Here is a 45,932-nt window from a genome sequence, read left to right on the forward strand (position 1 = left end):
GTTAAACCATTTAACTTTGCCAACCGCCATACTTCGACTTCCTCTTAATCCTTGAACTCACGAGTATATGCCCCCATTATAGATCCGGAGACACGGTGGAAAGAGTATTGATTGTAGCTGCTACGCAGTAAGTTATGTCGTAGCTAACGTGCAATACTCAAAACCACTATACAAAATGTAGATTTTTTAATCATATTATGTCAAGGGCAAATGTGAATAAATTTATCCAAAAGTTTGTACACATATGTGCCATTAAACCACTATTATTAAGTTATGAGTAAAGACAACGCTATTAGTATCGAAAAGGAAAAACAGAAAGACGCGCAGCGACAGAAGCCGCAGCCGCCTCCCATGTATAAAGTGTTGTTGAACAATGACGACTATACACCGATGGATTTTGTCATTGAGGTACTCATGCAGTTTTTCAATATGGACGCTGAGAAAGCCAACCAACTTATGCTGACCGTTCATTATCAAGGAAAAGCCGTGTGTGGCATTTTTACTGCTGAGATAGCAGAGACAAAAGTGATGCAGGTTAATCAGTACGCACGCAAACATCAGCACCCGCTGATGTGCACGATGGAGCAGGCATAAGGTTTTTTGTAGAGGGCGAGCAATATGTTAAATAAAGAATTAGAACAAACGTTAAATAACGCGTTTGTATTTGCCAGAGAGCATCGTCATGAGTTTATGACGGTTGAGCACTTGTTGTTGGCATTGCTTGATAACTCAGCTGCTCGCGATGCGCTCAAAGCATGTGGTGCCGATATTGAGGCAATTAAAAGCGAACTGTTAGCTTTTGTTAAAGATACTACGCCTCTCATTTTAGATGACCAGTTAAACGAACGCGAAACTCAGCCCACGCTCGGTTTCCAGCGCGTGCTGCAGCGTGCGGTATTCCACGTTCAGTCGTCTGGTAAGGACGAAGTTACTGGCGCCAACGTACTTGTTGCTATATTCAGCGAGCAAGAGTCTCAGGCCGTTTATATTCTCAAGAAGGCGGATGTAACGCGCTTGGATGTGGTGAACTTCATTAGCCATGGTGTAAGCAAAGCGGATGATGATGAGCCCGTAAACCCCGAAGCGTCGGAAGAGGCTGAAGCAGGCGAAGAAGGTGGCTCAGCATTAAGCAAATACGCAACTGACCTGAATCGTCACGCGAAAGACGGCAAAATAGACCCGTTGATTGGCCGCGATTCGGAAGTAGAGCGCACTATTCAAATTCTATGTCGTCGTCGCAAAAACAACCCGCTGCTAGTAGGTGAAGCGGGCGTAGGTAAAACGGCGATCGCAGAAGGTCTTGCATACAGAATCGTTAACGAAGACGTGCCTGATGTTATTGCTGAAAGTACCGTTTACTCACTGGATTTAGGTGGCCTTCTTGCTGGTACCAAATACCGTGGTGACTTTGAGAAGCGTTTGAAAGCAATTCTGAAAGAGCTTGGCAAAGACAAGAACGCCATTTTGTTTATTGATGAAATCCATACCATTATTGGTGCTGGCGCTGCGTCGGGCGGTGTAATGGATGCGTCAAATTTACTTAAACCTAAGCTATCAAGCGGTGAACTACGCTGTATCGGCTCAACCACATATCAAGAATATCAAGGTATTTTTGAAAAAGACCGCGCCCTTGCACGTCGTTTCCAGAAAGTTGACGTTACTGAACCTAGCGTCAGCGATACCACAAAGATACTGCTTGGCCTTAAGAGTCGCTACGAAGAGCACCACAATGTGCGTTTCACACAAAAAGCGATTCAAGCTGCGGCGGAATTGTCGGCTAAATACATCAACGAGCGTCACCTTCCAGATAAAGCCATTGATGTAATGGATGAGGCGGGTGCAAGCCAACGTCTGTTGCCGCCTTCTAAGCGCAAAAAAACGATAGGTGTGGGCGATATTGAGCAAATTATTGCAAAAATGGCGCGTATCCCTGAGAAGTCTGTATCGGCTTCTGACAAAGAGGTGCTTAAGAACCTTGGCCGCAACCTTAAAATGGTCGTGTTTGGTCAGGATAAGGCTATAGAGACGCTTAATGACGCTATATTGCTATCACGTTCTGGACTTGGAGCTGAAGCAAAACCAATTGGTAGCTTCTTATTCGCCGGTCCAACTGGTGTTGGTAAAACAGAAGTAACCCAACAGCTGGCTAAAATCATGGGTGTTGAGCTTGTACGTTTTGATATGTCTGAGTACATGGAACGTCATGCAGTTAGCCGCCTCATTGGTGCGCCTCCTGGTTACGTTGGTTTTGATCAAGGCGGTCTGTTAACAGATGCGGTAATCAAAAACCCGTACTCAGTAGTGCTGTTAGATGAAATTGAGAAAGCGCATAGCGATATCTACAATATTCTTCTTCAGGTTATGGACCACGGTACGCTGACTGATAACAATGGACGTAAGGTTGATTTTAGAAACGTAGTGTTAGTGATGACCACCAACGCAGGTGTTCAAGAAACGGTACGTAAATCTATTGGCTTTAAGCAGCAAGATCACAGTCACGATGCGATGTCTGAAATCAATAAGGTGTTTACACCTGAATTCAGAAACCGCCTGGACGGTATTATTTGGTTTAACCATCTTGATCCTGAAATCATCTTGCAGGTGGTAGACAAGTTCATTATTGAGCTTCAGGCACAGCTTGACGTTAAAGGCGTGTCGCTAGAGGTCACCAGTGCAGCCCGCGCTTACATGGCTGAGAAAGGCTATGATAAGGCAATGGGTGCACGTCCTATGGCGCGCGTCATTAAAGATGACCTGAAGAAAGAGTTAGCGAACGAGCTATTGTTTGGCGAGTTATCTAAAGGCGGAAACGTTAAAGTAGACTGCGTTGATGACAAACTTACCTTTGAGTACACAGGTGTAGGTGCAACGTCTGAAGAAGCAGAGCCAACCTAATGTAATAAAGCATGTAGCGCTAGGTAGAAAGACTAATGTCGTCTATCAAGCGCTAAATCTTCGTTATTAACTTTGTTTTTAGCGATAGTGCTTCGAGGATGAAATAGGTAAAACCCAGATACGAAAAAGCCCGATCTTAATCGGGCTTTTTTTATGCGTTACCGCTTAAATGGCTCATTATCTTGCGCGATAAACGATACGACCTTTGGTCAAATCGTAAGGAGTCATCTCAACGGTGACCTTATCGCCAGTAAGAATACGGATATAGTTCTTACGCATTTTACCAGAGATGTGTGCAGTCACTACGTGACCGTTTTCTAGTTCAACGCGGAACATAGTGTTAGGTAGCGTGTCTAACACAGTACCTTCCATTTCAATACAATCTTCTTTTGCCATGTAAAGCAGTTACCTCAGTAATTCAAAATTTTTGCCGCGCAGACCTTACCCAATCTTGGGTTCGGTGTAAAGCAATTAAGTGGGTATTTTACTATTTTTGCTAAATAGATGCCATTCATTGTCACTAAACTGCTCAAATGGCAAAAATTTGTGTTTATAAGACATTTTTTGACAACCCTCTACGTAATAGCCCAAATAAACATAGTGGTGGCCTAAACGCCTCGCTTCCTCAATTTGCATGAGTATCATCCATGTACCTAAAGATGCAGAGCTATACTCAGGGTCGAAAAACGTGTAGAGCGCAGAGAGTGCACCCATATGTTCGTTAGCATCGACGACGTCAGTGACAGCCACTGCAATGAGCTTGTCGCCATCATAGGCCTCTAGGTAATGGGTTGTCATCCAATCACACAAAACGAAATTTTCGAACTGGGTTCGTGACGGCGGATACATACTACCGTCGGCATGTCGCTCCGTAATGTAGCGTTCATACAACGGGTAGTATGTGCTTTTAGTTTCACTAACTAGCTGAACGCGAAACCCTTGGTTGGCCTTTAACAGCCTTTTTTGACTGCGAGAGGGGGTATAAGCATTCACCGGAATTCGCACCGACTTACATGCCTTGCAGGCTGGGCAGTGTGGACGGTAAATTTGTTCACCGCTTCGTCGAAATCCCACTTGAATAAGTTGCGAGTATCGCCACGCCTGAAAATCATTGTTTTCGGCGTATACTAATAATTGCTCTTGCTCATCGGGCAAATAGCTACATGAAAATGATTGGGTTATACCAAACTTCACGGAGTAATCACTCTTGGCTTCCAACGATTAAGGTAGTCTTCTGACAGCCTACCGTCTTCAGTTAAAGTGTGGTTGTTGTTTTCCAGTTTTTCAATAAAGTTTTCACGGGATAACACGTTCGCACCAAGGGATGCCAAATGATCGGTAGGAAGCTGGCAATCAATAAAGGCCATATCGTGAGACTTCATGTGCTCAACCAACGCCATCATAGCAAGTTTTGACGTATTACTTTCCCGGTGAAACATCGATTCACCGCAATATACCTTGCCAATTCCAACGCCATATAGTCCACCCACCAATGTTTCGCCGTCCCAAACTTCCACAGAGTGTGCTAAACCCAGACCATTGAGCTGCCGGTAAGCCCCAATCATGTCATCGGTAATCCATGTTTCGCTATTGAGTTCACCTGTGTTTGGGTTTTTACGAGGGGTTGATGAACAGGCTTCAATTACTCGGTCGAACGCATAATTTAACGTTACCGTGTATTTTTGTTTTCGAGCAAGCTTCTTAAGGCTTTTCGATGCGACAAAATTGTCGAGTTCAATAATGGCTCTGGGGTCGGGTGACCACCACAACAGCGGTTCGTCATCACTGAACCAAGGGAAAATGCCCTGTGAGTAGGCAGAAAATAAACGTGCAGGGCTGAGGTCGCCACCAAATGCTAGCAGGCCGTTAGGTTCGTCTAATGCAGTGTCGACTGGAGGGAAGGGCGCGCCTTCTTCGATGTAATGTAACGCTATCATAATCGGGCCAGAAAAAAGCCCCACTGAACAGCAGGGCTTGGGAAACAGTATTAACCTTGTTCAGGCATCGTACCGTCTAAGTATTTTTCAGCATCTAACGCCGCCATACATCCTGTACCTGCTGATGTAATGGCCTGACGATAAATATGATCGCTCACGTCACCTGCAGCAAACACACCTTCAACGCTTGTTTGCGTCGCATTGCCGTTTGTACCGCTGTTTACAACGATATAGCCATCTTTCATTTCAAGCTGCCCATCAAAGATATCGGTATTCGGTTTGTGACCGATAGCAACGAATAGACCCATAACATCAAGCTCTTCAGTGGCATCACTGTTCGTATCTTTAATACGGACTTTGGTTACACCCATTTCGTCACCGAGCACTTCATCTAGTGTACGGTTTAAGTGCAATACCACGTTACCGTTCTCTGCTTTATCACGAAGGCGTTGCTCAAGAATTTTTTCACTTCTAAAGCTATCTCTTCTGTGAATAACGTGTACTTCTGATGCAATGTTTGAAAGGTAAAGCGCCTCTTCAACAGCGGTGTTACCACCACCAATTACCGCTACTTTTTGATTGCGGTAGAAGAAACCGTCACAGGTTGCACAAGCAGATACACCTTTACCCATAAACGCTTGCTCTGATTCAAGACCAAGGTATTTAGCTGAAGCACCTGTAGCAATGATTAGTGCGTCACACGTATAAGTACCGCTATCTCCGTAAAGCGTGAAAGGGCGCTTCGAAAAGTCGGTCTTATTGATGTGATCGAAAATAATTTCAGTATCGAACTTTTCAGCATGCTTTTGCATACGAACCATTAGATCAGGACCAGTAAGGCCTTCAGGATCGCCCGGCCAGTTTTCTACTTCTGTCGTGGTAGTAAGCTGTCCGCCTTGTTGAATACCAGTTAACAGTACAGGTTTAAGGTTTGCACGTGCAGCATAAACCGCTGCTGAATAACCTGCAGGGCCTGAACCCAAGATAAGTAGACGGACGTGTCTGCTTTCTGCCATTTTCCTCTCCAAATAATTCACCCAATAGGGTTACTTATAAAATTTCTCTTAGAAAGCTAGGTAGGGGCGAAAATCTGTAAATCAAGCTCAACACCTAGTTACTTTTATTATAGTAATTTGCCAGCGCAATATCTGCAGGTCGTTATTCACTTGCTTTAACAAAAGTAACAACAAAGCCATGCAGCACAATGTTTAGGCTTAAGCGCTATATGATGCCTTTAAGCGAGAAAAATGTCACTTAAAGATAGATTGAACTTATACCTTTTAATTATTAACGTAGGGGGTATTAGTTACACAACACCGATCTTCACAGCAGACCAAAAGGCAGCCGCCACATCAACGAAACTTAATTAACTACAGTGCAATCGTATTTGATAAGATCGATGTTGATAGTTTATCGCTGTAATTACGTACTGATTTAGAAGAACCAGTTTGTATTAGCCAAAAAGCGGATTACAATTTAGTTATAACTATCGAATAATGACGTGAGTGATATCAGTATTAATGCTGATAGTAAGGTTTATCAAAGAGGTGAGGCATGTCTCAATCAATAATGACAATGTTGAAAAACGGTCAGCAGTACATGAAGACATGGCCTGTAAGAAAAGAACTCTATGCCTTTTTCCCAGAGTGTAGAGTTGTTGCAGCGACTAAGTTTGCAATTAAAACCATGCCGCCAGTGGCAATGGTTTCATGCGCGCTGCTCTATCAGAGTTTAGGCGCCGATTATCTACCTCAAACCATTACCATAGGTGCTTTCTTCTTAAGTCTGCCTATGCAAGGTTTGCTTTGGCTAGGACATCGCTCTGACCAATACCTTCCACCACAACTGAAAAGCTGGTACCAAGAAATCCACTCAAAAATGCGCTCGCAAGGTGTGGCTATGACCAATGCTAAATCAAAACCAAAATATAAAGAGCTAGCGCAACTTCTTAAGACAGCGTTTAACGATTTAGACAACGCATTTACTAAACACTGGTTTAATTAACAGCACGTATCCTGTAAATACCGCTCGCCAGACAGCGTCTTGGGTCAATTGGCTTTTAGGCTGCCAACGGCTGGTGCGCGAAGCAAGGCCTGACACTTCCTACATTTGTATTGTGCCCCTTTTAAAATATTATTGTGTCTGCGTGTACTTAGCGCATAATTGTCACAGTCACACACATAATGAAAAGTGCGGGCTACCCGTTTCACGTCAAATTGATGGGTAGCATTAGGCGTGCAGTTAAATACGCTGCGCATTACCGACTGCCATTCTTTGCCGTGGGGCTGAACTCTGCCAAACAGAACCCATACCAACAAATGGCTGACTTCGTGTGGTACCACGTCACTTAAAAAGGCATCGATATTATCTTTAAACAGAAGTGGGTGAAAATTCACGCGGTTTTGCTGTAAAAACGCAGTGCCCGCATTTTTCCCCGACCGTCTAAAAGTGATGGTAGGGCGCTTGAACGTTTGCTTGAAGTATTGCTCTGCTTGCTCATAGCAATAAAAAACAGCGTCGGTAATAACGCGACGCTGTTCTTGAGTTAAGTCATTTGAAGCGATGTTGCTGCCTCTGTCTTTTTACTGTTTCTACTTATTTACTGCGCGTAATTATTTAACGTCACAAGGTAAACATAGCACGTAGGTACCCTTAGGGTCGTTTAGTTGGTTTACTAAACTGAACTCTTTAAGTACGCGCTTAAATTCATTTACCAGTGCAGAGTCTGCATGGGCAAATTGCCATTTGCCCACAAACGTCATTGCCTGGCCAAAGAATTCCTTCCAGAAAATTTCCTGGGCACTCAGCGTACGTTGTACGTAGAACGTATCATAATTCTCTAGCTCGGCGAGCTCGGCCGCAGCAACTACAGCATCGTCAACCGTGCCAAGCTGGTCTACCAAGCCAAGTTCAATTGCATCTTCGCCAATCCACACGCGTCCTTGGGCAACACTATCCACTTCTTCTACCGACATACCACGAGCATTTGAAACCAACGACAAGAAGTTTCCGTAAGTGTTTTCAACGTTGCGCTGAAGAATCTGACCGAATTCTGGTGCTAGTGGACGCACAGTAGAGAAGCCTGCAAGCTCTGTAGAGCCCACACCGTCACTGTGAATACCTAAATAATCCAGTGAATTCTCGTAGGTCATAAACATACCAAACACGCCAATCGAGCCTGTAATTGTGCTAGGGCTTGCAATTATTCTATCGGTACTTGCTGCAATCCAATAACCGCCTGAAGCTGCATAGGTGCTCATGGAAGCAATAACGGGCTTACCTGCTTGTTGTAGCTGCAACACTTCCTGACGGATAATTTCAGAGGCGAATGCGCTGCCTCCAGGAGAATCAATCTGAAGAACCACTGCTTTTACGTTGTCATCAAGACGAGCCTTACGCAGAAGACGCGCAGTGCTGTCGCCACCTATAGTACCGGCTTTTTGATTACCGTCTAAGATGGTGCCCTTGGCAACTACAATCGCCACTTTATCCATGTCTGACTCGATAACTGGCATAGGCGGGTTAACAACTTTAAGATAGGTATTGAACGAAGTGAGGTTAACGCCGTGATTGTTTTCATCTTCACCGACTAACTCAGTAAGCTCCAATCTTACTTCTTCGCGGGTCTTCAATGCGTCTACCCAATTATTCTCAAGCGCATACTGTGCGAAATCGCCGCCTGCCGCTTCAAACTTTGCTAATAAACCTTCAAGGGTCTCGTCAAAGTTTGCTTCATCGATACCGCGAGCTGCTGCTACATCCGCTTTGTATTGCGCCCAGTAACCATCTAACCACTGTTTCTCCGCTTCTTTTGCTTCTTCAGACATATCATTTCGCATGATAGGCTCAACAGCAGATTTATAAGTACCAACCCTGAAGATATGCGTGGTTACTTTTAACTTTTCTAGCATGTCTTTAAAGTACATGCCATAACGGCCGTAGCCTTCAAACATTAACCCGCCCATTGGGTTCAGATAGATGCTATCAGCGTGTGCTGCCAAGTAATATTGGTCTTGGGAAAAGTAATCACCAATGGCATAAACGGGCTTTTCAGATTCTTTAAATGCGTCAATAGCATTAGCTACGGTGCGTAACTTGTCTAAACCACCGCCGGTAAGACCGTGAAGGTCAAGAACCAAAGCTTTAATACGGCGATCTTTTTGCGCATTTTCAAGCACTTTCACTACATCGCGTACCAGTACTTCTGGGTTTTCAGGTTCACTGCCTAGCGATTCTTGTAAGAACTGTTCGAAAGGATCAATGCTTTCTTTTTCTATAACTAGCTTGCCGTTAAGCGTAAGAAACAAAGCACTGTCTTTGTTTACGGTAAACTGTTCATCGTCCTGACCAGTTATTGCGATTATCAATCCAACAAAAATAACAATGAATATCAAATTAAAGAAAAGTTTGCGGGTGAAGTTAAGCACCGTCCACAAGCCAATAAACAAGGATTTAGTCCAATTTCCTTTGGCTGCCATTTTAATCACTACCTTTTTTTGAATTAACTAACCAGAGCAAGATAGATCAGGCATACCTTACTCACGTACTGCATTCTATTATGTTACCTAAATCGAGTAAGATCGCGAACTTAATTGTAATTTTTTGTGAGTGTCTTTGTTTTCGGCGACTTACGATGACTTTTATTCTGCGTTCTTTTTTTCGTCTTGTTCCAGCCACTTTCGAATGAGGGAGGCAATACGTTTGTGACTATCCTCGCTCATCGTCATAAGAAATTTTCCATTCTTTGCTTTATAGCCGGTTTTTCCATGGCCCTTTTTCATTAGTCGTAAAAACGGTGAGGGCTTATTTTCGCGCGATGAAATTTTTTTCATAAAGTGCCGTTCTTATTTCTTAATCACACAAAGTAGGCAAAAGAATGACACACATTTACCAACAAATCGTAGCCCGACTGCAAGTGGCAGATGGCATTCCTTTACTTTTATTGCGCTTGTATTTAGCACCAGTGATGATACAGGCTGGCTGGAATAAAGCATCCAGTTTCGACAGTATTGTAGATTGGTTTGGTAACGATGATTATGGGCTTGGTTTACCAATGCCTTTGGTAATGGCGTTCTTAGCTACAGCGGCAGAACTCGTGGGCGGTGTTCTATTGTTATTGGGTGCATTGACCCGCTTGGTGAGTATTCCCTTAATGGTAACCATGATAGTCGCTATGGTGAGTGTTCACGCTAAGAATGGATGGCTCGCTATTGCTGATGCGTCTTCATGGCTAGCTGACGGTACAATCTTACTGAATGAAAACATTATGGCTGCGCCAGAAAAGCTTGCGGCAGCTAAATCATTGTTACAAGAGCACGGCCATTATGACTGGCTTACTTCCAGCGGTAACTTTGTGGTACTTAACAACGGCATCGAATTCGCAGCTACCTATTTTATTATGCTTTTAGTTTTGTTTATCTATGGTGGTGGACGCTTCTTTAGTGTCGATTTCTATGTGAATAAAGCCATGCGTTCTAAAAGTAACTAGGGACGCTCCATTTCCTGTACAAAAGGCCGGAATTTTCTGGTCTTTTTCGTTTATGAACCGTAGGATCTAGCATTCAGGTTAGGTAAATTATTGTTGTTGGCACGCTTGTCTCGATTGTGAAAATCGAAGCGTGATAATAGCAACGCGAAAAAATAAAGTAGGGACGTAAATGGACGCATTAACATTGTTACTCAACAGAAGTTCTCAGCCTCGATTGGAAGCGCCAGCACCTAGTGGAGATGCCTTAGAGAATATTATGCAGGCTGCACTACGTGCCCCAGACCATGCTTGTCTTACTCCGTGGCGTTTTATCGTGTGCACAGGAAAAGGGCTGGATAAGCTAGGTGCACTGTATGAACAATCTGCTATTGAAAATGAAAAGTCGCAGAAAGAAATTGAACGTGCCGTGCAGCTTCCTCACCGCGCACCTATGGTTATCGTAGCCATTGCCAAGCATGTTGAACATGAAAAGGTACCGCGTGTTGAGCAGATAGCGTCGGCAAGCTGTGGCGTTATGGCGATGCAAATGGCAGCAGTAGCACAAGGGTTTAACGGCATGTGGCGCACCGGTGGCTACGCACACTGTGAGACGGTAAGAAACGGATTAGGTTTAAGTGAAGAAGACGAGCTGGTAGGTTTCTTGTATTTAGGAACACCAGCGTTTGAGCCTGCACCTAAACCGCAAAGAAATAGTAACGACTACTTTGAATTCTGGCAGTAGTTGATACCTATTGGAATAAACTGCCGCATTAGATAGCTAGCGGCGGGTAAGAAGGGTCTTATTTTTACAGGCAGTATAAAATAAGACCCTCATATTTTACCTAGAAAGATAGGTCTACATTATAACCGGCGAACTTCCTGATATTAATAACGCGATCGCCATCTAGCATCCAGTATTGCCCCTTAATCCCTTGTAACACGCCACTAAACGATGGTGTTTTATCGAGATTCAATGACTTTATCTTTACCGGATAATCTTCAACTGGGTAATGAATATCATGGATAGGCGTAGTCACTTTTGATACTGCTTGAAGCCCTTTTTCTTGCTTCAGCGCTTCTAGCTCACTTTCAATTTTACCCATTAATTCGCTTTTGACCTGTTCTAAATCAACCTCCTCAGGTTTGCCCTTTAACATTGTTCGCCAATTGGTTTTATCTGCAATGTGATCCTTGCATAACGTTTCAACCAAACCACTGGTAAGCCTGTCAGGAACTCGCAGCATTACGGTAGCTTGCGTAGCTCCTTGATCCATCCATCGTGTAGACACGCCTTCGGTAACTTGACGAGTGATGCCCACTTTTACCGTACCTGTGTTAGCCAAATAAACAAAATGCTCACTAAAGCAATGTTCTTCACCCCACTGAGGTTCTCTGCACGTCCCTTCGTGGTAATGGCACTTTTCTGGCTTAATAATGCAGCTATCGCATTGTGCCAGCGATATCAAACACGGGTAGCAGTATCCTTGGTTGAAGCTTTTTTTGGTTTTGCGGTTGCAGTGAACACAGTTGATTTCACCAGAGTAGGTTACCGTTACTTCCTTGCCGATAAGAGCATTGATATCTACCAACTCATCACCAATTGGAAGCGAGTAGTGCACGGTATTGTTTTCATCGGCAGTGGTACGCATTTTTCTGAGCATACCCGAATATGTAGTTGTCACTTGTTAAAACCTTAATGCTTTGAGACTTTCTTTAGTTTATTCAGCTTTTAAAATTAGGCTGTTATTCGCTTAATTCGCCGCGCAAGTTTTGCGTTAATAGATGGCTTATTTCCTCAAAAGGAAGCCCTTTACTTAATAAGTAGTGCAGTTTCGCGAGGGCAGCCTCGGGCGTCATATCGCTACCCGATAAAACTCCTACTTCTTGTAGGCCATGGCCAGTGGCATAGCCACCCATGTTTACGCGACCGCGCATACACTGGGTACAATTCAAAACAGGAATTTCTCTGGCTTTTGCGTATTTTAACTGTGCAATAAGCTCAGGGTTCTGAGGTGCATTGCCCACACCATAGCTCAGTAAAATCAGTGCATTCACCGGCTGCTGCAGCGTGTTTTTTATGACCTCCGGCGCAATACCTGGATACAAACTAACCATGCCGATCGGTTGGGCTTTGACGTTCGATACCGTTAAGGTGTTATTTGGCGTCTTCGCTAATTCACCGGCTTTCAGACGAATGTTAATGCCAGCTTCTAATAGTGGAGGAAAGTTAGGGGAGTCAAAGGCACTGAACCCATCTGCATCTACTTTACGGCTGCGGTTGCCACGAAGTAGTCTGTTGTTGAAGAACAGTCCGACTTCGGCAATGGGGAAGTTCGCGGCAACGTATAATGCGTTTAGAAGGTTGACTTGGCCATCTGAACGAAGCTCTGCCAATGGAATTTGAGAACCGGTAACAATGACAGGTTTTGACAAATCCTCAAGCATGAAACTTAACGCCGAGGCGGTATATGCCATGGTGTCTGTACCGTGCAAAATAATGAAGCCATCATACTTGTCGTAGTTGTCGGCGATATCATCGGCAATACGCTGCCAGTCAGACGGATCCATGTCTGATGAATCGATAAGGTTATCGTATTCATGTAGTGTAAAAAGGGGCATTTCAGAACGGTGAAACTCCGGCATCTTTTTCAGTGTGTCTGACAAGAAGCCTGCAGCGGGTACGTAGCCTTGCTTAGATGGCTTCATACCAATAGTTCCACCTGTATAGGCAATGTATATATGTTTGCGCATGAAATGACCTTACCCTTAATTTGGGAATACTTTTCAAAAGGGGATAGCGTAATTTGACGGGCATTCTAACAATACCCACGGGTTTGTCACCCTGAAATACGAAGGCACAAAAAAGCGGTGAAGATCACCGCTTTTATTCTGTATCAACTTTTTAGCAACGCTAGGCTGAGCCCTATGCTGAAGTTAGGTACTACTTAACTTCTTTACCCGCTGCTTGTTGGTCCGCATGGTAGCTAGAGCGAACCATAGGACCACATGCCGCATGGGTAAAGCCAATTTCTTTTGCGTAGTCACCAAGGGCGTCGAATTCCTTAGGGTGTACGTAGCGCTTAACCGGGTAGTGGTGACGGCTTGGCTGAAGGTATTGACCCAGCGTAAGCATGTCCACATTGTGAGCGCGCAGATCATCAAGTACGCCTTGAATTTCTTCGTTCTCTTCGCCCATACCCATCATCAGACCAGATTTGGTCATCACGTCAGGGTGTTGCGCTTTAAACTTCTTAAGCAAATCCAACGACCATTGGTAATTCGCGCCAGGGCGACATTCACGGTATAAACGCGGGATCGTCTCTAAGTTGTGGTTGAACACATCAGGCACGCCGTTTTTGAAAATCTCAAGTGCACGATCCATACGTCCACGAAAATCGGGTACTAATACTTCGATTGTCGTTGTTGGACTGTGTTCGCGAATGGCGTTAATACAATCTACGAAATGCTGAGCGCCACCGTCGCGAAGGTCATCGCGGTCAACAGAAGTAATAACCACATAGCGCAAATTCATTTCTGCAATGGTTTTAGCCAGCTTCTCAGGCTCTTCTGCACTCGGAGGCAGTGGTTTACCGTGGGCTACGTCACAGAAAGGACAACGACGGGTACAAATATCACCAAGAATCATAAAGGTGGCTGTACCGTGGTTAAAACACTCGGCAAGGTTAGGACAACTCGCTTCTTCACACACAGAGTGAAGATTGTTTTTGCGAAGTGTCTGTTTGATGTGATCAATTTTCTCGGTAGTACGAGGAAGCTTGATTTTAATCCACTCCGGCTTGCGCAGCATTTCTTCCTTTTCAGTAGGAATAATAGTGACGGGAATGTGTTTTACTTTTTCATCATCACGGAGTTTTATCCCCGCTTGAGGTCGTGCATTACTCATCAAAACCTTCTTTGTATGTTGGCTGTGCAATGGAAAGCGCTTCTAGCAACAAATGCGTTAATTCATTACCAGCGGTCTCAAGCGCAGTTGGACCATTGAGGCGCGCGGTATCGATCATTTCCATACCGGCATAACCGCAAGGATTAATACGCTGAAACGGTGATAAGTCCATATTAACATTTAAAGCTAAGCCATGAAACGAGCAGCCATTACGTATTCTTAAACCTAATGAACAAACTTTCTTCTCATCGACGTATACGCCAGGCGCATCGGGCTTTGGATACGCGGTTACGCCGTATTTTCCAAGTAGTCCGACCACAGCTTCTTCCATAGCAGTGACTAAATGGCGAACACCTAGCTTTCTACGCTTTATGTTTAGCATCAGATAAATTACTTGTTGGCCTGGACCGTGATAGGTCACCTGGCCACCTCGGTCAACCTGAACAACAGGAATATCACCAGGCATAAGTATATGTTCAGCTTTGCCTGCTTGTCCTTGCGTAAAGACGGCATCGTGTTCAACAAGCCAAATTTCATCTTGGGTGTTTTGGTCTCGCTCATCGGTGAAGCGTTTCATTGCCTCGAAGATAGGCTCATACGGCTGACGCCCTAACTGACGCACTATAACGCCGTTTGCGTCAGACGCTATCGACTGCTCATTCACTTAAAGTACAACCCTAACCAGCTCTAATTTGGCAAGTTCAGTGTAAATGGTTTCCATGTGCTCTTTGCTGGTTACACGCACACTGATAGACACCGAGTGGTAAGTACCTTTACTACTTGGTTTTACGTTAGGCGAGTAATCACCTGGCGCGTGTTGCTGAAGGCAGCTCACTACCTGTTGAGGTAGGTCTTCATGAGCAACGCCCATGACTTTAAACGTTTGGTTTGTTGGAAAATCTAGTAATTCGTCGAAACGGGTATCCATGCGATATCCTTGGTACTTAAAATATCATATAAAAAAACGGCCAGATTGTAACAAATCTGGCCGCTTCACAACTAGCTTTTTAACGTATTCAGTAAAGGTGTTTACTCGTCGTCAAATCCTAGCTGAAGCATAATGTAGTCTTTCATGCGATTAAAGAAGCTGCCTTCTTTTACTTCTTGAAGGGTAACTAGGGGATAACTAGCCACATCTTCACCGTCTAGTTGTAGATAAAGTTTTCCAACAACCTGACCTTTTGCAAGTGGTGCTTCAAGCTTGTCATCAAGTTCGAAGTTAGCTTCTAAATTAGCCGCCTGACCGCGTGGAATAGTAATGGGGGTAGATTGATTAATTCCAAGGTCTACTGTCTCTCTATCACCCATATAGATGCGGTGAGCAACGAAACTATGACCAGCTTGGTATGGCGTAAGTGTCTCGTAAAAACGGAAGCCATACTTAAGTAGCTTTTTGTTTTCAACTTTACGTGCACGTTCGCTATCAGTCCCCATAACTACAGAGATTAGACGCATACCGCCTTGCTCTGCAGAAGTGATTAGGCTGTAGCCCGCATCAGACGTGTGGCCAGTTTTAATGCCATCAACGTTTAAGCTTTTGTCCCACAACAGGCTATTGCGGTTGTATTGCTTGATGCCGTTGTAGGTGAATTCCTTCTCGCTATAAATCTTGTACATTTCTGGCGTTTCTGCGATAAGCGCGCGAGACAGAATCGCCATGTCACGAGGGGTAGTGTAGTGATCAGGGTCGTGAAGACCGTGAGCATTAACCCAGTGAGAACCACTCATGCCAAGTGATGCCGTGTGTGCATTCATCATGCTGGCAAAAGCAGATTCTGAACCTGCTACGTGTTCTGCCATAGCAACACAGGCGTCGTTACCTGACTGCACAACAATGCCGCGTAGTAAGTCACGTACTGAAACTTGTGTACCTACTTCAATAAACATTTTTGACGAGTCAGGGAATTTCTTCGCCCATGCGTTTTCCGAAATAGTTACTTCGTCGTCTAAGCTGATGTTACCGGCCTGTAGTTCTTTGCCAATAACATAAATAGTCATTATTTTCGTTAAGCTCGCAGGAGCAAGCTGCATGTCCGCATTTTTAGATGCAATCACATGTCCCGTTTCAAAGTCGGTAAGAAGAAAACCTTCTGCGGCAACTGAAGGAGCAGGCGGAGTGACTACGGCAGCATTTGCTGCGTGTAGTAAAGTGCCTATCACCAAAAAGGCAAATGAAAGTAATGACGGTTTAGCGCGTTGAATTATTCTGAGCATGGTTCTAATTTCTTTGACCGTTTTATCCGTGTGAGTTAAAGCTTACCCTATTGTTGCGATGACCGCGAAACGATGACCGCAAAACATGGCTACCCAATTTTAGCTTTTGTCCAGTTCGTAACCGAATTCTGTTGTTTCACCTACTTATTAGCTGAGGTGACGAGAGATCTTAACGAAAGGCTGCTTATAAGACTAGGTTTTATCAAAAAAGTTTACGCGATTGTAGGTATTAGGCGAAGAAACCGTGATATTGCCTGCTGAATGACACAATGCTGCCACAATGTCGTTGTTTTTATGAGCGTGCGGCAACCCAACCAACTACATGGTCTGCGTAATCGCGTAAGCGTTGGGATAGCCATTTTGCTTTAATTGTTCAAGAACCTCCGCGACGACTGCTTCATCGTGGATAGGGCCTAACTGTAATTTATAAATGTTATCCGCTACTGGCAGGTGAGCGGGAATTTGATATAACGCCGATAGCACGTTAGAGATAGATTTTGCTTTCTCGGCGTTTGAAAGCGCAGCAACTTGAATATAAATCGCATCACTTACCGCGTTGCTACTTTTCTCAATGCTGCTTGTGTTGGTATCCGCGGTGTTCGAAGAGGGGGCTAATGGCGGGGTGGGTGAAGTTGCTGCCAAAGCCGGTGCAGGTACTACCGCAATACCCAAGTATTCATCGTAAGTGACGGTTGGGCTGTTTCCCACCGTCACATTGTTTTGTTCGTCAAAGTGGATAACTTCAAGTTTGACTCGCGCTGTGCCTTTGCTGTGGTAGCCTAGTTTTACTGCGGCTGCATACGACAAATCGATAATTCTATCATCGTGAAAAGGGCCGCGGTCGTTAACGCGGACGATCGCTTGTTTGTTGTTTTCCAAGTTAGTAACACGTACGTATGAGGGCAGAGGCAATGTTTTGTGAGCCGCGCTCATGGCAAACATATTGTAAGTTTCGCCATTTGAGGTTAAGTGACCGTGAAACTTCTGACCATACCAACTGGCATAGCCGACCTCTTCATAGCCTTTACCACTATCCATTGGCGTGTAGTGCTTGCCCAGTACCTTGTAAGGCCTGCTGTTAAACATGCGGTAGGCTTCGTACTTTGGAACAGCATCAAGTGTTTCTGGTTTCTTAGCAACGTGCTTAGGCGCTGAGTCTTGCTTTTGGGTATAGCGACTAGATTGTGTAGGTGCACTTTGGCATCCCACCAATGCCAAAACTATAACAACAGCTAAGCCATAGCGAAAGAACTGTCCGTTTGCCAGATTCTGGTTAACAAGACCCCCATTAACTAAACCCGCTTTTACAAAATCAAGTACCGAAAAAAGGCGCTGCAACATACAAGTTATCTAGACATTAAACGTTTCTGAGTGGCAATGGCCATAAGAATGCCAAAACCTGCCATTAAAGTCACCATAGATGTTCCTCCAAAGCTCACCAGAGGAAGGGGAACACCCACCACGGGAAGTAATCCGGACACCATGCCCATGTTTACAAATACATAAACAAAAAAGGTAAGCGTAATACTACCGCCAAGTAATTTTGCATAGGCGTCTTGTGCTCGGCTAGAAATTATAAGGCCGCGCATAATTATAAAAATGTATATTGCCATTAAACACATTACACCAGTAAGACCGAACTCTTCGCTGAATACTGAAAAGATAAAGTCGGTGTGACGTTCAGGTAAAAACTCGAGTTGTGATTGCGTGCCATGCAGCCAGCCTTTGCCGTCTACACCACCGGAACCAATGGCAATTTTAGATTGGATTATGTGGTAGCCAGAGCCTAGGGGGTCGCTTTCCGGATTCAAAAAAGTAAGAACCCGCTGTTTTTGATAATCCTTCATTAAAAAGAACCACATCACAGGCGCAAACGCGCCAATGAGGCCGCTCACTACTGAAATAAGCCGCCAGCTCATACCTGCCAGGAATATGGCAAAGATACCTGAACTGGCGATGAGTAACGAGGTCCCTAAATCAGGCTGCTTTGCAATGAGAATGGTGGGCACGACCACCAAACCAAACCCAACGATAATGTGGGTGGTGCGTGGCGGCATAGTGAATTTACTGATATACCATGCAACCATCATAGGCACGGCAAGCTTCATCAGTTCAGAGGGCTGAAAACGGATAAAGCCCAGATCTAGCCAGCGCTGTGCGCCTTTGCCCATATCACCAAATAATAAAACGGCAATTAGCATGAGCAGGCCTGCACCATAGGCATAGGTTGAGAAAAACCTAAACACGCCCAAAGGGGCTTGGGCTAATCCGAACATAACGATAAAGCTAAATCCCAGCCTGATAAACTGGCGCTCCATTTGCTCTATATCCTGACCTGACGCCGAGTACAGAGTAAATAGCCCAACACAACTTAGCACGAGAAGCCCGACTAACAGCCAGCCATCGATATGAATGCGCTGAAGAAAACTTATTTTATTAGGGTTTATGGTGGTTCTCTTCACTAGTTCATCCCTAATTCATTATCACTGTTTGCCGAGTCAGCTTCGGCAGTTTCAAAAACACGGTCTCTGAAATAGAAATCCATGATTTGACGGGCGACGGGGGCTGCGTTCTTACTACCACCGCCTACGTTTTCAAGTACCACGGTTACCGATATCTCTGGATCATTGAAAGGGGCAAAGCCAACATACATGGCATTGTCTCGAAGACGCTCATCAATTTTAGTAGCGTCATATTTTTCATTTTGACCTACGGTAAATAACTGTGCTGTTCCTGTCTTACCCGCAGAGTCGTAAGGGGTATCTGCAAATGCATGACGCGCGCCGCCTTCTTCGCCACTCACAACATCTCGCATGGCGTTTAACACCACATCCAAATTGTTACGGTTCTTAATTTCTATCGGCCGCAGCGACTTAAGTGGGATAAGGTCGACAGAACTATCGGTGTTCATATAACCGCGAATGATTTGTGGAATATAGCGTTCCCCAGCATTGATCAGCGTGTTAACCGATGTATTTAACTGTACCGGCGTGGTGGTCCAATAGCTCTGTCCTATACCAACAGGTATGGTGTCACCAATATACCAAGGTTGATTAAAGCGAGCGCGTTTCCAGCCTCGGCTAGGCATGTTGGCATCTGACTCTTCATAAAGATCGATACCCGTGAAATCTCCGAATCCGAATTGGTACATAGATTCACTGATTTTATCGATACCCAATTTATACGCTAGCTCGTAATAATAAGTATCGCACGACACTTCTATTGCTTTTGATACGTTAACTTTTCCATGGCCCCATCGACGCCAATCGCGCCACACGTGTGACACATTTGGCAATTGATAGCGACCTGTATCGTTAATGGTGTAGTCTTTGGTGATAATGCCTTCTTCTAGTCCAACAAAACCAAGGTGCGGTTTAATGGTAGAAGCGGGAGGGTATTGTCCTTGTGTCGCCCTGTTAATTAGCGGGCGGTCTGGCGAATTCAGTAGCGCAGAGTAATTCTTGCTGCTGATACCGTGCACGAATAAATTGGGGTCGTAACTAGGGTTAGAGTAAAGTGCCAGTACGCCACCTGTTTTAACATCGGTAACCACTACAGCGCCGCGCATACCTTCTATTATTCGCTGGGCTTCTAACTGAAGCTCTAAATCCAGGTTAAGTACGATGTCTTTGCCCGGTGTTGGCGGCTCAACACTAAGTACACGAATAATTCGGCCTTGATTGTTTACTTCGACCTGCTGATAACCCACTTTTCCATGAAGCAGCTCTTCGTGGTATTTCTCTATACCTAGCTTACCGATATCGTGGGTTGCGGCGTAATTATCTTCTTGGCCTGCTTCAACGAGTTTTTGTAAGTCTCGCTTGTTAATGCGTGCAACATAACCCAGTGCATGGGTAAGCGTTTCTTTATAAGGGTAATGACGAGCTAAACGCGCTTCAATTTGAACACCCGGAAACTTGTGTTTACTGGCAGAGAACAACGCTACTTCTTCTTCGCTTAGCTGAGTGCGAAGCGCAACGGGTTTAAATCTTCGCGTTCCTTTTAGCGTAGATTGAAAGCGATCAATTTCATCGCTGGTGATGCTCATTAATTCGGTCAGATCTGCAAGGGTTTGTTCAATATCATTCACTTGCTCTGGAATAACTTCCAAACTGAAAACCGGACGGTTCTCAGCTAAAAGCACGCCGTTACGGTCATAAATGAGACCGCGGTTAGGCGCTACGGGCAGCACTTTAATTCGGTTACCGTTAGACCGGGTTTGATAATCTTCAAACTGGGTGACCTGCAAAGAATAGAGGTTGTTAAGTACAATGCCCAACATGGCCACAACAATAATAAAAGCAATGGTCGCTCGGCGCGCGAACAAGTTCGCTTCAGCGGAGTGGTCCCGTATTGCTTGACGTTTTCGTTGCATTGACTTCCTTTGCATTAATAAAGCGACCAATTACTCACGGTGATATGGGTGGTTTTGCGTCACCGACCACGCGCGGTATAAGCTTTCTGTAAGAATGATCCTAACAAGTGGATGGGGTAGAGTTAAGGCTGATAAGGACCACTTTTGTTCCGACGCAGCAATACATTCTGGTGCTAGCCCTTCTGGACCACCAATAAGCAGACTTACATCGCGCCCGTCCATTTTCCAATTGTCGAGTTGTTTAGCAAGCGTGGGAGTGTCCCAGGGTTTACCTGTTACTTCTAACGTAACAATGCGATTTCCTTTGGGAATAGCGGCTAGCATTTGCTCGCCTTCTTTTTCCAAAATGCGCTTAATATCCGCGTTTTTGCCTCGCTTTCCGGCGGGTATTTCAGTAAAGGACACTGGCATGTCGCTAGGGAAACGACGAATAAACTCATCCACGCCTGTACTTACCCAGCTTGGCATTTTTGTTCCGACCGCGACGATTTGTATACGCACTTCTTTTACCCTTACCGCAGGAATTAGTATTTCACTTATACAATAAAGGCCATACACATTTGAGTATGGCCTTTATTGACCGTGTTACTGCATGTTTATAGCAAGCATTTACGCCACTACGACCACAGTTTCTCTAGCTGGTAGAAATCACGGGTTTCATCTTGCATAACGTGCAAAATAACATCACCAAAATCAACCAGAACCCATTCGCCGGTTTCCTTACCTTCCACACTTCCAGGTGCGTGGCCCGCTTTCTTCGCTTCTACCATGACATTTTCTGCAATAGATGAAACGTGGCGCTTTGAGTTACCTGAACAAATGATCATGGTATCTGTAATACTTGATTTGCCGCGAACGTCTAGTTCAATAACATCACGGCCTTTCATATCGTCAATTTTGTCTTTAACAAACTGTTTGAGCTGTTGACTCTCCAAGAGTTTTCCTCACTTACTTAACTTTTATATAACTGATGTTCGTTTATGTAATCTAAAACGCTTTCTTCTAACCATAAGTTAGATAGGTCAGCATTTGAATTGTTTGGCGTACCCGATTTCTCGGACGTGGCAGCACTTGCTAGTACGTCACGAATTTCAGTAGATGAAACACTAAAAAGCGGTGTGTTGGTTAACACTACATGGCCTGCAGGCTTTGCGTGAATAACACTTTTATCGTTAGCCACATGACAATCTAACCAAGCTTGTATTGCGGGAGGAGGCGAAAATTTCTCATCGTCTCTGCGCATAACCACTATGTGACAATAATCGAGCAGGTGTTCCCACTCGTACCATTTGTCTAGATTATACAGTGAATCAGCGCCAATGAAAAAACAGATTGTGTCATCGCTTTTCTCTTTAAGTGCACGCAGTGTTTTAACTGTATAAGAGGGTGACGGAAGCGTCAGTTCAATTAACTCTGGAATAAGTCTGTCATTGTTTTGGGCGCAAAGTTCAATCATTTTTACCCGATGGCTTTCTGACACACCTACTGACTTATGCGGAGCTAATTTACAAGGCATGAGATGAACGTGGTTGACGCCAATTTCATCTGCCGCTTTTAGTGCCGCACCAATATGGCCTTTATGCGGCGGATTAAACGTACCACCAAGAATGGCTTTCACCGTCGGGTTTGCTCGAGAAGCGCCGGAAAGACTCACTTAGACTTGCCCATTATGCCTGTAACAAAGGAATTTCGCGAAGGTCCATACCCATAAACATCATGCACAAGTGACACATTTCGACGTAAGGGCGGGCAATGACATTCTGTTTGAATGCATGATCTGACTGAGTCAACGCTTTTTGGATGTCTTCTAGCTGCGCGACGCTCAGACGATTCAAGGCACTTTGATAAAAACCTTGTCTATTACGCCAAATACCGAATTTTTGCCACTGAATGGGGGCACCGCTTTGCTGCGCTAGTTTTAGTTTCCATAACTGCTCCCACTCTCGAATAAGCGCCCAAATAATGATGTTAGGCTCCAGACCCTCACTCTCTAATCGGTATAGCATTTTTATGCAGCGGGTACTGTCGCCGCTAAGCATAACGTCAACCAGTTGAAACACGTTGAAACGCGACTGATCGACCATCGCCTTTTCAATTTGTTCGTCTGAAATAGACTGGTGTGGATAGAGTAGGGCGAGCTTATCAATTTCTTGCTTAGCAGCAAGCATGTTCCCTTCGCAGAAATCAGCAATCATCTTAGCACCCGACGCTGATACGGAGAGTTGGTGGGCATTTAACTGCTGGTTTAGCCATGCATTGAGCTGCTTGCCTTCCAACGGGTAACACAATACCGACGCGCCCAAATCATCAAGCACTTTAAACCATTTGCCGCGCTGCACGTCTTTGCCAATTTTGGGGCCGTGAACCAGCAGCAAAATATCGGGGTTTAATGACGCCGCGACTTCTTGCAGCATTTTACTGCCTTCAGTGCCCGGTTTTCCCGTAGGTAGCTCTAATTCAATAAACTGTTGGCTTGAGAAAAGCGACATGCTTTGTGTGGCTTCAATCAACTGATTCCAGTTAAAGCCCGTTTCAGCAACAAGTACTGTACGCTCTTCAAAGCCATTGGCTTTTGCTTTAGCGCGTATTTGCTCAATGACATCAAACTTCTGCTGGGGTTCATCTCCAAACACCAGATAGCACGGGCGAAGCGCCTTGGTGATATCTTGGCTAAATTGGTTTGGATAAATCTGCATGAAAAATTCTGATGTTTACTGACTAACGGAAGTTGACGCATTTGGTGCAGCGGCTGCCTGACTGGAAAGGCGTCTGATCATGATATCAGCGGCTTCATCGCGCATTTCACTTAGCATCAATTCAAGTTCGCGAGACTTTGCCAACACTTGGTCAGGGTCGTCTTGATAGTCACGTACTACTTCAAATTGCACTATTACCGCTTCCTTACCAGGAAACTGCACGCGGTAACGCACAACATATATCAGTTCATATTCAGCGACTTGACCCGAAGGATAAACCGACAGCAGCTGACGTTCTAATTTCTCTGGAAGCAAATAGATGTTTACGTTTTGGTTAGAGCGCGATGTTTTATCTACGCTAACACTGGATAAACCGTAAACGTTTAAGCGTTTATCAAGCGCACGCGCCAAGGGCGCGTGTGCTCGGGCACTTTCAATAGCAACGGTGTTTATGTCGTCAGGTAAGCTAGGGCTACTTCGCAAATGAAAGCCACAGCCAGTAACCAATACGGTTCCCAACACAGCGACTGCGAATTGTAAGTGCTTTTTCATCAGTATCTGACCTAGTTAGCTACAATGTTTACAAGCTTGCCAGGCACAACAATCACTTTACGAATGGTTTTACCTTCGATGAATTGCTGAACGTTAGGCTGTTCTTTCGCAGATGCTTCAATGCTCTCTTTGCTTGCATCAGCAGCAATTGTCATCTTAGCGCGCACCTTACCGTTAACCTGAACAATGATAAGCTTCTCGTCTTCAACCAATGCGGCTTTATCAGCCTGTGGCCATGGCGCTAAATCGATATCTTCACTGTGACCCAACACTTTCCATAGCTCGTGAGCGATGTGCGGCGTAATAGGGTTTAGAAGCAACAAGATAGATTCACAGGCTTCGCGCATAATTGCGATGTCCTGCGCGTTTTCTTGTGGTGCTTTTTGAAGGTGGTTTAACAATTCCATCACCGCTGCAACCGCAGTGTTAAAGGTTTGACGACGGCCTAGGTCATCAGACACCTTTTCAATGGTCTTGTGTACTTCACGGCGAAGAGCCTGTTGGTCTCTCGACAGTGCCTTAACATCAATCGCTTCTGGCGCGCCTTTTTCAACGTGTTCGGTCACTAATTTCCAGATACGACGTAAGAAACGGTTTGCACCTTCAACACCAGAGTCTACCCACTCAAGGGTTTGCTCCGGTGGCGCAGCAAACATGGTAAATAAACGCACCGTATCGGCACCGTACTGATCAATAACTTCCTGCGGGTCGATACCGTTATTCTTCGACTTAGACATTTTCGTCATACCGCCGTGAATAACTTCTTCACCGTCAGCGGTTAGCCATGCTTTAACAATACGGCCTTTATCGTCCTTTTCAGTGCTTACTTCGGTAGGCGAGAACCAGGTTTTCTTACCAGACGCGTCTTCACGATAGTACGAGTCAGCTAATACCATGCCTTGACACAGCAAACGCTTGAACGGCTCATCAGAGTTTACCAAGCCTTCATCGCGTAATAATTTGTGGAAGAAACGCGAGTAAAGTAAGTGCAAGATAGCGTGCTCGATACCACCAATGTATTGATCTACCGGCAACCAGTAGTTTGCTGATGTCGGGTCAAGCATGGCGTCGTTGTTAGTAGCACAGGCATAGCGCGCGTAGTACCACGATGACTCCATAAAGGTGTCGAAGGTATCCGTTTCACGTAACGCGGCTTCGCCATTGTATGTGGTTTTTGCCCACTCAGGGTCAGCTTTAATTGGCGAGGTAACGCCATTCATTTCTACGTCTTCAGGCAAAACAACCGGTAGTTGGTCAGCAGGAACCGGAACAGATTCACCGTTTTCCAAATTTAGCATTGGAATAGGTGCGCCCCAGTAGCGCTGACGGCTTACGCCCCAGTCACGAAGACGGTAATTTACTTTGCGCTTTCCACAGCCTTTGCTTTCAAGTTCATCAGCAATACCATTAAATGCGGCATCGAACTCAAGACCGTCGAACTTATCTGAATTGATCAAGCTACCTTTTTCAGTAAATGCAGACGCGGTAAGGTCGCACTTATCTTCATCACCTGCGTTTGGTGCAATGACTTGTTGAATAGGTAGGTTGTATTTAGTCGCAAACTCCCAATCGCGCTGGTCGTGGCCAGGAACAGCCATTACCGCGCCTGAACCATAGTCCATCAACACGAAGTTAGCGACCCAAATTGGAAGCTTTTCACCGGTTAGTGGGTGAACAACCTCAAAACCCGTGGCGAAACCTTTCTTCTCCATGGTTGCTAATTCAGCTTCAGCAACTTTGGTGTTTTTACATTCGTCGATAAAGGCCGCTAAATCTGGGTTCGATTTTGCTGCGAATTCGGCAAGAGGGTGCTGCGCAGCCACTGCAACGTAAGTAACGCCGTAGAAGGTATCTGGGCGCGTCGTATACACCGTCAAATCGGCAATGTCGTTAACCGCTGACGCTAAATCGAAGGTAATTTCAACACCTTCAGAGCGGCCAATCCAGTTTGCCTGCATTGTGCGTACTTGGTCTGGCCATTCTTCAAGCTGTTCTAAGTCTTGTAAAAGTTCTTCGGCGTAGTCAGTAATTTTAATAAACCACTGAGGGATCTCTTTTTGCTCAACCAGCGCACCAGAGCGCCATCCGCGACCATCGATTACCTGCTCGTTAGCCAAAACAGTTTGGTCTACAGGGTCCCAGTTGACAGTAGAGTTTTTCTTGTAAACAAGACCTTTTTCGTAAAGGCGTGTGAAGAACCACTGTTCCCAGCGATAGTAATCTGATTTACATGTGGTTACTTCGCGATCCCAGTCGTAACCGAAACCCAACGAGCGAAGTTGGTTTTTCATGTAATCAATATTTGAGTATGTCCATTTCGCAGGTGCAGTGTTGTTGTTAATTGCTGCGTTTTCAGCCGGAAGACCAAAAGCATCCCAACCCATAGGCTGCAATACATTTTTACCCTGCATGCGCTGGAAACGGCTGATCACGTCACCAATGGTGTAGTTGCGCACGTGGCCCATGTGAAGTCGGCCACTAGGGTATGGGAACATAGACAGGCAGTAGAACTTTTCTTTTTCTACATCGTCATTTGCTTTAAACGATTGGTTTTCTTCCCAGTATTGCTGAACGCGTTGTTCAATGTCTTTCGGATTGTACTGATTATCGGCCATGAAACTTAGGCTTCCGCATTAAAAGTTAAAACGTTTATGGGGCGGCATAAGGCGAGTTTGTAGCAACGCCAACTAACCGCGCGTGGGATTCACCCACTTAACATACATATAGCCCAATAGAATAACCCAGCGCTAAGCCATGCCTCAATAGCTTAACACCGAACTTGGCAATATTTATTGTTGCTTGCTTGAAAAGTGAGCATTAATGACACGGTTTTCGTCGATTGAACACCAGAATACGCCCCATTTGCTCATCTTACTTTCTCTTAGCGCCATCTTATCTTGTCGATAAACAGGCCCCGGTGTCGCATCTAATTATTGTCACTAAACGCGGTTAGCGCATTTAGTTGTTGCGCCTGCACTTTGTCTACTACTCGAACTAAATTGGCGGCGTCTTCGTTAGATGCTTTTTGGCCATTAAAGTGAATATTGCCTGAGGCGTGGTAGGTAAGGGTGACTTTAGTTTTCGGTATGCGACCGTCTTGTGTGTTTGCATCCGATGAAGTGCTCGATGCTATTGTGCTGAATTCCCATGTCAGTGCACCTGACATACCCATTTCTTGAAGAGGGCCTAAGCCACCTGTCATCACCACTTTTTTGTTCGGTTCAACATAGCTTACCTGCATATGCGCTGCACTCGCCGTGTCTGTCGTTTCACAGAAACAGCCACCAGCCTGCTCATCTATGCGCAAAGCACCTTTCCACCATGTGTGGTCTTTCGGCCACCACATATCCACATGTTGAATAAAATGAGAGTACACGACTTCAACTGGCGCATAGCTTTCACTCTCATTGGTGATAGAAAACCCTGAGTTATCTGCATAGTTTACGTTAGCAATACTCATTGAAGAAAATGCCGTACACAGAAAGGTAGCAAGGAAAGCGGAGGTGAGCAGAAGGGGTGAGCGAGTTTTCAATTTTTTTGTCATTGTTATTACCCTGTTTTTGTTCATTGATTATTGCGCGCGAAACCTGGTCTCGTCGCCAAACGAATTTCGGTTTTTGTGTTTTCTAAGGTAATTGAAAGCAGCTTGCGTTGCTACCTACTTTAAAGCCTTACTGTTACAGGATTCTTCAGAGCTTTGTCTTGACCCCATTGTCCTTACGGCTCTGACCTTGGCGCGCTTTTCTTAACGCTGTGATTTTAATGCTCTGATCCAAATTATGCGGCAGAAATAAATGCAGCGGTTAAATTGAAGTAAGTTCTTTCGTACTTAACTCCTTTTCGGCTTTTATTAGATGCTACACCTTGTGTCGCAAGGTATCAGTTCTAATGAAGACCACAAAAAGCTCGTAGTGCTTGCCAATTCCTCTCTAAAATCATGAAGGTGGTTGTTTGTTGTGCAATTAGCGATGCAAAGCTGCCTTATTCAGGATAAGCGTTTGACACTAATGTTAATTAGGGTTTCACTTAAGTAAAGAAACAAAGATAGAACAGACATGTCTGTAGACAGTAAATTATATGCGTTAGATGTAGACGCGCTTTCACCTACCATAAATCGCCGAGCGATAAACAGTGCCTTAAAAGATGATGAAGCGCTAAATGCGACCTTCATTGGGCAAGAGCGTGCGCGTGAAGCACTTACGTTTGGGTTAGGTATTAACACCAAAGGCTATAATCTTTATGTGATGGGTGAGCCCGCTACGGGGCGCTTCACTCTAGTGAAGGATTACATTGAACGCCAAGTTGCCCAGCTACCGGCGCCTGATGATTGTTGTTATATCAACAATTTTGACGAAGAGCGCGAACCTGTTGCGCTAAAATTTCCTCCCGGTGGTGGAAAAGCATTCCACAAGGACATGGCTGCGCTTATTGACGATGTCTTAGACTCACTGCCCATTGCTTTTGATAACCCGGGATATCAGCGCCGTCGCGCGTCAATTTCCAGAGAGTTCGAGCAAAAGTACGATGCGGCTATCGATGCGGTAGAGCGTTACGCACAAGCGAATGATGTTGCGCTGTACGAAGAGGGTGGCTCTATTACGTTTTCACCTATCGTTAACGGCAAGCCAATAAGTGACACAGAGTTTGCGTCATTAACTGACGCACAACGGGAAGGGTTTTATACTCTTATTGACGAGCTAGAAAATAGGTTAAGCGAAGGTCTGTTAAGCCTGCCTACGTGGAAACGCGAAAACTCTGAGCGTCTGCGTGAGCTTGACAAAAAGACCGCAGAGCAGGGAATTAAGCCGCTGTTAAAAGTGCTTGAGCACAAATACGCGTCTGAGCTAGGGGTAATGAAGTACCTCAAGCAGCTTAAAACTGCATTGGTCAATGCTATCTTAGTCATTCACAGTGAAGAGCAGAAAGAAGAGAAGAGTGATGACTTCGATAAGAAGATATTTTTAGAAGAGCAATTTCTTCCTAACGTTTTGGTGTCGAATAAACTCGATGACGCAGCCCCTGTTATTTATGAGCCGAACCCTACTTATCAAAATTTGTTTGGCAAAATAGAGTACACCAACATTCACGGCAGCGTGTTTACCAACTATCGCATGATTCAGCCCGGTGCGCTCCATCGTGCAAATGGCGGTTATTTGTTGTTGGATGTCGACCAACTTATTGAACAACCTTTCGTGTGGGATACTCTTAAGCTTGCCATCAAGTCACAGCGCTTGCGCATGGACTTACCTCAGCAAGATGTGGGTATGGTGAACAACATTACGCTCAATCCACAGCCCATCGACTTAAATGTGAAAATCGTTCTGTTAGGTTCGCGTGATTTATACTACACGCTGCAAGATTACGATGACGAGTTTGATGAACTGTTTAGAGTGTTGGTGGATTTTGATTTGGAAATTCCCGTCACCAGACAGGCGCTTTTTGATTTCGTGGGCAAAGTACGTGCGCATCTTATTCAGTTAGGACTTAAAGGCATTACCGCTAACGCGATGTGCAGGCTAGTTGAGTACTCGTTAAGAATTGCTGAACATAAAGAAAAGCTATCTGCGCACTTCGCTGAAGTTATCGAGCTAGTTAATGAAGCCTATTATTTCTGTCAGAAATCTAATGCCGACACACTAGAACTTGATCATTTAAAAACAGCGTTAAGTGCCAAGAAGCGTCGCACCGGCCGCGTCAGTCAAACACTATTAAACGATATTAAAGAAGGGCACGTGCTAATTGCCACTGAAGGAAAAGCGGTAGGCAAAGTAAACGGGTTAACGGTATTGGATATTGGTGACACTGCATTTGGTACGCCTGCACGCATTACGTCTACTGTATTTGCCGGCGCAAGTGGTGTCGTTGATATTGAGCGTGAGGTAGAGCTTGGACAGCCTATTCACTCAAAGGGCGTTATGTTGCTGAACGGCTACTTGGGCAACAAGTATGCCCAGCATTTCCCGTTAACCCTATCGGCAAATATAGCGCTAGAGCAGTCATACGGACATATTGATGGCGATAGTGCATCCCTTGGTGAACTGGTTGCGCTTATTTCTGCGTTGACTGAAATCCCTTGCTTACAAACTTTGGCTATCACGGGTTCCATAAACCAGTATGGTGAAGTGCAAGCGGTTGGCGGTGTGAACGAAAAGATAGAAGGCTTTTTCGACTTGTGTCAACACCGTGGCCTCACCGGCACGCAAGGCGTGATTATTCCTAAATCAAATGCGATTAATTTGGTATTAGACGCCACTGTTATCGACGCAGTGAAAAAAGGGCTGTTCCATATTTACACTGTAGAGACCGTTGATGATGCGCTATCTATTTTGATGGAACAGGAAGCGGGTAAAATAAGTAGTAAGGGTCGTTACCCCAAAAATTCAATCAATTACCATGCCGTAAACCGTCTATACAATATTGCGCTTATTGTTAATGGGGGCGATGGCGAATAGATAAAAACGAAGCGCGTACTTGCAGTGTCGAGACGCGCTTCTTGATTTTTGCATTAATCTTGGTTGATGCGCTTATAAAGAAGCGTTTTTTCAGTAGAACGTGCACACAGCCATTCAATGTTAAACGCAAGTACCAGAGCGCGCTAATCGCGGGTGCTGATGACCAGAGTCTCTGAAATTTTATCTTGGATAGCTTGTCGGTTAGGATCCCAGTAAATTTGCACAAATCCCAACAAGCCAGTTGCTAAACCCGCACCATAACCTCCATAACGACCAAAGCTCTCCCATAGCGACAGTCCAGAACCATCGAGTTTGAGTACTTGTATATTTAGCAGTCGTTTACCTGGAGTTTTTCCGCTAAACCATGCGGTAAACACGCTGTAATAAAGCGCGGCCCAACCAAAGCCTAAGCCAAGCTCAGTAATTAACCCTTTAATCCACGCGACAATGCTGTAAGTGTTTGCTGAGGGCTCTGAAGTTGCGTCATCGAAATCTGCTAGGTCACTTTCAATACCTTCAGCTTCCTGTAGGCCATCTTCATGCACTTCTTTATTTACAACTTGCTCATTTACTCCAATATCATCATTCGCACCATTTTTCTCACTTGGGCGATTAGGCGAGTCGATCACGTTGCTGACAGTTGCATCGTCACGAAAGTAATTAGCCTCATTGGCAGCATCTAACGTAAGCAACACTGTCCAAAAGAGCATGAACGCTCCACCTATTCGAAGAAATGAACGCGTAGTTTTTTTATGGCTTTGATTGGCTACGTTGCGGCTAGCTTTATAAAACGTCACTGTAGCAATAATCGCCAAAAACAGCGCATCCAGTGAGCTCAAAATGGCGACAAATAGTAGGTCAATACACTGAGCCAACCCTCGTTGAAAAGGTGTAGCCAGACGCTTGCCCAACAGCGAGCTAGCCACGCCAAACGCATAGGGCGTGACTATATCCTTTGTTTCAACGGTTTCTAATTTATCTGCAGTATTATTTTCGACATCACTACTTAGAGGTGGCGAATCAATATGTTGATGAGGGTGAGACATTTGCCGTCCACTGTGCTTAACCTAATTCCATAACACTACTTTACACAGTAAGGCGTACTATTTTAACTCTTTTATCTGAAGGGCAAGCACCCCGCAAATACGCATGCAGGATACAGTGTAATCTCTTCAATAGTCGGAATATTTTTCTTTTTAGCAAATAGATAAATTAGGTGTACTTCACTTAAGCTATTGATTTATATGCGCGGCATTGGGTTTGCATCAGAGTTTATCGAATGGATAACAATGATGCCTTTAAGGAGGTTACGATGTTTAACTCAAAACAAACGATTACAGCAACACTGGTTTCAGTCGCAATGATGGGGTCATCTGCAATGGCACAAGCTAACGTTGACGAGATGAAAACTGCGCAAATGCAAGCAGCTTCAGCGTCAGTGCAACCTGAGTCCAGAACATCTGAGTCTGGTGATACGTGGATTACGTTGACCGGTGAGGTGTCTGCTGTAGATTCAAAATTCTTTACGTTAGATTACGGTGACGGGAATATCTTTGTTGAGTTAAGAGACACCGACCTTGACAGTAATGCCTATGCAAAAATGAAAGGCGAAGAAGTCATGGTAACGGCGCGTCTTGATGATGGCATGTTTTCGAGCGAAAGGTTAGTTGCTCAGAGTGTGATTGTTGATGGTATGGATACTGTTTACTTAGCTGAGTCGGTTAATCAGGCTTCGGCAGATCTTTATTTAAGTACAGCAAGTAACATTGAGTTTGACGATGAAGAAATGGTGCTTGTAGGTACCGTTAAATCAATTGGCAAAGAAGCGTTACAAATTGACGTGGGCGATACCACCCTCACGGTAGAGCTTGATGAGCTAGAGGACGCACCTGTGGATGCGGATGGTTACCTAACGCTAATGAAAGGCGAGCGCGTACGCATCACTGGCGAGCTAGAAGACGATTTCTTTAATCGTTTCACCGTAGAAGCTGATACGCTAATCAAAATGAAAAGTTAACTATTACTGATAGATAACGCTTTAAAAAAACCGCAGAAAGGCGGTTTTTTTGATTAAATTATTAATGTACTTAATCACTACTTTGGAGGCATGCGCAGCCCGCCGTCTAAGCGGATTGTCTCACCATTTAGGTAGCTATTGTTCGCCATATGGATAACCAACTTAGCAAATTCTTCTGGTAGCCCAAGGCGCTTAGGAAACTGAACGTTAGCAGAAAGGGCGTCTTGCACTTTTTCTGGCATAGCAAGTAGCATTGGCGTGCCCATTACACCCGGCGCAATGGTGTTAACACGAATACCCAACGGGGCTAAGTCTCGAGCCATTGGAAGGGTTAAGCCGATAATACCACCTTTACTCGCGGCATAAGCGGTTTGCCCTATTTGACCTTCGTAACCAGCAACTGAAGCAGTGTTTACGATAAGACCGCGTTCGCCTTCCTCGTTAACTGGCGATTGCTTTGCCATCGTTGCTGCAACTAAGCGAGAAACATTAAAGCTTCCTACTAAGTTAATATCGATAGTTTTCTGGAAATCACCCAACGGCGCCGGATTGCCTTCTTTGTCGAGTAGTCGCTTAGCTGGGGCAATGCCTGCACAATTAACCACTAGAGAAATGGCGCCAAACCTTTCGGTTGTCGCGTCTATAGCTGCTTGAACAGAAGCTTCATCGCGTACATCGACTTTGGTGAAAAGTGTGTTGTTTTTGCCTAATTCCTCTACGCGCTTTGCGCCAAGCTCTTCATTTAAGTCGAAAAGGCTGACGTTAGCACCTGCATCTCGAAGTGCGATAGCAGTGGCGTGACCAAGTCCGAAACAACCGCCAGTAACAATGGCAGTAAGATTATTTAGCGTCATAGATTTCCCTTAAACCCTAGTTTTTCACTATTATTAAAGTGATGTTAACGGGAAGTAAGAAGAAAAACTACGGTGCCGACGGGGATCGGCACCTTATATTCGGTTATTTTGCAGCTATTTTGGCAACTGAATTTTACAGTCTTCGCTTTGACGGTAGATAATTAGCGTGTGGCCGATTACCTGTAGCTTAACTGAGTTTGTTTCACGAACAATGGCATCCATGATTAGCGCTTTTTCTTCGCGATCGTCTGTTGGCACCTTAACTTTAATTAATTCGTGATGGCTAAGGGCGTTGTCAATTTCGGCAACCACACCTTCTGTCAGGCCGTTCCCACCTAGCTGCACAACAGGTTTTAAAGGGTGTGCAAGGCCTTTTAGGAATTGTTTCTGTTTATTTGAAAGTTTCATGAAGTAATATTTCTTACAATTAATCTGTTAGTTTATGCTTGAAATAACGTATTCTAACGCCATCTTCTCTACAATCCTAATGACATTGTATTGGAATGACAAAAAAGAAACACTCCGCCAGCAGTAAACGCTGGCTACAAGAACACGTTAACGACCATTATGTGCAAAAAGCAAATAAGGAAGGTTGGCGCTCGCGAGCTATCTATAAACTGGAAGAAATTCAGAAAAAAGATAAGCTTATTAAACCAGGAATGACACTTGTAGACCTTGGTGCTGCACCGGGGGGCTGGTCACAGCTAGCCGCACAGCTCGTTGGCGACAATGGTCAAGTTATCGCGTGCGATATTTTGCCCATGGACCCAATCGTGGGCGTAGACTTTTTACAAGGTGATTTCAGAGAGGACGCTGTTCTCGACGCACTATTGAACAGAATCGGTGGGAACACCGTAGATATTGTGTTGTCTGATATGGCACCGAACCTTGCAGGTAACGCGTCGGTTGACCAATCTCGCTCTATGTATCTTTGCGAACTAGCGCTTGATATGTGTCACCAAGTGTTAAAGCCTGGTGGTTCGTTTGTCATAAAGGTGTTCCAAGGTGAGGGGTTTGTTGAGTTCATGAACGCACTTAAACAATCTTTCACAACCATAAAGACGCGTAAGCCTGACTCGTCCAGATCACGTTCGCGAGAGGTGTATTTGGTGGCTTGTGGGTATAAAGTGTAGTACGCTTTGAGATAAGCGGTTTTCGTTGCGAGTTGTGTCGTTTATTCAATAAACAACTTGTTGAATATACAAGCAATTCGGGTTTATAGAGGTTAGTAGCATTGAGCGATATGGCAAAAAATTTAATTTTATGGTTAGTCATCGCCGTTGTTTTAATGTCGGTTTTCCAGAGCTTTTCACCGAGTGAATCGTCTCGTTCGCAAACTGACTACACAACGTTTTTGAGAGAAGCAGAACAGGGAAATATTCGAGAAGTTCGCATCAATAATAGTGGCGAAATTCGAGGTACTAAGCGTTCAGGCGAAACTTTCCAAACATTTGTACCTTACTTCGATGACAAGTTAGTATCTGACTTGGTTAAGAACGACGTAAGAGTGTACGGTGAACCACCAGAAGAGCAGTCTCTTCTGACGTCTATTTTCATCTCATGGTTCCCCATGTTACTGCTTATTGGTGTATGGATTTTCTTCATGCGTCAAATGCAGGGTGGCGGCGGCCGTGGCGCTATGTCATTCGGTAAAAGCAAAGCTCGCTTGCTTGGTGAAGACCAAATTAAGACAACATTTGCTGACGTAGCAGGCTGTGACGAAGCGAAAGAAGATGTATCTGAATTGGTAGACTTCCTACGCGACCCGTCTAAGTTCCAAAAGCTTGGTGGTAAAATTCCGAAGGGCGTACTTATGGTAGGTCCTCCTGGTACGGGTAAAACGTTGCTTGCGAAAGCTATCGCGGGTGAAGCAAAAGTACCGTTCTTTACTATCTCAGGTTCTGATTTCGTTGAAATGTTCGTGGGTGTAGGTGCATCTCGTGTGCGTGACATGTTCGAACAAGCGAAGAAAGCAGCACCGTGTATCATCTTCATTGATGAAATCGATGCGGTAGGTCGTCAACGTGGCGCAGGTTTAGGTGGTGGTCACGATGAGCGTGAACAAACCCTTAACCAGATGCTTGTTGAAATGGACGGTTTTGAAGGTCACGAAGGTATTATCGTTATTGCGGCAACTAACCGCCCTGACGTATTAGACCCTGCGCTACTTCGTCCTGGTCGTTTTGACCGTCAGGTAGTGGTTGGTCTTCCAGATATTCGTGGTCGTGAACAAATTCTTAAGGTTCACATTCGCAAAGTACCAGTGGCTGATAACGTAGAGCCGTCAGTTATTGCTCGTGGTACACCAGGCTTCTCAGGTGCTGACCTTGCTAACCTAGTAAACGAAGCTGCATTGTTCGCTGCTCGCGGCAACAAGCGCCTTGTTTCTATGGAAGAGTTTGAGAAAGCGAAAGACAAAATCATGATGGGCTCTGAGCGTAAGTCTATGGTGATGTCTGAGCCTGAAAAAGAAATGACAGCGTATCACGAAGCGGGTCACGCTATCGTAGGTCGCTTAGTGCCAGAGCACGATCCGGTATACAAAGTGTCAATCATTCCACGCGGTCGCGCGCTGGGTGTGACCATGTACTTACCAGAGCAAGACCGAGTGAGCCACTCTAAACAGCACTTAGAAAGTATGATTTCTAGCTTGTTTGGTGGGCGTATTGCTGAAGCCATTATTTATGGTGACGACAAAGTAACCACGGGTGCATCTAACGACATCGAACGCGCAACTGAAATTGCACGTAAGATGGTGACCCAATGGGGCTTGTCGAGCAAAATGGGCCCAATGCTTTACGCTGAAGACGAAGGTGAAGTGTTCCTAGGCAAGTCTATGTCTAAGGCAACAAACATGTCTGATGACACAGCACGTGCCATTGATGCGGAAATTAAGTCACTGATTGACCGCAACTACGAGCGCGCTCAAAAGATCCTTGAAGACAACATCGATATTTTACATTCAATGAAAGACGCACTGATGAAGTACGAAACCATTGATGCTAAGCAAATTGATGATTTGATGAACCGCACTGACGTTCGTCCTCCTGCTGACTGGGATGACAGCAAGCCATCGGGTGGCGACAAGCCAAGTGGTGGTGCACCGGTTCGCGAAGGTGAAATCAAAAATGACGGTGTAGACAAACCGTCGGTAGGTAAGCCGGGCGATATTCCAAGCTAACCTTCTACATCCATTGAAAAACGCCAGTTTAACTGGCGTTTTTTGTTAGAGCTGATTGATTTTAATCTGGGAATTTGACTTACAGTTTATGTCACTGTGTTAGCTGAGTTATTTATTTCGTTACGCTTTACATTTTTCTTTGCAAAGAACAATGAAAAAACACGACGAAGAACAAACTAAAGAATTCAGCAAGCAACAAGGCAAAGAGCATGCATTTTTAACTAGGTTTCATTACTAACACAGCAGGTCAAAATCAGTTTGCTTTATAGCTTCATTTCTCAACATATTTTCTGTCTAAGAAATACGGTAATTTCAAAATAAAGATAATGCAGGTAATTCATGCAGTTTGGTAAGTACTTCATAGATCTGTCACAGCCTCAGGTAATGGGCATTTTAAATGTTACTCCTGATTCATTTTCTGACGGCGGCAAGCACACAAATGTATCTCAAGCCCTTGACCATGCGCTTCGCATGATTGAAGAAGGGGCAACTTTTATTGATATAGGTGGTGAATCGACAAGGCCAGGCGCGCCCGACGTATCGCTGCAGGAAGAACTTGATCGCACAATACCCGTTATTGAAGCCGTAGCTAAAAATACCCCATGTGTTATTTCTATTGATACCAGCAAGGCTGACGTTATGCGGGAAGCGGTGAAAGCTGGCGCGGGGCTAATCAACGATGTCCGCGCGTTACAAGAGCCTGGTGCATTGCAAGTAGCAGCTGAAGCACAAGTACCTGTTTGTCTAATGCATATGCAGGGGCAACCCAGAACCATGCAGCAAAGCCCTGAGTATGATGATGTAGTGAGTGATGTGGGGCAGTTTCTACTCGCGCGTACCAAAGTGTGTGAAGAAGCGGGCATTGCTAAAGATAAGATTTTGTTCGACCCAGGCTACGGTTTCGGAAAGTCACTGGAACACAATTATACGCTGGTGAAACACTTGCCATCGCTTATGAAGCTGGGTTACCCAGTGCTAGTAGGCATGTCTCGCAAGTCGATGATTGGCAATTTGCTAAATAGAAAAGTGGATGAGCGCTTGGCGGGAAGCATAAGCCTCGCTACAATTGTCGCCCAAATGGGCGCACAGATAGTTCGCGTTCACGACGTGAAAGAAACAGCTGATGCTGTCAATATCGTGAAAATGCTGAATTCAGTAAAATAAGGAATAATAATGACGCAGCGCAAATATTTTGGCACCGACGGTATCCGCGGAAAGGTAGGCGAGAGCAATATCAACCCAGAGTTTGTTACAAAACTCGGGTGGGCAGCAGGTAAGGTCCTTGCCGGACGAGGGACGAACAAAGTACTTATTGGTAAAGACACGCGTATTTCTGGCTACATGCTAGAGTCGTCTTTAGAGGCTGGTTTATCGGCTGCTGGTATCAATATCGGCTTGCTAGGCCCCATGCCAACGCCAGCCATTGCTTATCTCACCAAAACATTTCGCTCAGAAGCAGGGATAGTGATTAGTGCGTCACATAATCCGTTTTATGACAACGGCATTAAATTTTTCTCAGCGCAAGGCTTTAAGCTTGATGATGATATCGAATTAGCGATTGAAGATATGCTTGAGCGTCCAATGACATGTGTGGCATCTGATAAGCTGGGTAAGGCCACGCGTATAAACGACGCTGCGGGTCGTTATATTGAGTTTTGTAAGGGGACATTCCCTTCAGAATTATCGCTGACAGATCTTAAAATTGTTGTGGACTGCGCACATGGCGCAACGTATCACATTGCCCCCAATGTATTGAGAGAGTTAGGTGCTACGGTTATCGAACTTGGTACAGCGCCGAACGGTTTAAACATTAACGACGGAGTGGGCGCAACCTCAATGGATGCGATTGTTGAAAAGGTTAAGGAGACCGGCGCTGATCTTGGCTTTGCCCTAGACGGCGATGGCGATCGCATTATGATGGTAGACCATTTAGGTAACGTGTTAGATGGTGACCAGATTGTTTACATCATTGCCCGCGACGCGCTTAAGAACGGCAAAATGCAGGGGGGGGTCGTTGGCACGTTGATGAGTAATTTGGGCCTAGAAAATGCGTTGTCAAAGCTTGGTGTTCCTTTCGCAAGAAGTAATGTTGGCGACCGTTATGTGATGGAGCTGCTACAGCAAAAAGGCTGGTCTATTGGCGGTGAAAACTCTGGTCATGTTCTCAATCTTAATATGAGCTCTACGGGTGACGGTATTGTAGCTGGGCTTCAAGTGCTTGCCGCAATGCTTCGTTCGCACATGGACTTACACGACTTAGCAAGTGGGTTTGAAATGTACCCGCAAACGCTAGTTAACGTGAGGTACGCTAACCAAGAAGTGGATTATTTAGCACACAGCAATGTACAAAATGCTAAGAAAGAGGCTGAGTCTGCGTTAGGTAAAACGGGCAGGGTACTTCTACGTAAAAGTGGTACTGAGCCGTTAATTCGTGTGATGGTTGAGTCGAATGACGAAAGCCAATCTCACAAATGGGCAGAACATATTGCTGAAACTGTTCGTAATCTCGCCAATTAGTTGGCGTAGCAGGAAATTTTGCTTTTTGTGCTTGTATCTTCTCAATTAAATAGTTAATATCACGCCCGCTTTGAAGACAGGGCTAAGGTCTGCGTTGTGAGTAAAAATCTTAGAAAGCCATTCGTGGCTGGCAACTGGAAAATGAACGGAAATTTGGCATTAGTTGCTGAATTTAATCAAAAACTGGCGAATGTAAAAGCTGATTCGGAAATCGTTATTTGCGCTCCTTCACTTCTTTTACACGCATTTGAAACCCATTCGTTTGCCATTGGTGCTCAAAACGTAAGTCATCTTAATAACGGCGCTCACACTGGTGAGTTGTCAGTTGAAATGCTTAAAGAAGCAGGTTGCGGTTACGCAATTGTTGGGCATTCAGAAAGACGAGAAGACCAAGGCGAGTCAAGCGAACTTGTTGCATTAAAGGCAAAGCAATGTGTTTCTTCAGGTGTCGTACCCATCATTTGTGTAGGTGAGCCACTTGAAGTGAGAGAAGCAGGTGATGTTGAATCGTTTGTTGGCGAGCAACTAGATGCACTAGTTAGCGCCATGTCGATAGACGAACTCAGCAAAACTGTTATTGCATACGAGCCGATTTGGGCAATTGGTACTGGTAAAACAGCCAGCCCTGAGCAAGCACAAGAAGTACACGAATTTATTCGCGGCTACTTTAATAAAGTAGATGCACAATTGGCTCAAGGCCTTCGTATTTTGTACGGTGGTAGTGTTAAGCCAGATAATGCTGAAACCCTATTTGCACAGAAAGATGTAGATGGCGGTTTAATTGGCGGAGCCAGTTTAAAAGCTGAAGATTTTATTTCAATTTGCCAAGCGGCAAACTGACGAGGTATTTATGATTTACGAAGTGCTATTAGTAGCATACCTAATTGTAGCGCTATTACTTATTGGATTTGTATTGATCCAACAAGGTAAAGGTGCAGATATGGGCGCTTCATTTGGCTCAGGCGGTTCAAACACTGTTTTCGGTTCATCAGGTTCAGGTAACTTCATGACTCGTACGACCGCTATATTAGCAGGCTTGTTCTTCTTAATTAGCCTTTCTTTGGGTGCAATGACTGCAAACCGTGAAAGCGCAGAAGATGAGTGGAACAACCTAGAAGTTCCAGCGGCAGTAGAAGAGCCAGTAGAGCTACCAGCTGATCAAGACGTACCAGTTATTGAAGATGCAGCTCAAAGTGACGTTCCTGTTGTTGAAAGCGATGTAACAGACGTACCAAAGTCTGACGACGCTGAAGGTTCAAACTAAAAAGTTTTCGCGGAAGTGGTGGAATTGGTAGACACGCCATCTTGAGGGGGTGGTGAGCATAGCTCGTGCGGGTTCAAGTCCCGCTTTCCGCACCAAATAAATGTAAAGGCCAGCGCAATGCTGGCCTTTTCTGTTTTTACACTGTGTAATTCTTGTTAAGGTGACCCTGTACGCTCACTTTTAATTGGCCTTGTTAATTGTAACAAAGCGTTAAAATCTAAAATTTACAGGATGTTATGTCTGTTCCTATTTTTATTATTCGGCTATGCTTTTCAATACTTAGTCACACTGTCTGCGACATAAACAAAACAATTTTTACGAGGCACTATAGTGCAAAAAACACTTAGTCAGAGTTTGTTCCAAACCCTATTCATAGGGATTGTGATAGCATCACTTCTGATAATTGGAGCAGTGTGGCGCTCAGCCAATACTCTCGTTGTTCAAAACATTGACCACAATATTGTTTTAGCAGAGAAAGTATTCGATAAAGTGGTTGCGGATCGTCAAGCTGTCATACGCAACGTTTCAAAAGTACTGTCTCGCTCATTTGATTTCAGGCGTGCGGTAGGCACAGAGAATATACCCTCTATTGAAGCGGCGTTTACCAGTTACGCGCAGAGACTAAACACCGATATCATCGCTCTGGTAAGTCTAGACCATCAAGTAGTTGTAACGCGTACAGACCTATTTGAAGTCGGTCAAAATGTGGAAAGTAGCCTTGCATTGGTTGCTAAAGGGAAAGACAGCGGTTTCTTCGTAGTAGATAACAAATTAGTACAGTTAAATCTAATTCGCGTAGAAATACCTACGCTTAGATATTACATGCTAATAGGCGTTGAGTTTGATAGCAGATTATTAGAAGAGCTAAAAGCGCTCGTAGACGCTGAAATTATTATCTCAAGAACTGATACCAATGACGTTCTTACGACTACCTTAAAAGAAAATGATGCGCAACGGATCCTCGCGTCAGAACACGACCCCTCGTGGATAGATGTAACGTTTAAAGACGAGCTTACTTACTTTGCCCGTGAGGTGAATATCGCCTCTGATGGCAATTTGCCGGTTAAGATAACTCTAGCTGTAGATACAACGTCTTCATTTAGTGCTTTCACACGTATTCAATTGACGATTCTGGCATTTTGCTTAGTCGCAATATTCATTGCTCTGGGTCTTTCTCTGCTGCTTGCCAGGAACGTGAGTCGACCAGTGTCTACCTTGGTAAAAGCAGTGAATAAGGTCGCGTCAGGAAGCTATGGCGCAACCCTTGACGCACCGTCGAACCTCAAAGAGATTACCGAACTTGCCAACGCAGTCGACAGCATGCAAGCAAGTATTAAAAGCCGTGAAAATCATATTCGTTATCAAGCAGAACACGACGTGCTTACCGGGCTTTTCAATCGGAACTATGTTGAAGGCTTCTTCGAGTCACAACTGCAAGAAGAAAGAGAGTTACAGGTTGTTGCCATTACCGTAATCGGATTTCGAACCATTAACGACCTCTACGGTTACTCTAACGGCGATAATACACTGAAAGCATTGGCCGAGAGGCTTCAGCGTTGGCCTGGTACATCCGCAAGATTAGCTGGCGGTGAGATTTTATATATTACGCAAGATTCACTTAATGATGACCAGCTCGAAACGCTCAAGCACATATTGGAGCAACCAGTGGAAAGTAATCTGATTGCAATTCCAGTAAAAGTCGCCATGGCGGTTATCCAGTGCCCGCAAGATGCAACAACATCAGAAGAATTATTCAGAAAAATGAATATTGTTACTGATGAAGCGATACATAGCGACAGCTGGTGCGTTCGCTATAGGACAGAACTAGAAGATAAATACAATCGCAGACTATCAATTACCACTGAACTAAAACGTGCACTGGCTAGCCAGCAAAACGAACTGTCCATGGTTTACCAGCCAAAAATAGATCTGCAGACAATGAAAGTATGCAGCATGGAAGCGCTTATTCGCTGGAATAATAGTGTTCTGGGCTTCGTTCCACCTGATGAGTTTATTACCATCGCTGAGCAAGCAGGGTTAATTGAGCAAGTTACAACTTGGGTAATGAAGCAAACCATTTCAGACTTAGCTTATTTTAGAGGCATGGGGTATGGGTTCACCGTTGCGATGAACTTATCTACTCAGGATATTCAAAATAAGGTACTTCTAGGGAAGCTGGTGTCGCTTTTAACTCAGGAAGGTCTGTCACCTGAAGCTCTGGAACTTGAAATAACAGAAAGCGATTTAGTTGCTGACGCCTCGCTTGCTATAGAGAACCTTAATGAACTAACGGCGCGGGGCTTTCATTTCGCCATCGACGACTTTGGTACAGGCTATTCGTCGTTAGCCTATTTAAAGAACTTGCCCGTAAAAACGATTAAAATTGATAAGAGTTTTATTCTGTCGCTCGCGAGTGATGAAAACGACCAGCAAATTGTTCATACCGTGCTGAGTTTGGCGAATGTGTTTAATTTAAAGGTTGTGGCTGAAGGTGTTGAAGACGTAGCGTCGCTTGAAATCTTAAAGGACTGGGGCTGTGATATCGTTCAAGGTTATTACATTAGTCGCCCACTTAGCCGTTCAGACCTTGAAGACTGGCTTCAAAATACGCCTTTCGGTGAATAGCTATTTTTTCAAATTAAATTTATTGTTTTACAGTAATCACCATGCCTTTGCCGCAGTATTTGGCGACATGGCATCGTAAATGCAAAACAAATAATGAAGCGTGTAAAACGCTCTGCGGGCCTGATTTCTTCGCCAAAGTGTGAGTATTTTGCCCACTGAGTTGTGAAATTACTTCAAAAACAAGGAATTTATTATGGACATCATTCGTATACTTTTATCGATTTTACTTCCACCGCTGGGCGTATTTTTACAAGTGGGTATCGGTGCTCACTTTTGGATTAATATCCTTTTAACTATTCTTGGCTATTTCCCAGGTGTTATTCACGCTGTTTACATCATCGCTAAAAAGTAGGTGGTGAAAAACGCTGTATTGGCGGCTATGCAATAAATTGCATAGTCGTCGCGAGTACAGCAACCAAATATGAAATAAACAAAAGCCAGCTTTAATAGCTGGCTTTTTACGTGATGACTGTTTGTCGAATAGGACGATTTCGGCAACGTGACATATCCCATGTTAGGCGGTGAGCTTTTCGTCGTCTAACTCTTGCTTCATCTCTTTTTGATATTCATCTGCAAGTTTTGTTTTTTGGCGGTCATTAAGTACATTGCCTGCAACTTGGAAGAATTCCTGTTCTTCGTCGGCAAGGTGATGTTCCACCTTTTCCTGAAGTGTTTTCAAATGACGCAACCAAGCTGGTGAACTCATATCCGTATCATCGAGCTTTGCGAGTAGCTCATCAATTTCGTGATGCTCTGCAATGCCGTGACGTGTTAAATCTACAGTGGCATCTTTCTCCAGAAGATGAGAATAGAAATGGCGTTCTTCAGCGATGGCATGACTTTCAAGCTGTGTCTTAAGCTCTTGAAAATATTCACGGCGCGCAGCAGTGTTTCCGCTTGTTTCAGCTAGTATTTTAAGCAGTAAACGTTGCTTTTCATGGTCTTGACGCAAAGCTTCAAAAATTTTCATGGGTAGTTCCTTATAAATACCTAAAAAATGAATCACACCTGTGGTAATGCTATTTTTATTCCATGAATGGAATATCTGTTACGCGCTGATTTTTATAAGAAATTTCAAATGAAGTGACACAGAGTCATTGAATTGGGAAAGGGGACAACGCAAATTTTACAAGTCAGTTTCCGATAAATTCACGGCAGTAAGTCCGTGAATTTACCGAAAGAGGGAGATGGGATATGCGCTACACGCCTTGTGCGACCATGGCGTCAGCGAGTCTACGAAATGCTGCTACATTGGCGCCTTTCATATAATCAACGTAGCTGCTTCCAGCATCGCCTTCAGATTTACCCTCATCAACACAGCGCTGATGAATGCTTTCCATAATTGAATAGAGCTGTTCATCGAGTGCGCTTGCGTTACGTTGATTGAACATGGCGTTCTGGCTCATTTCTAAGCCCGATAGCGCAACGCCGCCAGCGTTTGATGCTTTGCCTGGTACGTACGCAATTTGGGCGTCTAAAAACAAAGCCTGCGCTTCATTTGTGCACGGCATATTCGCACCTTCTAGTACCATTTGGCAGCCGTTATCTAGCAGTGATTTTGCATCTTCTTCAAGTAGTTCGTTTTGCGTAGCGCAAGGCAGTGCTATGTCGCATTTTAAATGCCAAGGCTTTTTATCAGCTATCCACTTGCCCATGTTTTCATCTGCCATGTCAGCAAGGATATTGTTGCGGTTTGCATGGTTGTCGATTGCCCATTTAAACGCGGTATCAGTTAACCCATTCTCATTATGTAAAAGCCCTCGGCTATTAGACAGCGAAATAACTTTTCCGCCTTTCTCTACCGCTTTAAGTGCAGCATGCAACGCTACGTTTCCGGCTCCAGACACTGCAATGGTTTTGCCTTCAATTGGAGTACCTTGATGTCGACATACCGCTTCTAAAAAGTAAATTAAGCCAAAGCCTGTGGCTTCAGTACGTACATAGCTACCACCAAATTCTAAGCCTTTACCAGTTAATACGCCTTCGAACTTATTGTTTAGCCTGCGATATTCGCCATAAAGGTACCCTATTTCTCTCGCGCCGACGTTTATGTCACCTGCAGGTACATCGGTGTTCGCGCCAATATGTCGCTGTAATTCACGCATGAAGGCTTGGCAAAACAACATAATGTCGCGATCAGTACGCCCTTTGGGGTTAAAGTCTGACCCGCCTTTACCTCCACCCATGGGTAAGCCGGTCAGGGCATTTTTGAAACACTGTTCGAAAGCAAGAAACTTAAGCACCGATAAGTTGACGGTAGGATGAAAGCGCAAGCCACCTTTGTAAGGACCCATGGCTGAATTGTGCTGTACACGCCAACCTTGATTGACTTCAATATTGCCATCACTGTTCATCCACGACACGGTAAAATAAATAATGCGTTCAGGCATGCAAATGCGTCTTATAATATCGAACGCTTTGTAGTTTTTGTTTGCATTGTAAATAGGAACAATATCTTCTAATACTTCGTGTACCGCCTGTAGGTATTCCGTTTCGTTAGCAAATTTCTCATTAAGAAAGGTATAGATTTCTTCAAAGTTACTTTTCTGAGTCATGTACTGCTTAATCCTTTTCTTCAAAATTGGTGAGAACGGTAAGGCTTCGAGGGCATGTTTTTATCTCAAGCTTTTCGCCTTCGTAAATCTCGCCGTCGACAGCATACGCCGTGGGCTTATCAAATGTTAACGTTATGCTTGATGCGCGTTCGTGCCGTATTGATTCAGATTGCTTCTTTGCTTCAGCTGGACTTAGCACTAGCTCTGCTAACGATGCGAATTGTTTATCAGAGCTGGGCTGAGGTAATAGCCAGGTCAAATCAAGCTTTCCATCGGTGATGTCGGGCGGCTCTGCGCCTTGAGCAAGTGCTGTGGTCATTGGAGCTGCGTTTGCAATAACAAAGCTCGGCGTTTCTAAGGTTTCAGCTGGCTGGTTGTCTTTTGCTACTTTAAACGTCATGTTTTCATTATTTGAAATCGCGTTCCA

43 protein-coding genes, 1 tRNA gene and 1 pseudogene are annotated in these 45,932 nt (G+C 44.6%); 16 read left to right on the forward strand and 29 right to left on the reverse strand.

The window, feature by feature from the left end; all coding sequences use genetic code 11:
- Positions 1 to 273: 273 nt before the first annotated feature.
- Together clpS and clpA are read left to right on the forward strand one after the other, a co-directional pair.
- Positions 274 to 594, forward strand: coding sequence for an ATP-dependent Clp protease adapter ClpS (clpS, locus tag BIZ39_RS10980; RefSeq protein WP_014949331.1), 321 nt, complete (start codon positions 274 to 276; stop codon positions 592 to 594).
- A gap of 24 nt (positions 595 to 618) precedes the next feature.
- Positions 619 to 2,895, forward strand: a complete 2,277-nt coding sequence (clpA, locus tag BIZ39_RS10985) for an ATP-dependent Clp protease ATP-binding subunit ClpA (RefSeq protein WP_014949332.1) — start codon at positions 619 to 621, stop codon at positions 2,893 to 2,895.
- A gap of 177 nt (positions 2,896 to 3,072) precedes the next feature.
- Here clpA and infA read toward each other — a convergent pair whose 3' ends face one another.
- From infA to trxB, 4 genes are all read right to left on the reverse strand, one after another.
- On the reverse strand, positions 3,073 to 3,291 hold the full coding sequence (gene infA, locus BIZ39_RS10990; protein WP_014949333.1) for a translation initiation factor IF-1: 219 nt from the start codon (positions 3,289 to 3,291) through the stop codon (positions 3,073 to 3,075).
- Positions 3,292 to 3,366: 75 nt separating this feature from the next.
- Positions 3,367 to 4,089, reverse strand: coding sequence for an arginyltransferase (locus tag BIZ39_RS10995; RefSeq protein WP_187446971.1), 723 nt, complete (start codon positions 4,087 to 4,089; stop codon positions 3,367 to 3,369).
- Positions 4,086 to 4,832 (reverse strand): leucyl/phenylalanyl-tRNA--protein transferase, encoded by a 747-nt coding sequence (aat, locus tag BIZ39_RS11000; protein ID WP_061486964.1) that lies wholly within the window; start codon positions 4,830 to 4,832, stop codon positions 4,086 to 4,088. The genes BIZ39_RS10995 and aat overlap by 4 nt, the downstream gene beginning before the upstream one ends.
- Before the next feature lie 50 nt (positions 4,833 to 4,882).
- Positions 4,883 to 5,848, reverse strand: a complete 966-nt coding sequence (trxB, locus tag BIZ39_RS11005; RefSeq protein ID WP_014949336.1) for a thioredoxin-disulfide reductase — start codon at positions 5,846 to 5,848, stop codon at positions 4,883 to 4,885.
- 538 nt (positions 5,849 to 6,386) lie between these two features.
- Here trxB and yfbV point away from each other — a divergent pair.
- A complete protein-coding gene (yfbV, locus tag BIZ39_RS11010) occupies positions 6,387 to 6,836 on the forward strand; it encodes a terminus macrodomain insulation protein YfbV (protein ID WP_014979203.1) in 450 nt (149 codons plus the stop codon).
- Between the two features lie 44 nt (positions 6,837 to 6,880).
- Here the strand turns inward: yfbV and BIZ39_RS11015 are convergent, their stop codons facing one another.
- The 3 genes from BIZ39_RS11015 to BIZ39_RS11025 form a co-directional block, all read right to left on the reverse strand.
- Complete coding sequence (locus BIZ39_RS11015) at positions 6,881 to 7,396, reverse strand: SprT family zinc-dependent metalloprotease (protein WP_316248255.1); 516 nt, start codon at positions 7,394 to 7,396, stop codon at positions 6,881 to 6,883.
- Positions 7,397 to 7,444: 48 nt separating this feature from the next.
- The gene (gene sppA / locus BIZ39_RS11020; RefSeq protein WP_187446972.1) at positions 7,445 to 9,310 is read right to left on the reverse strand and encodes a signal peptide peptidase SppA; all 1,866 of its coding nucleotides are present in this window, start codon (positions 9,308 to 9,310) and stop codon (positions 7,445 to 7,447) included.
- 162 nt (positions 9,311 to 9,472) lie between these two features.
- Complete coding sequence (locus BIZ39_RS11025; protein ID WP_014949340.1) at positions 9,473 to 9,664, reverse strand: hypothetical protein; 192 nt, start codon at positions 9,662 to 9,664, stop codon at positions 9,473 to 9,475.
- A gap of 44 nt (positions 9,665 to 9,708) precedes the next feature.
- Here BIZ39_RS11025 and BIZ39_RS11030 point away from each other — a divergent pair, with 44 nt between their 5' ends.
- Entirely contained in the window at positions 9,709 to 10,320 is a 612-nt protein-coding gene (locus tag BIZ39_RS11030) for a DoxX family protein (protein WP_061094913.1), read from the forward strand.
- A gap of 169 nt (positions 10,321 to 10,489) precedes the next feature.
- Positions 10,490 to 11,041, forward strand: a complete 552-nt coding sequence (locus BIZ39_RS11035; RefSeq protein WP_014949342.1) for an NAD(P)H nitroreductase — start codon at positions 10,490 to 10,492, stop codon at positions 11,039 to 11,041.
- Between the two features lie 100 nt (positions 11,042 to 11,141).
- Here BIZ39_RS11035 and BIZ39_RS11040 read toward each other — a convergent pair whose 3' ends face one another.
- The 16 genes from BIZ39_RS11040 to BIZ39_RS11115 form a co-directional block, all read right to left on the reverse strand.
- Positions 11,142 to 11,981, reverse strand: a complete 840-nt coding sequence (locus tag BIZ39_RS11040) for a DUF2797 domain-containing protein (RefSeq protein ID WP_187446973.1) — start codon at positions 11,979 to 11,981, stop codon at positions 11,142 to 11,144.
- Positions 11,982 to 12,042: 61 nt separating this feature from the next.
- Complete coding sequence (ansA, locus tag BIZ39_RS11045; RefSeq protein ID WP_187446974.1) at positions 12,043 to 13,050, reverse strand: asparaginase; 1,008 nt, start codon at positions 13,048 to 13,050, stop codon at positions 12,043 to 12,045.
- Between the two features lie 190 nt (positions 13,051 to 13,240).
- Positions 13,241 to 14,203: a lipoyl synthase gene (gene lipA, locus BIZ39_RS11050; protein WP_014949345.1), complete on the reverse strand. Its 963-nt coding sequence runs from the start codon at positions 14,201 to 14,203 to the stop codon at positions 13,241 to 13,243.
- Positions 14,196 to 14,867 (reverse strand): lipoyl(octanoyl) transferase LipB, encoded by a 672-nt coding sequence (lipB, locus tag BIZ39_RS11055; protein WP_049588698.1) that lies wholly within the window; start codon positions 14,865 to 14,867, stop codon positions 14,196 to 14,198. Before lipB ends, lipA begins: the two co-directional genes overlap by 8 nt.
- Positions 14,868 to 15,131 carry a DUF493 family protein YbeD gene (gene ybeD, locus BIZ39_RS11060; protein ID WP_014949347.1) on the reverse strand — a complete coding sequence of 88 codons (264 nt, stop codon included), beginning with the start codon at positions 15,129 to 15,131 and terminating at the stop codon, positions 14,868 to 14,870.
- A 101-nt stretch (positions 15,132 to 15,232) separates the two neighbouring features.
- Complete coding sequence (locus BIZ39_RS11065) at positions 15,233 to 16,417, reverse strand: D-alanyl-D-alanine carboxypeptidase family protein (protein WP_187446975.1); 1,185 nt, start codon at positions 16,415 to 16,417, stop codon at positions 15,233 to 15,235.
- A gap of 318 nt (positions 16,418 to 16,735) precedes the next feature.
- Positions 16,736 to 17,758 carry a septal ring lytic transglycosylase RlpA family protein gene (locus BIZ39_RS11070; protein ID WP_168463319.1) on the reverse strand — a complete coding sequence of 341 codons (1,023 nt, stop codon included), beginning with the start codon at positions 17,756 to 17,758 and terminating at the stop codon, positions 16,736 to 16,738.
- A 5-nt stretch (positions 17,759 to 17,763) separates the two neighbouring features.
- A complete protein-coding gene (gene rodA / locus BIZ39_RS11075) occupies positions 17,764 to 18,879 on the reverse strand; it encodes a rod shape-determining protein RodA (protein ID WP_187446976.1) in 1,116 nt (371 codons plus the stop codon).
- Positions 18,879 to 20,792: a penicillin-binding protein 2 gene (gene mrdA, locus BIZ39_RS11080; protein ID WP_187446977.1), complete on the reverse strand. Its 1,914-nt coding sequence runs from the start codon at positions 20,790 to 20,792 to the stop codon at positions 18,879 to 18,881. The genes rodA and mrdA overlap by 1 nt, the downstream gene beginning before the upstream one ends.
- Before the next feature lie 30 nt (positions 20,793 to 20,822).
- Entirely contained in the window at positions 20,823 to 21,293 is a 471-nt protein-coding gene (rlmH, locus tag BIZ39_RS11085; protein WP_014949352.1) for a 23S rRNA (pseudouridine(1915)-N(3))-methyltransferase RlmH, read from the reverse strand.
- A 116-nt stretch (positions 21,294 to 21,409) separates the two neighbouring features.
- Positions 21,410 to 21,727 (reverse strand): ribosome silencing factor, encoded by a 318-nt coding sequence (gene rsfS / locus BIZ39_RS11090; RefSeq protein WP_014949353.1) that lies wholly within the window; start codon positions 21,725 to 21,727, stop codon positions 21,410 to 21,412.
- Between the two features lie 17 nt (positions 21,728 to 21,744).
- On the reverse strand, positions 21,745 to 22,446 hold the full coding sequence (nadD, locus tag BIZ39_RS11095) for a nicotinate (nicotinamide) nucleotide adenylyltransferase (RefSeq protein WP_316248254.1): 702 nt from the start codon (positions 22,444 to 22,446) through the stop codon (positions 21,745 to 21,747).
- Between the two features lie 13 nt (positions 22,447 to 22,459).
- Positions 22,460 to 23,488 (reverse strand): DNA polymerase III subunit delta, encoded by a 1,029-nt coding sequence (gene holA, locus BIZ39_RS11100; protein ID WP_014949355.1) that lies wholly within the window; start codon positions 23,486 to 23,488, stop codon positions 22,460 to 22,462.
- 15 nt (positions 23,489 to 23,503) lie between these two features.
- Positions 23,504 to 24,040 carry an LPS assembly lipoprotein LptE gene (lptE, locus tag BIZ39_RS11105; RefSeq protein ID WP_187446978.1) on the reverse strand — a complete coding sequence of 179 codons (537 nt, stop codon included), beginning with the start codon at positions 24,038 to 24,040 and terminating at the stop codon, positions 23,504 to 23,506.
- 11 nt (positions 24,041 to 24,051) lie between these two features.
- A complete protein-coding gene (leuS, locus tag BIZ39_RS11110) occupies positions 24,052 to 26,655 on the reverse strand; it encodes a leucine--tRNA ligase (protein WP_187446979.1) in 2,604 nt (867 codons plus the stop codon).
- Between the two features lie 311 nt (positions 26,656 to 26,966).
- Positions 26,967 to 27,584, reverse strand: coding sequence for a hypothetical protein (locus tag BIZ39_RS11115; protein ID WP_187446980.1), 618 nt, complete (start codon positions 27,582 to 27,584; stop codon positions 26,967 to 26,969).
- Positions 27,585 to 28,095: 511 nt separating this feature from the next.
- On the opposite strand from BIZ39_RS11115, the gene BIZ39_RS11120 reads away from it, so the two are divergent.
- Positions 28,096 to 30,492 (forward strand): Lon protease family protein, encoded by a 2,397-nt coding sequence (locus BIZ39_RS11120; protein ID WP_187446981.1) that lies wholly within the window; start codon positions 28,096 to 28,098, stop codon positions 30,490 to 30,492.
- A 143-nt stretch (positions 30,493 to 30,635) separates the two neighbouring features.
- On the opposite strand, the gene BIZ39_RS11125 is transcribed toward BIZ39_RS11120, so the two are convergent.
- Positions 30,636 to 31,538 (reverse strand): RDD family protein, encoded by a 903-nt coding sequence (locus tag BIZ39_RS11125; protein WP_187446982.1) that lies wholly within the window; start codon positions 31,536 to 31,538, stop codon positions 30,636 to 30,638.
- Between the two features lie 266 nt (positions 31,539 to 31,804).
- Between BIZ39_RS11125 and BIZ39_RS11130 the strand changes: the two genes are divergently transcribed.
- Complete coding sequence (locus BIZ39_RS11130) at positions 31,805 to 32,509, forward strand: hypothetical protein (RefSeq protein ID WP_156078313.1); 705 nt, start codon at positions 31,805 to 31,807, stop codon at positions 32,507 to 32,509.
- 77 nt (positions 32,510 to 32,586) lie between these two features.
- On the opposite strand, the gene BIZ39_RS11135 is transcribed toward BIZ39_RS11130, so the two are convergent.
- Positions 32,587 to 33,363: a 3-hydroxyacyl-CoA dehydrogenase gene (locus BIZ39_RS11135; protein WP_187446983.1), complete on the reverse strand. Its 777-nt coding sequence runs from the start codon at positions 33,361 to 33,363 to the stop codon at positions 32,587 to 32,589.
- A gap of 114 nt (positions 33,364 to 33,477) precedes the next feature.
- Positions 33,478 to 33,771, reverse strand: coding sequence for a ribosome assembly RNA-binding protein YhbY (yhbY, locus tag BIZ39_RS11140; protein WP_014949363.1), 294 nt, complete (start codon positions 33,769 to 33,771; stop codon positions 33,478 to 33,480).
- 95 nt (positions 33,772 to 33,866) lie between these two features.
- Between yhbY and rlmE the strand changes: the two genes are divergently transcribed.
- The 9 genes from rlmE to BIZ39_RS11185 all read left to right on the forward strand — a co-directional run bounded on the left by rlmE (position 33,867) and on the right by BIZ39_RS11185 (position 43,302).
- On the forward strand, positions 33,867 to 34,496 hold the full coding sequence (gene rlmE, locus BIZ39_RS11145) for a 23S rRNA (uridine(2552)-2'-O)-methyltransferase RlmE (RefSeq protein WP_014949364.1): 630 nt from the start codon (positions 33,867 to 33,869) through the stop codon (positions 34,494 to 34,496).
- 101 nt (positions 34,497 to 34,597) lie between these two features.
- Positions 34,598 to 36,544, forward strand: coding sequence for an ATP-dependent zinc metalloprotease FtsH (gene ftsH, locus BIZ39_RS11150; protein ID WP_014949365.1), 1,947 nt, complete (start codon positions 34,598 to 34,600; stop codon positions 36,542 to 36,544).
- A gap of 339 nt (positions 36,545 to 36,883) precedes the next feature.
- Complete coding sequence (gene folP / locus BIZ39_RS11155; RefSeq protein WP_187446984.1) at positions 36,884 to 37,708, forward strand: dihydropteroate synthase; 825 nt, start codon at positions 36,884 to 36,886, stop codon at positions 37,706 to 37,708.
- Positions 37,709 to 37,717: 9 nt separating this feature from the next.
- Positions 37,718 to 39,061, forward strand: coding sequence for a phosphoglucosamine mutase (gene glmM / locus BIZ39_RS11160; RefSeq protein ID WP_014949367.1), 1,344 nt, complete (start codon positions 37,718 to 37,720; stop codon positions 39,059 to 39,061).
- A 96-nt stretch (positions 39,062 to 39,157) separates the two neighbouring features.
- Complete coding sequence (gene tpiA / locus BIZ39_RS11165; protein ID WP_039232718.1) at positions 39,158 to 39,901, forward strand: triose-phosphate isomerase; 744 nt, start codon at positions 39,158 to 39,160, stop codon at positions 39,899 to 39,901.
- A 10-nt stretch (positions 39,902 to 39,911) separates the two neighbouring features.
- The gene (gene secG, locus BIZ39_RS11170; protein ID WP_039232721.1) at positions 39,912 to 40,325 is read left to right on the forward strand and encodes a preprotein translocase subunit SecG; all 414 of its coding nucleotides are present in this window, start codon (positions 39,912 to 39,914) and stop codon (positions 40,323 to 40,325) included.
- A gap of 9 nt (positions 40,326 to 40,334) precedes the next feature.
- Positions 40,335 to 40,420: transfer RNA gene (locus BIZ39_RS11175), tRNA-Leu, on the forward strand.
- Between the two features lie 235 nt (positions 40,421 to 40,655).
- A complete protein-coding gene (locus tag BIZ39_RS11180) occupies positions 40,656 to 42,950 on the forward strand; it encodes a putative bifunctional diguanylate cyclase/phosphodiesterase (RefSeq protein WP_039229424.1) in 2,295 nt (764 codons plus the stop codon).
- Positions 42,951 to 43,143: 193 nt separating this feature from the next.
- Positions 43,144 to 43,302: a YqaE/Pmp3 family membrane protein gene (locus BIZ39_RS11185; RefSeq protein ID WP_014949371.1), complete on the forward strand. Its 159-nt coding sequence runs from the start codon at positions 43,144 to 43,146 to the stop codon at positions 43,300 to 43,302.
- 162 nt (positions 43,303 to 43,464) lie between these two features.
- Here BIZ39_RS11185 and BIZ39_RS11190 read toward each other — a convergent pair whose 3' ends face one another.
- The 3 genes and pseudogenes from BIZ39_RS11190 to BIZ39_RS11200 all read right to left on the reverse strand — a co-directional run.
- A complete protein-coding gene (locus tag BIZ39_RS11190; RefSeq protein ID WP_049587787.1) occupies positions 43,465 to 43,920 on the reverse strand; it encodes a hemerythrin domain-containing protein in 456 nt (151 codons plus the stop codon).
- Between the two features lie 229 nt (positions 43,921 to 44,149).
- Positions 44,150 to 45,505: an NADP-specific glutamate dehydrogenase gene (gene gdhA / locus BIZ39_RS11195; RefSeq protein WP_187446985.1), complete on the reverse strand. Its 1,356-nt coding sequence runs from the start codon at positions 45,503 to 45,505 to the stop codon at positions 44,150 to 44,152.
- A gap of 7 nt (positions 45,506 to 45,512) precedes the next feature.
- A pseudogene (locus BIZ39_RS11200) lies at positions 45,513 to 45,932 on the reverse strand (hypothetical protein); the annotation flags it as partial.

Source organism: Alteromonas sp. BZK5 (genome assembly GCF_014349115.1).
Taxonomy (GTDB): domain Bacteria; phylum Pseudomonadota; class Gammaproteobacteria; order Enterobacterales; family Alteromonadaceae; genus Alteromonas; species Alteromonas macleodii.

What these genes read in the sequence shown, in the direction of transcription:
- folP (WP_187446984.1), top strand. Translation starts at nt 36,884, where the DNA reads ATGCAGTTTGGTAAGTACTTCATAGATCTGTCACAGCCTCAGGTAATG.
- rlmE (WP_014949364.1), top strand. Translation starts at nt 33,867, where the DNA reads ATGACAAAAAAGAAACACTCCGCCAGCAGTAAACGCTGGCTACAAGAA.
- mrdA (WP_187446977.1), bottom strand. Translation starts at nt 20,792, where the DNA reads ATGCAACGAAAACGTCAAGCAATACGGGACCACTCCGCTGAAGCGAAC.
- yhbY (WP_014949363.1), bottom strand. Translation starts at nt 33,771, where the DNA reads ATGAAACTTTCAAATAAACAGAAACAATTCCTAAAAGGCCTTGCACAC.
- clpS (WP_014949331.1), top strand. Translation starts at nt 274, where the DNA reads ATGAGTAAAGACAACGCTATTAGTATCGAAAAGGAAAAACAGAAAGAC.
- glmM (WP_014949367.1), top strand. Translation starts at nt 37,718, where the DNA reads ATGACGCAGCGCAAATATTTTGGCACCGACGGTATCCGCGGAAAGGTA.
- ybeD (WP_014949347.1), bottom strand. Translation starts at nt 15,131, where the DNA reads ATGGATACCCGTTTCGACGAATTACTAGATTTTCCAACAAACCAAACG.
- trxB (WP_014949336.1), bottom strand. Translation starts at nt 5,848, where the DNA reads ATGGCAGAAAGCAGACACGTCCGTCTACTTATCTTGGGTTCAGGCCCT.
- BIZ39_RS11135 (WP_187446983.1), bottom strand. Translation starts at nt 33,363, where the DNA reads ATGACGCTAAATAATCTTACTGCCATTGTTACTGGCGGTTGTTTCGGA.
- lptE (WP_187446978.1), bottom strand. Translation starts at nt 24,040, where the DNA reads ATGAAAAAGCACTTACAATTCGCAGTCGCTGTGTTGGGAACCGTATTG.
- holA (WP_014949355.1), bottom strand. Translation starts at nt 23,488, where the DNA reads ATGCAGATTTATCCAAACCAATTTAGCCAAGATATCACCAAGGCGCTT.
- yfbV (WP_014979203.1), top strand. Translation starts at nt 6,387, where the DNA reads ATGTCTCAATCAATAATGACAATGTTGAAAAACGGTCAGCAGTACATG.
- BIZ39_RS11190 (WP_049587787.1), bottom strand. Translation starts at nt 43,920, where the DNA reads ATGAAAATTTTTGAAGCTTTGCGTCAAGACCATGAAAAGCAACGTTTA.
- clpA (WP_014949332.1), top strand. Translation starts at nt 619, where the DNA reads ATGTTAAATAAAGAATTAGAACAAACGTTAAATAACGCGTTTGTATTT.
- leuS (WP_187446979.1), bottom strand. Translation starts at nt 26,655, where the DNA reads ATGGCCGATAATCAGTACAATCCGAAAGACATTGAACAACGCGTTCAG.
- BIZ39_RS11035 (WP_014949342.1), top strand. Translation starts at nt 10,490, where the DNA reads ATGGACGCATTAACATTGTTACTCAACAGAAGTTCTCAGCCTCGATTG.
- infA (WP_014949333.1), bottom strand. Translation starts at nt 3,291, where the DNA reads ATGGCAAAAGAAGATTGTATTGAAATGGAAGGTACTGTGTTAGACACG.
- BIZ39_RS11115 (WP_187446980.1), bottom strand. Translation starts at nt 27,584, where the DNA reads ATGACAAAAAAATTGAAAACTCGCTCACCCCTTCTGCTCACCTCCGCT.
- sppA (WP_187446972.1), bottom strand. Translation starts at nt 9,310, where the DNA reads ATGGCAGCCAAAGGAAATTGGACTAAATCCTTGTTTATTGGCTTGTGG.
- BIZ39_RS11130 (WP_156078313.1), top strand. Translation starts at nt 31,805, where the DNA reads ATGTTTAACTCAAAACAAACGATTACAGCAACACTGGTTTCAGTCGCA.
- ansA (WP_187446974.1), bottom strand. Translation starts at nt 13,050, where the DNA reads ATGCGCAAACATATATACATTGCCTATACAGGTGGAACTATTGGTATG.
- BIZ39_RS11185 (WP_014949371.1), top strand. Translation starts at nt 43,144, where the DNA reads ATGGACATCATTCGTATACTTTTATCGATTTTACTTCCACCGCTGGGC.
- BIZ39_RS11065 (WP_187446975.1), bottom strand. Translation starts at nt 16,417, where the DNA reads ATGCTCAGAATAATTCAACGCGCTAAACCGTCATTACTTTCATTTGCC.
- BIZ39_RS11025 (WP_014949340.1), bottom strand. Translation starts at nt 9,664, where the DNA reads ATGAAAAAAATTTCATCGCGCGAAAATAAGCCCTCACCGTTTTTACGA.
- gdhA (WP_187446985.1), bottom strand. Translation starts at nt 45,505, where the DNA reads ATGACTCAGAAAAGTAACTTTGAAGAAATCTATACCTTTCTTAATGAG.
- secG (WP_039232721.1), top strand. Translation starts at nt 39,912, where the DNA reads ATGATTTACGAAGTGCTATTAGTAGCATACCTAATTGTAGCGCTATTA.
- BIZ39_RS11030 (WP_061094913.1), top strand. Translation starts at nt 9,709, where the DNA reads ATGACACACATTTACCAACAAATCGTAGCCCGACTGCAAGTGGCAGAT.
- lipA (WP_014949345.1), bottom strand. Translation starts at nt 14,203, where the DNA reads ATGAGTAATGCACGACCTCAAGCGGGGATAAAACTCCGTGATGATGAA.
- BIZ39_RS11070 (WP_168463319.1), bottom strand. Translation starts at nt 17,758, where the DNA reads ATGTTGCAGCGCCTTTTTTCGGTACTTGATTTTGTAAAAGCGGGTTTA.
- BIZ39_RS11120 (WP_187446981.1), top strand. Translation starts at nt 28,096, where the DNA reads ATGTCTGTAGACAGTAAATTATATGCGTTAGATGTAGACGCGCTTTCA.
- BIZ39_RS11125 (WP_187446982.1), bottom strand. Translation starts at nt 31,538, where the DNA reads ATGTCTCACCCTCATCAACATATTGATTCGCCACCTCTAAGTAGTGAT.
- aat (WP_061486964.1), bottom strand. Translation starts at nt 4,832, where the DNA reads ATGATAGCGTTACATTACATCGAAGAAGGCGCGCCCTTCCCTCCAGTC.